This window comes from Hyphomicrobium sp. (assembly GCF_051860585.1).
Classification (GTDB): Bacteria; Pseudomonadota; Alphaproteobacteria; order Rhizobiales; family Hyphomicrobiaceae; genus Hyphomicrobium_C.
Genome location: NZ_JBHYDS010000009.1, coordinates 1 through 55782 on the forward strand (window position 1 = coordinate 1; position 55782 = coordinate 55782).

Here is a 55782-nt window from a genome sequence, read left to right on the forward strand (position 1 = left end):
CCCCACGGCCTCGGGAAAAAAGGCAGTGCCGAGCTGTGTGACGTCAGTGGCGGTGCTGGAGCCTCCACCGCCGAAGACGCCGGCGTAGACACCGCGGGCCGGCGTCGCTTGTTCAGCGACGGCCGGGGCCGCTACAAAACTCGCGATGATCGCTAGCGTCAGTTTAAATCGCATAATCGTCCCCCCTCTGATGACAGGTCGAATCGAACCTGCCGTGCATCAAAGTATTGCAGCGTGGGCACAAGTACACGGAGCGTTGCCATGCAGATCTGCGTTTATTCTTGAGACAGCCCGCTCTCGTTGATCTCCGCCAGCTCCGCGAGCTTCAGCGGTTCCGCGCCCTTGAGCACGATGGCGTCGCCGCCGGTGCGCCCGACGATGCGGGCAGGCAGCACCGCCCGCGCCCGCCTACTCGTCGTGCAGCTTTTGGTTCCACTTCTTGACGTGCGGAATGCGCGGCACGATCACCGCATACACCGAGCCGATGATGGCAATCGCATACCAGCCGATGCCAATGGCCATGCCGACTGCGGCCGCAAACCAGATGGCCGCCGCCGTGGTGAGGTTTCTGACGGAGTCGTTTTCACTCTTGATGATCATGCCGGCGCCAAGGAAGCCAACGCCCGAGACCACTTGCGCCGCAATGCGCGCGGGACTGTTCGGGTCGGCCACGGTGGAAATGAACGTGAACAGGCATGCGCCGGCCATCACGAAGCAGTGCGTGCTGATGCCGGCGGGCTTGTTGCGCAGCTCACGCTCCACACCGATGAGGGTGCCGAGCAGCAGACATAAGCCCAGCTTCACCGCGAACGCGGCTTCGTACCCGGTCAGCCACTCGGACATGTCGTCTCCTGATCAATCGTTGCTCTTGCGCCGCTGCGGTCCGCCAAGCGCCAAGCATGATGGGGACAGAGCGCGAAGCGCGGCGTCGGCCGCACTCTTCCAACGGTGTCACACGCTTGTCACGTTGGCAGAATGCTTAGGGATATTGGGTCGCTGCGCGCGAGCAAACCTCGCTTCCACAGCTAACTGCACGCGCCCTTGCATCCTGTCATCCTAGGCCGTGTGCCTAGGGTCCAGTCCAAAATTTGGGAATGCCGCGGACGGCGAGGTTGAACCGCTCAACAGCGGTCTGTGCCAGCTTCACGATCATCGAGTGCCCAATGCGAAGCATGGATGCGCCGTGCACCCGAGGATGACAGCCGGCGGAGCGAAGCCGCGCTAGCGCGCAGCTCAACCGAAGCCGCTCGCCCTAAATCTCACCCGCCATATAGTTCGGCAGCCAGCTCTCGTTGATCTCGGCCAGCTCTGACAGCTTCAGCGGTTCCTCGCCCTTGAGCACGATGGCGTCTCCGCCCGTGCGCCCGACGATGCGGGCAGGCAACGCCAGGAGCCGCGCCCGCTCGACCACCTCTTCCGCCCGCGCCGGATCGACGGCGAGCACATACCGCCCCTGATCCTCGCCGAACCACACCGAATGCGGCGGCAGCTTGCCTTCGTAGGCGAACAGCTCGACGCCGAGACCGCTGCCCTTCTCGCCCGAGGCGAGCGCCATCTCGGCGATCGCCACGAGAAGTCCGCCGTCCGAGATGTCGTGCACGGCCGACACCTTGTCCTCGCGGATGAGCGCGCGCACGAGGCGGCCCGCCTTGATCTCGTCAGCGAGATCGACCGGCGGCGGCGCGCCTTCGAGCTTGTCGCAGATGATCTGCTGATAGAGCGACTGGCCGAGCCAGCCCTGCTCTCGGCCGACGACGATCAGCAGATCGCCTTCGCGCTTGAGCATGATGTCCGCCACATGCGCGATGTCCGGGACGAGCCCGACGCCGCCGATGGCGGGCGTGGGCGGAATGCCGACGCCGTTGGTCTCGTTGTAGAGCGAGACGTTGCCGGACACGACCGGGTAGTCGAGCACGCGGCACGCTTCCGCCATGCCGCGCACGGAAGCCACGAACTGCCCCATGATCTCGGGGCGCTCGGGATTGCCGAAGTTCATGTTGTCCGTAATGGCAATCGGATCCGCGCCGACGGCGCAGAGATTGCGCCACGTCTCGACGACGGCCTGCTTGGTGCCCATCTCCGGATCGGCCGCGACATAGCGCGGGGTCACGTCGCAGGTGGCCGCGAGACCCTTCTGCGTGCCGTGCACGCGCACGACGGCGGCGTCGCCACCCGGACGTCCAATCGTGTCGCCCATCACCATGTGGTCGTACTGCTCCCACACCCAGCGGCGCGAGCAGAGCGCGGGCGAGCCGAACATGGTCTTGAGCGCATCGAGGTTTCCGTTCGGCGCCTTGACCCACTGCGGCAGCACCGGCTGCGGCGGCACGGGCGCGAACCACGGGCGCTCGTACATCGGCGCCGAGTTTGCGAGCACCGGCACCGGCAGATCCGCTTCGACCTGGCCCTTGTGCATCACGATCATGCGGCCCGTGTCGGTCGTGATGCCGACGACGGCGAAATCGAGCCCCCATTTGCGGAAGATCGCCTCGGCCTCGCCCTCGCGGCCGGGCTTCAGGATCATGAGCATGCGCTCCTGGCTTTCCGAGAGCATCATCTCGTAGGCCGTCATGCCCGCTTCGCGCTGGGGCACGTGATCGAGATCGAGCGTGATGCCGACGCCGCCCTTGTCCGCCATTTCGGAGGTGGACGAGGTGAGCCCCGCCGCGCCCATGTCCTGGATGGCGATGATCGCGTCCGTCGCCATCATCTCGAGGCAGGCTTCGATCAAGAGCTTTTCGGTGAAGGGATCGCCGACCTGCACGGTCGGGCGCTTCTCTTCGGATTTGTCGTCGAACTCGGCCGACGCCATCGTTGCGCCGTGGATGCCGTCGCGCCCGGTCTTCGAGCCGACGTACACGACCGGCAGGCCGACGCCCTTGGCGGCGGAGTAGAAGATCTTGTCCGTCTTCGCGAGGCCGACGCACATGGCGTTGACGAGAATGTTGCCGTTGTAGCCCGCGTCGAAGTTCACTTCGCCGCCGACCGTCGGCACGCCGACGCAATTGCCGTAGCCGCCGATGCCCGACACGACGCCGGAAACCAGATGCCGCGTCTTGGGGTGGGCGGGATCGCCGAAGCGCAAGGCATTGAGATTGGCGACGGGACGCGCGCCCATCGTGAACACGTCGCGCATGATGCCGCCGACGCCCGTGGCCGCGCCTTGATAGGGCTCGATGTAGGACGGGTGGTTGTGGCTCTCCATCTTGAAGATGGCCGCGTCGCCGTCTCCAAGGTCCACGACGCCCGCGTTCTCGCCCGGCCCCTGGATGACCCGCGCGCCTGTGGTCGGCAGCGTCTTCAGCCACACGCGCGAGGATTTGTAGGAGCAGTGCTCGCTCCACATCACCGAGAAGATGCCGAGCTCCGTGATCCGGGGTTCCCGGCCCAGGATCTTGAGAAGCCTCTGGTATTCGTCGGGCTTCAGTCCGTGGGCGGCAACGGTCTCGGGCGTGATGGTGGAAGTCGGCGGAGTTTGGACGTCGTCCTGCATCAGGAAGGGGTTCCGGGTCTCGCGATGGATGTCTGAAGCGCAGCTTATAGCGAGTGAAAACACGCTTGTCGCTCGCTCGGGCCGTCTTGTCCCGTGACGCGGGATCGCGTCTGGCCCGCGGCGATCCGTTGGCCGGGTTCCGCCGTCATCGGTAGACTCAACTGTGGCGGGTTCAACCGGTGCGACATCACAACTATTGCGACAGTATCGCGCTGCGCAAAGCACCATGCTGCTATGCAGCAATTAGAATTCTCTCTGCCGAGTCATGCTGTTACATACTGCTCAAGCCGGAACGCGGAGCCACGAGAGCCCCGCCGCGGCGAGCATCTCATCATCTAATGGAGTTTGAGCCATGTTGAAGGCGACGAAAGCCGTTGCTGCAGCAGCGGGTGTGATGGGCGTACTTGCCGCGGGCGTCGCGTCCGCTGAACCTCTGTTCCATGCCCAACCGGGCGCGGCAATTGAAGTGATGACGCCGGGTCGCGGCGTGAGCCTCGATATCGGTGGCAAGCATGCCATTGGCTACTTCGTAGCGGCCAATAAGGCGTGCCAGCTTACGGTCGTGATTGCCGATGCGTTCAGCGGTGAAGCGAGTCTCGATAGCCCGGGCACCCGCTTCGTCCTTCCGGTCAGTGCCGGCAAGACCTTCAAGGTCGACGCCAGCGCCGGCCAGTCCGCTGAATTCTTCTGCGGCCTCGGCGCTGCACGGATGATTGCACGCGTCTATGATCGTGCGCCCTACAAGTCGTAGGAAGCATTCGTAAAGTAACAGTGCTTAATTCGAGGGCAGGTCAAGGATCTGCCCTCGTTTGATTCAGCCCTTGAAAGTCATAAGAAATATCCGGTCGTCATGCCGGGCCTGCATTGCAGGCGAGCAAGTGCCGCACTTCCTCGCACGCTCGGATCAGGGTACAAGCTCAGGCAACGAAACACTTCCAGAGAGAAATCCAATGAAAGCCGTATTGCTCGCTCTTCTCCAGTCTTGGTCGCCCGCCGCGGGCGCCGGCTCGAAGAAGCGTTGAGTTCGGCCCCCGGCGATAAGCCGGGTCTCGAATTCGCCCTGGCTCCGCCAGGGGACAAAAAGGGACGAACCGAAAGGTTCGTCCCTTTTGCTTTGTAACGCTTGGGAGTTTGCTGCCCGCTGCCTACAAACTCAGCTCATCGCGGCGACGGCGCTCACGACCGCGCTTTCGAACACGCGCCGCCCGTCCGTGCCGCCCAGCTTCTTTTCATAGAGACGCTCCGGATGCGGCATCATTCCGAGGATGCGCCCCGTCGGATCGGTGATCCCGGCGATGTTGCGTTGCGCGCCGTTCGGGCACGTCTCAGGCGAGACGGTGCCTGCGGCATCGGCGTAGCGGAAGACGACCTGGCCTTCGCCCTCCAGCCGGTCGAGCGTTTCGGCGTCGGCGAAGTAGTTGCCCTCCGCATGCGCGATCGGAACGCGGATGATCTCGCCCGGCCGGTAGCAGCCCGTGAAGAACGTCTTGTCCGTCTCGACCTTGAGATGCACGTCGCGGCAGATGAAGTGCAGGGATTTGTTGCGCAGCAGCACGCCCGGCAGCAGCCCGGATTCGCAGAGGATCTGAAAGCCGTTGCAGATGCCGAGCACCGGCGTGCCGGCGCGCGCCTTGGCGATCACGTCGCGCATGATCGGCGAATGGGCCGCCATCGCCCCGCAGCGGAGGTAGTCACCGTAGGAAAATCCGCCCGGCAGCACGATCAGATCCGAGGACGGCACGGTCGCATCGCCGTGCCAGACCATCTTGGCCGGAAACCCGGTGATGGCTTCAAGCGCGGTTTTGACGTCCCGGTCGCAGTTCGAGCCTGGAAAAACGATCACGGATGCGCGGAGCATGGCCTCTCCCGGTATGAGCTTGGCCCCCAGTATCGCGTGAGTTTGCCGCTGTCCATCACCCATTCCGCCGCTGCAGCAAGGGGTGTGGACCGGGACCGTGAAGTGGATAAGTGCGGATCGAAATCCGCGCCCTTCCCAAGGGTCCGAAACGTGAACCTCTACTGCGGCGTCCCGAGCGGCGACTGGTCCTGCTTTTTCTGCTCGACCGCGTCCCGCGAAGCATTGGTGAGCGCCGTGTCACCCGCCTTCATGTCGGCCATCGCGGCTTCGAACTGCGCCGGATCGCCGTATCCGCATCCCTTGCTTTGCGACGTCCACACGCCCGTCACCTGTTTGCGCTGCGTGCGCATCATGACGGCGGGATGCGCGGGAGTGCCGGGCGCGGTGAACGCCACCTCGATGATCCATGTTTCGGGCACGGAGACGCTCACGACGTCGAAATCGCCGCGCTTGCCCGCATTCGCGCCGGGAAGGGCATGCATCGATGCGTGCAGCCCCGCATAGCCGAGGGCGCAATCGAGCGTCGGCGCAGGCGGTGCCTCCGCCCAAGCAGTCGTGGAGAGAGCGGTCGCGGAGAGGAGCGCCACGGCTCCGGTCAGCAACAGCCCAACACGCGCGGTCCGCACCATCAGGGCGCCAGCTCGAAGCTGTAGTTCTCGATGACCGTGTTGGCGAGCAGATCGCGGCACATGCGCTCGACTTCGGCGCGGGCCTTGTCTTCGCTCATGCCGGCGACGTCGACCTCGATGTACTTGCCTTGGCGGACGTCGTTGACGCCTTCGAATCCGAGCGCGCCGAGCGCGTTCTGGATCGCCTTGCCTTGCGGGTCGAGGACGCCGGACTTCAGCGTGATCTTGATACGGGCTTTCATTGCAGTCCTTAGGCAGTGAGGCAGTGGGCAGTTAGGCAGTAGAAACGGCAGCGGCGCCCTAAGCGCACCGACTGCCGACTGCCTCACTCCCGACTGCCAACTTTAGTTGGGTTTTCCGGTCGGGTTCGACGCGACGAGCACCGGACCGACGCCCTTCGGCGGACGGTTCTCCGTCAGCACGCCGAGCCGGCGCGCGACTTCCTGGTAGGCCTCGAGCACGCCGCCGAGATCGCGGCGGAAGCGATCCTTGTCCAGCTTGTCGCCCGACGTGATGTCCCACAGGCGGCAGCAGTCGGGGCTGATCTCGTCGGCAAGCACGATGCGCATCTGCTCGTTGTCCCACAGGCGGCCGAACTCGATCTTGAAGTCGACGAGACGGATGCCGATGCCGAGGAAGAGGCCGACGAGGAAATCGTTCACGCGCAGCGCGAGCTGCATGACTTCATCGATCTCCTGCGGCGTCGCCCAGCCGAACGCCGTGATATGCTCTTCGGAGACCATAGGGTCGTTGAGGTTGTCGGCCTTGAAGTAGAACTCGATGATCGAGCGCGGCAGCTGCATGCCTTCTTCGAGGCCGAGCCGCGTCGACAGCGAGCCCGCCGCAACGTTGCGCACCACCACTTCGAGCGGAATGATCTCGACTTCGCGGATCAGCTGCTCGCGCATGTTGAGACGCTTGATGAAGTGCGTCGGTACGCCGATTTCGCCAAGGCGCTGGAACACGTATTCCGAAATACGATTGTTGAGCACGCCCTTGCCTTCGATGAGCGCGTGCTTCTTCGCGTTGAATGCGGTCGCGTCGTCCTTGAAGTGCTGGATGAGAGTTCCCGGCTCCGGTCCTTCGTAAAGAACCTTCGCTTTGCCCTCGTAGATTCGGCGCCGCTTGTTCATCGATCCTGGTCCTTTGACGATCACGCTCTTGCCCGACTTTGCAACAGAAAAGGACGGCCTGTCCCACGGAGCCGACCCATTGATCTTACGACGAGATTTCGGAAGTTCTCGACTTGGGCTTGGGCCGGTCTAACGCACAAAAATTCATGCCCGGACACTAGCCGAAGCAGGGGGGAGAAACAATCTAAACGAGGGGGCAAATAGCCTCTGGGGCACAGCTTGGACAAGCCGTTGATTTGTTTGCCCCGCCGGGGTACGGGTCGCGAACACAGGTGCGCGAACTGATACCCATACAACACGTATTTGCCCTGAACAAAGCCGGAACATCCCGGCCTGAAAACACCCTGTTTGGAGACGGTCATGACCACGTTCGACAATCGCGAGAAGGGCTTCGAGAACAAATTTGCCCACGATCAGGATCTGAAGTTCAAAGCCGAAAGCCGGCGCAACAAGTTGCTGGCCGAGTGGGCCGGCGCCAAGCTCGGCATCACGGGCCCTGCGCTCGAGGATTACATCAAGGCGGTTCGCAAGGCCGACCTCGCCGAAAAGGGCGATGACGACGTGCTGCGCAAGGTGAAGCAGGATTTCGCCGACAAGGGTGTGACGGTCACCGACACCGAGATCCGCCAGGCGATGAACCAGTTCCTCGCCAAGGCTGTCACGGACATCGAAGCAGGCATTTAAGCGACACGATTGGCCAGCGGGCTCAGGCCCGCTGGCGTCTCGACATCGCGAGCGGTCCCGCTACGCTTCGAGCGTCCTCAGGAAGGCTCCGAACCGCAGCACGCCGTCGGGCCACGGCCCGAAACCGGACGCGCTGTTGATGTGCCCGGCGTCTCCCGCATCCACCAATGTCGCGCCCCAATCGCCGGCCAGTGCGGTCGCGCGATCCATGCGGCAATAGGGATCCGTCGACGACGCCACCAGCACGGACGGAAACGGCAACGGATCGCGCGGCAGAGGCGCGAACCCGCTTGTAACGGCGTCGAAGGTCAGCCCTTTGGTCTCCGGCCACTCGCTCGCGTGATCGATGTCCGCCGGAGCGACGAGAAACGCACCCGACAAAAAGCCTTTTGGAATCCGCTTCGCCAGATGCGCCACTGCGGCGACGCCCAGGCTGTGTGCGACGACGACCACGGGCCGCGAACTCTGCACGGCGCTCTCGATGATACGGCCCACCCACGCCTCGGCATCCGGCGCGAGCCAGTTGTCCTGCTCGACGCGCCGCGCCGTTTTGAGCGTGCGCTCCCACCGCGTCTGCCAATGGTCGGCGCCGGAGTCCGACCAGCCGGGAACGATCAGGATATCGACGTCGGACGTGCGCATGGAACCTCTCGGGCGACAGAACAACCGTTCGCGCGGATCGTGATCGCGCTCAGGACTGGGGATTTGGCGTTGACGCGGTCCCGGACGTGGGGAGCGATGCCAGTTCGAATTCGGGGCGTGCCATGCCGTCCAGAACGATAAGCCCAGCTGCCGCAAGCAGCAGAACCTTCGTCGGAGGAAGGATAAGCGACGCGTCCGATATATGTGAAAGCACCGTCCCAAATGCAACGATCCCGATCAAGGCCGCGACGAGCGGCACTGCCGCAGCTAGGGAGACGAGCGGCACGGCCGCGCCGGGCGTATGCCCAACAGGCACAGCGCCCGAGGCGGCTCCGCTCTCCAGTAGCGGGCTTCTCCGGCGAAGGCCTGCGACCAGCGCCATTCCCCCAAGGCCCAGCAGCAGGAACACATCGTGCGCGGCCACCTGCTCGAACGGCGGCGCCTGCTCGGGCGCCACGAGCACGAGCGCGACCCAAGCGGCGGTCACGACCCAGCCCGCGAGCGCGAAACCGAGAATGCTGACCCACGCCGGTTCCGTCGGCTCGGTGAACGGCGGCTTGGCCTTGAGCAGCGCGGCCAGTCCGGCGATCGAGACGACAAGGAGGAGCGCGCTGAGCGCAATCGTCGTCGGCCCCGACGCGCCGAATTCGCCCGCCCGGTCGATGACGCGCTGAGAGGCGGTGGCGATGGACGGCGCGACCAGCAGGATCCAGAACCCGTGGCCGATGCCATGCTGCGACATGACCGCTGCGAGCCAGACCAGCACCGCCGTCGCGGCCGTGAGCGACACCACGACGCCCGCGCGAAAGCCGAACCCCGGATCGGGAACGAGCCCGACAACATCTTCCAGCGCCACCGCCAATCCGCCCGCCTGAAGCGCGGCCAGTACCAGCGCCGCGGCGACCGTCGCCTGTTCGACGCGCCGGCCGTTGTGCGGCACGGCGGCCCACGCCGAGAAGCGGGGCCAGAACGTCTTGGTCATTTCGACGAGGACCAGCGCCGACAGCAGCGGGGTCATGCCGAGCGTCATGATCGAAACCAGCCCGATGTACGCCCCTGAGCCGCGGGAGGGGGCTTGCAGCAGCAGAAGCCCAACGTCGAGACCGGGAAGCGGCACGTGGCTGCCCGCGCGATAGAGCGCCAGCACCGCGAGCGTGACGGCAATGCGGCGGACAAGCTCGGGCTGGGTCCAGCGGGCGGCGGGCAAGGTGAGCATGCGCACGATCCTAGCGCACGCCGCGCCGAAAGTAACAGCCCCCGGAAGCTATCCGCCGTTGACACTCCATCACGCCAATGTCATCCCGGCGTCATGGTGGAGCCATGCTCCGCATGGACGGCGGGGACCCACGCCAGTCTCCAAATTTTCGACGACGCCGCTGCACCGTCAGGTCATTTTTCGACCGACGCATTCGCTGAAGTTTGCGTTGGTACCGGCCTTCGCCGGCATGACGGAAGGAATGAAGAAATATAGCGTCCGAGGCGATGGCGGGGGTGCAGAGTTGATCTGATTTTGCGTCGCCACGATACCCGCATCATCCGGCGCGTCATCGCGCAATCATGTTTCGGAAAATGGTAGACGGCTCACACCCAGGAACGTCATCCCGGCGCAGGCCGGGACCCACGCCAGTCTCCAAATCTTCAAAGACGATTGATCACTCACCGCTGCACCGTCGGGTCATCTTCCGACCGACGGGTTCGCTGAAGCTTGCGAAGGTGCCGGCCGTCCATGCGAAGCATAACGCCGCATGACGGAGGGCGGAACTGTCTGGTCTTCAGAGCATCAAGGATCCGGACGCCCCCCACCAACGTCAACTAGGCCGCGCCGAACACGCGCGTGAAGATCGTGTCGACGTGCTTCAGGTGATACCCGAGGTCGAACATCTCCTCGAGCGCCGCCCCCGGCACTTTGGCGATGACGTCCTTGTCGGCTTTGAGCTCGGTCAGGAAGTCGGCGCCGGTTTCCCAGGTCTTCATGGCGTTGCGTTGGACCACGGCGTAGGCCTCCTCGCGCGAGGCGCCGGCTTGCGTCAGCGCCAGCAGCACGCGCTGGGAATTGTGCAGCCCGCCGAGCTTGTCGAGGTTCTTCTTCATGGCCTCGGGGTAGATGACCAGCTTCTCGATCACGCCGGCGAGCCGCGCCAGCGCGAAGTCGAGCGTCACCGTCGCGTCCGGCCCGATCATGCGCTCGACGGACGAGTGCGAGATATCCCGCTCGTGCCAGAGCGCCACGTTCTCCATCGCCGGGAGCGCGTACGAGCGCACCATCCGCGCCAGCCCGACGAGGTTCTCCGTCAGAACCGGGTTGCGCTTGTGCGGCATGGCCGACGAGCCCTTCTGCCCGGCGGAGAAGAACTCCTCGGCTTCCAGCACCTCGGTGCGTTGCAGATGGCGGATCTCGGTCGCGAGCCGCTCAATCGACGACGCCACGACGCCGAGCGTCGCAAAATACATCGCATGCCGGTCGCGCGGGATGACCTGCGTCGAGACCGGCTCCGCTTCGAGGCCGAGCTTCTCGGCGACATAGACTTCGACGCGCGGATCGATGTTGGCGAAGGTGCCGACGGCGCCCGAGATGGCGCACGTCGCAACCTCGCGCCGGGCCGCGACGAGCCGTTCGCGCGAGCGCTGGAATTCGGCGTGAGCGAACGCCAGCTTGACGCCAAACGTCGTCGGCTCGGCGTGAATGCCGTGGCTGCGGCCGATGGTGACGGAATTCTTATGCTCGAATGCCCGCGTCTTGAGGGCGGCGAGCAGGCGATCGACGCCCGCGATCAGGATGTCTGCCGCGCGCACGAGCTGTACGTTGAAGCAGGTGTCCAGCACGTCCGACGAGGTCATGCCCTGGTGCACGAATCGCGCCTCCGGTCCGACATGCTCGGCCAGATGCGTGAGGAACGCGATCACGTCGTGCTTCGTCACCGCCTCGATCTCGTCGATGCGCTGCGTGTCGAACACGGCTTTCGAGCCCTTGTCCCAGATGACCTGCGCCGCCTCGGCCGGAATCACGCCGAACTGGGCCATCGCGGATGCCGCGTGGGCCTCGATTTCGAACCAGATCCGGAAGCGCGTCTCGGGGGTCCAAATCGCGGTCATCTCGGGGCGTGAATAGCGGGGAATCATTCGGGTCTCGCGGACAGTGGCGGGGAAGAACTGGAGATGGGGGCGTAGCAGAGGCCGCCTTCGGCAGCAAATCGGAGGGCCCGGAGGCAGGAAGCGAACGCAGGCCTGTGGATGACGGTTGCGACATTATGTCATGCGTTCCACGGAGCGGCGCTTGCAAACCACCAAAATACGGGCGCTTTCGCTGCATAATAATAAGGCAGCTCAAATTTCGCACTGCGAAAATCCTTTGGTGGTTTTTGTGCTCGAAAATGGAAAAAGAAAGAGGTCCAGTCCGTTGCATTTTGCTGCAGGGCCAAAGTGCAATTTTGCAACGCAATACTCGGCAACAATAAGTGAGCCGAAAACGCCAAGATCGGGCCACAGTTCGATGAGAGACCATGCCCCGCGCCGAGGGACCAAGTAACGCAAACATCAACACTGTTGCGAAAATGTAAGGGCAAGGTCTTCCGAGACTTGATACTTTTCACGACGGCGAATGAGTTTCGGCAGATGTGCGTGCGCCGAAGCGCTTTGCGGCTGGTGAGTGCGAAAGTCGAGAAACGGCACCTGCCCGCGAAGACGAGACGAAGCTAGGGGTAATTGATGACCGAGCAAATGCAGTCTGAGATTGCTGAACTCAATCTCAAATTGGAAGAAATTGACGATCCACGCCGCTCCTACGCGATGGTTTCGGAGCGGATCCGGGCCTACCGCGCTCACGGCTACCAGGTGCCGGAGGCCCTCGCGCTGATCGAGCGCCGGCTGGCGTCCGAGTGCATGAGGGAATCGCAAGGCCGCTAGAGTGCTTCCGGAAAAGTGGGAACCGGTCATGGCGAAGCCATGCCTTCGGTAGAGCCCGATAAGAAGCACGATAAAAGCAGTCAGGGCCGCCGGTCGACGAGCCAAGCGCCTGCGCGCGCCGACGACGTCACAAACGCGTCGGCCGCCAGGTCGCCGGCCGGATCGAAGCGCAGCCGTCCGAGCGACGGCGTATCGATGTCCAGCATCGGATCCCGGACCTTCTTCGCGATCGCCTCGCCATTCGTCGAGCCGGTCGCAGTCACGGCCTGGAGCCAGATCTCGAACGCCCCGCGTGCCCGCGCGCCGGACACGTCCGCGCCGTGCTGCACGGGCAGGGGCTCGGCGGGTAAAAGAACTTGGACGTCGATCTTCGATTTTGCGGCGACGAGGGCGAACTCCTCGGTCGCGAGCGCGTCCGAGCCAAGCACCGGGAGCGACAGACCGGCCGCCGCGAGCCCGGCGAGCATCACCGCCGCCTCGTCCGGATAGCCGGCGAAAAACAGCGCATCCGCGTGCATCTCGCCGACCCGGGCGATGGTTTCGGCATAGCTCTGCTTGCCGGCCACGATGGGAAACACCGTCGCCAGCTCCACCGGCGCATCCTTGAGAACCGCAGCCGTGCGATCCGCGATGACGCGTGCGTACGCCGTCCGGTCCTGCACGATGGCGACGCGCCGTCCCGGAGCGTGCGCCACGAGCCAGCGCGCAGCCGCATCGCCCTGCCGGTCGTCGCGCCCGGCAAGCCGCAGGATGGGCGCGGTCGCATTGGTTTGCGTGACGTCGGGATGGCGCGGGCCGACCGCGATGAACAGCACCCGCGCAGCCGCGTAGACAGACGCCGCCGCCGTCGCTGCGCTGGAGCAGGGGTGGCCGATGACGAGCAGCGGGGCTCGCGCGACGAGTGCGCGGGCCGCGCCCTCCGCACTTGCGCGCGCGCAACCGTCGTCCTCGACATCGAGCACGAGCGGTTCGCCGAGCACGCCGCCAGCCGCATTCACCTCGCGGACGGCAGCGGCCAGCGCCTCCTGCATGGCGAGGCCCTGGGCGGCCAAACGCCCGCTCAAGGGGACCGCGAGCCCGATGTGGATCTCCGCGCCCGCGTGCCCGGGCAGAAGAAGCCCGAGCAGCGCCGCGCATAAGATCACGCAGAGCCGCCGCCGGGGCATCGACGCGGGCTCAGTTCTGCACGTAGCCGATGGTGCCGTCGGGCTGCTTCTGCCACGTGTACATGACGTAATCGATGCGGGTGACGTCGCCCTTGGCGTCGAACGCCAGATCGCCGATCACCGTCTTGTACGTTTTGCCGGTGTGCAATTCCGCGGCGATCTTCGCCGGATCGACGGAGTTGATGGCCTTGGCCGCTTCCGCGATCACCTGCACCGACGCATAGGCATAGAGGGTGTAGGCTTCCGGCTTGAAGTTGCGCGCCTTGAACTTTTCGAGCACGGCCGCCGCCTCCGGCCGCTTCTGCGGATCGGGGCCGAACGTCATCAGCGTCCCTTCGGTGCCGGGACCGCCGAGGGCTGCGAATTCGTCGGTCGCGATGCCGTCGCCGCCCATCATGACAGCCGTCACGCCCGCCGCCCGCATCTGGCGCAGGATGCTGCCGCCTTCCGTGTGCACGCCGCCCCAGTAGACGAGGTCCGCGCCGGACGCCTTGATCTTGGACACCAGCGCGCTGAAATCGCGCTCGCCCGCATTGATGCCTTCGTACAGCACTTCCTGCACGCCGAGCCCGTTCATCGTCTTCTTGGTCTCGTCGGCCAGGCCCTTGCCGTAGGTCGTCTTGTCGTGCGCGATGGCGACCTTCTTGTCCTTGAAATGCTGCGCGATGTACTCGCCCGCCACCTTGCCTTGCTGATCGTCGCGCCCGCAGGTGCGGAACACGTTACTGAGGCCCCGGTCCGTGATCTTGGGGTTGGTCGAGCCGGGCGTAATCATCAGGACGCCGTTCTCGGCGTAGACGTCGGAGGCCGGCTCGGTGACGCCCGAATTGAAGTGCCCGATGACGAAGCTGACGCCCTCGCCGACGAACGTGTTGGCGACCGAGCGGCCCTGCTTCGGATCGCCGGCGTCGTCACCGAAGACGAGTTCGAGCTTCTGCCCGTTCAACCCGCCGGCCGCGTTGATATCCAGCACGGCCTGGTCGACGCCGTTTTTGAGCTGCGCGCCGAACACGGCGTCCTTGCCGGTCAGAGGACCCGCGACGCCGATCTTGAGCGATTTCTCGCCGCCGCACGCGGAAAGGGAAAGGGCTGCCGCTAGCGCGATCGCAAGCTTCACGAGACGCATCGAGTTCCTCCTGATTGTGAAATGAGCGCGTTCGCGCGCGTGTCGAATGTCAGACCGCGTTTGTCTCTCGAAACGGCGGCGAAGTCACGCCGGGCGTGAGGCTCCTTAGGGGCGATCGCGCCAGCTCAGCGGACCGGAACGTTCGAAAATCCATCCGTACTGCTCGGTCATGTGCCGCGCGCGCCGGATGCGATAGGCCACGAGCCCGATGACGGCGAGGAGCGCGAAGTCGATGAGAAAGCTCAGCGGCGACAGCAGCGTGGCGCCGAACAGCGCATAATGCAGAAACCGCACGGCGGCCGCGATGATCGCCGTATAGACGAGCACCGGCCAGACCGGAGTCCATCCCTCGGCCACGGCCTGTCCGGTCCGCCAGGCCGCGCCGCCGCCGATGGCGAGCGTGAGCAGCAGGAACGGGGTGAGGCCGCCGCCCGGCGGGAGCGCGTAGCCGAGCGAGGTGAGGAACCCTTCGATCATCAATGCCTCCCGCCTTCGAGGTAGGCCTGGCGGATCTCGGGCCGGGCCAGCAACTCCCGCCCGGCGCCAGCCATCGTGATGGCGCCGTTGATCATCACATAGGCCCGATGCGCGAGGCGCAGCGCGTGGAAGGCGTTCTGCTCGACGAGGAAGATGGTCATGCCCTGTGCGTTGAGTTCGGCCAGCGTCGCGAAAATCTGTTTGACGATCAGCGGCGCGAGACCCAGCGACGGCTCGTCGAGCATCAGCAACTTGGGCCGGGCCATGAGCGCTCGCGCGATGGCGAGCATCTGCTGCTCGCCGCCCGAGAGCGTGCCCCCGCGCTGCAGAAGGCGCTCCTTGAGACGCGGAAAGAGAGTTGTGACGCGTTCGAGGTCCGCCTCGAAATTCTCTCCCCCGTCGACGGCCGCGCCCATCTGCAGGTTTTCGAACACCGTCATGCGCTGGAAGATGCGCCGGCCTTCGGGAGCCTGCGAGATGCGCAGACGCGCGATCTCGTGCGTGGCGAGGTGCGTAATCGGCCGGCCCTCGAAGAGAATCTGACCCTCTTTCGCGCGCGGATTGCCGAACACCGTCATCATCAGCGTCGACTTGCCGGCGCCGTTGGCGCCGATCAGCGTCACGATCTCGCCGCGGTGCACATCGAGCGATACGCCCTTGAGCGCCTGGATGTTGCCGTAGAAGGCCGAGACATTGGAAACCGTCAACAAGGGTGCGCTCATGGTCCGCTCCCTCGTGTCACCGCCACCAAGTCCTGGTCCTCGACGCCGAGGTAGGCGGCGATCACCTTTGGATCGTTCTTGACGCTGTCTGCCGTGCCGTCGGCGATCTTGGTGCCGTACTCGATCACGACGACATGATCGGAAATGTCCATCACCACCGACATGTCGTGCTCGATGAGCAGGATCGAAACGCCGGTTTGCGCCCGGATGCCGCGCAGGAGCTTCGTCAGCTCGGCGCTTTCGCGATTGTTGAGGCCCGCCGCCGGCTCGTCGAGGCAAAGCAGCACGGGGTTCGTACACATGGCGCGCGCGATTTCGAGCCGCCGCTGTGCGCCATAGGGCAGTTCTCCGGCAAGGTGATCGGCGCGGTCCACGAGCCCGACGACCTCGAGCCACGCCCGCGCCAGCTTCAGCGCCTTGTGTTCTGCCGCGCGATAGGTCGCCAAGCCGAGCAGCCCGCCGAGGCTCCAGCCGGACGCGCGCATCAGCGTCTTGTGCTGCGCGACGATCAGGTTTTCGAGCACCGTCATGCCCGGGAACAGGCGGATATTCTGGAACGTGCGCGCCACGCGCGCCTGCGACGCGATCTCGTGATCGGGCATCCGCTCAAGCAGGAACAGCTCCGGATTTTTCCCGTGCGTGCGGCGACGGTCGGAGCGGGTCAGCACGTCCACCGCATCCGGAGTGGCGGCCGAGCCGTGCGCCAGCGCCATCCGTCCGCTGGTCGGTTTGTAAAAACCGGTGATACAGTTGAAGACCGTCGTCTTGCCCGCGCCGTTCGGACCGATCAGCGCCGTGATGTCGCCGCGCCCGACCTGGAACGACAGGTCCTTGACGGCGACCAGGCCGCCGAAGCGCATGGAAAGGTGATCGACGACGAGAAGAGGTTCGGATTGCCAGCGCATTGCCTCACTCCGCCGGCTGGAGTCGGTGCGCGGGGCTACCGCGCGTCGGTCGCGGCTCGAGCCGCACGCTCGGCTCGCGCGTCGCAATAAGCCCCTTCGGCCGCAACACCATCAGCACGACCATCGCAAGCCCGAACAGCAGCATGCGGTACTGCGCAGGATCGAACCCGCTTCCAAATACGGCCTGCAATGCGCCGAGTTCGCGCAGAAGCTCCGTGCCGCCGATCATGGCCGCCGCTGCGATCACGACGCCAACCATGCTGCCGAGCCCGCCGAGCACGACGATGGCGACGATCATTGCGCTCTCGAGGAACTCGAACGACTTGGGGCTCACGAAGCTGTAATGGGCGGCGAAGAAGGCGCCCGCCAGTCCCCCAAAGAATGCGCCGGCCGCGAACGCCGTGAGTTTGGTCGTCACCGTGTTGATGCCGAGCGAACGGCACGCGATCTCATCTTCGCGCAAGGCTTCCCAGGCGCGCCCCACCGGCAGTGTTCTGAGGCGGAGCGTCACGAAATAGGCGGCCAGCGCCAGCGCGAGTACGAGGTAGTACATGAATGCGAGCCGGTAGATCGGCACATAGGGGATCGAGAGCGCCGACCAGATCGAGTCGGGACCCGGGCCGATCGAATAGCCGAACAACGTCGGCTTCGGAATGTCGGAGAAGCCCGCATAGCCGCCGGTGACAGGCACCCAGTTGACGATGACGAGGCGCACGATCTCCGCGAACGCGAGGGTGACGATGGCGATGTAGTCGCCCTTGAGGCGCAGCACCGGCAGGCTGATCAGGACGCCCCAGAGCGCCGCGATGATGCCCGCGAGCGGCAGTGCGATCCAGAATGACAGGCCGAAGGTCGTTGTAAGGAGCGCCGTGCTGTACGCGCCGACCGCGTAGAAGGCCACGAAACCGAGATCGAGAAGGCCGGCAAGACCGAGGATGATGTTGAGACCGAGCCCGAGCAGAACATAGATCAGGATCTGGATTCCGTAGGTGTCGACGACCTTCAAAACGCCCGGACCGCCGGCGGAGGCCATGGCGGCGGCGAGAAATGGAAACGCAAGGAGCAGCGCCAGCCCGACGCGCGGCAGATAACGCAGGTAGGGATGCGGCGGCACTTCGCTGCGGGGCTTCGCGACGCTGCGGACAAAGCCTGCCGGATAGAGGAGGGCGATGACGAAGCGGACGGCGAAGGCGACGCCGGCCAGTGTCAACGCCAGTCCCCAGCGTTGGTCCAGCACGAGCTGGTTCGACAAGTTGGTGTCGGTGCGAAGTGCAACGATCGGGAAGGCCAGACCGAAGGTCACCAGGGCCGCGATGAACGCCGATTTCAACGCGTCGCCTAGGTGTCCCATCGTTTAGACCTTCTCGACGTCCGGGCGGCCCAACAGCCCGGAGGGCATGAAGATCAGCACGATGGCGAGGATCGAGAAGGCCGCGACGTCCTTGTAGTCGATCGTGAAATAGGCCGACCAGAAGGTCTCGATCAGGCCGATCAGGAGCCCGCCGAGCACGGCGCCCGGCAGCGAGCCGATGCCGCCGAGCACGGCGGCCGTGAACGCCTTCACGCCGGGCACGAACCCGTCCGAAAAACTGACGACGCCGTAATAGGTCATCCAAAGCAGCCCCGCGACCGACGCCAGCGCCGCGCCCATGATGAATGTGATCGAGATCGTGCGGTCCACGTCGACGCCGAGCAGCGAGGCCATCTTGCGGTCCTGTTCGCAGGCGCGTTGCGCGCGCCCGAGCGAGGTGCGCTGGACGACATACCAAAGCACGCCGAGCAGCAGGGCCGTCACCAACATGATCACGAGCTGCTTCTCGGCCAGCGTCACCGAGCCTTGGCCGATCGGGATCACGATGACATTCGAGAGGATGGGCTCCAGCGACTTGTTGCGTGGGCCCTGCACGAGTTGCACGAAGTTCGACAGGAAGATCGACATGCCGATGGCGGAGATCATCGGCGCGAGGCGGAACGAGCCCCTCAACGGCCGATAGGCCAGCTTTTCGATCACCCAGCCCCAGAGGCTGGTCAGCGCCATGCCAAGCACGAGCACGATCAGCAGCGCTATCCCGAGCGAGCTGATGCCGAGCAGTTGCGTAAGGGCAAGGAAGAGGATGAGCGCGATGAAGGCGGCCAGCATGAACACGTCGCCATGGGCGAAATTCACCATGCCGATGATGCCGTAGACCATCGTGTAGCCGATGGCGATGAGACCGTAGATGGAACCGAGCGTGAGCCCGTTGATCAGCTGCTGGATGAAATAGTCCATTGTCGCGGCCGTTCCCCCGAATAGGCACTCACCTTAGCTGTTTAGGCTGGGTGCGGCGCGGATGGGAAACGATTTTTCGGCCGCAATGACCAGGAAGTGGCGACACGGGCGCACGTGCTGTGGATTTGTGCAGAGCGGACGTATTTATAGCGACGCCGGGGCGTCGGCTGCGTCTACCTAAGCGTCTGCAACGGCGCGCGATTCGCCGGAATTGTCGGCCGGATCCGGGATCACGGCCTCAAATCATGTTGTGCGAGCCGTCGCACCAGGGCTCGTCGTCTGTGGCTTTGCAGCCGCAGAGATTGAAGGTGCCGGTCGATGGCGCCACGAATTCCAGCGGCTCGAGGTCGGTCACGCTGTGCGAGCCGTCGCAGAACGGCTGCGCCTGCGAACGTCCGCAGCGGCAATACCAGTACGTCTGCCCTTCGACGAGTTCGACCTGAAAGGGGCCTGCCTGCGCGACGACGGGATCATCAGACATGATTCAATTCCTAGAGATGCCTAGCCATCGGCGTATCGGCTTCCTCGCCGACCGGCAAGACCCCCGACGCCGGAATATAAGCCGCTCTGATAGGTCGGATTTTTTGGTCGTGACGGCGTCGCCTTCAGACGACCTCGATCGGATAGCGTTCGATCGTCTCGCCACCCTCATCGTCGAGCCATGTCACCCGCAACTCGCCGGGCCCCGGCACCTTGAGATAGAACGAGATGTAGGGGTTGGCGGAAATGCTGGGACCAAACTCCGCCGTGAACACCGGCTTCCCATCGTATTCGGCTTTGAACGTATGGATGATGTTGCGCGGGATCGGCTGCCCGTCGGCGGTCTTGCGGTTGCCCGTTTCCATGACATGCGTGATGAGCGCCTTGATCTCGATCACGTCGCCGGTGGCAGTCTGCTCGGGCAGCTTGAGGCGGGGTTTGGAAGCGGCCATGATCCTACTCCGTCCCGCATCCGCCGATGCCGACATCGACCATCTGCCGCCCGATCAGGAGCGAGTTGCTGGACGTCAGCGCCACGGCGACGACCTCTTGCGTCTTGGCGAGGCGCATGCGTCCGGACACGATCGCCTTGCCGGAGAGCGGCGTGAAATGGAAGACCGCGACGGTCGCCTGCGGGTTCTGCGTCGAGAGCAGGGTGACGCGCTGGATGTTGTCCTCCGCGCTCATCGGGCTTTCGATGCTGATTTTGTAGGGAACGATGTTGCCGTTCTCGGCATAGTCCGGCAGCTCCAGCGTGACGCGCCCTTCGATCGGCGTGCCGTTTCCAACCACCTTTGCGAAGGCGTCTCCGAACTGGTCCGTCGGAACGAGGGGAGGCGGGTCCGCGGCGGCTGCGGTGGCAGACTTGTCGGTCTCGGCGAAGACCGCGTCAGGAAGCGTTGCCGCCGCCGCGAGCGCTCCCGCGCCCGCCAGAACGGCACGGCGATTCACGGGGCATCCCTGTGCCGCCGGGCGCTCGTGTGCCGCCGGGCAATCGTGTGCCGAAACCGATTTTCTCACGTCCGTGCTCGCATCATTTTCCAAAGCGCGCTGCCGAAGGCGGGGAACGCGCGCCCTCGCTTACACATAAGCTTGGCTTACACATAAGAATGCGCGCGCATCGTGACCATAGCTGCTTCTCGTCATACTTAGGGACTGGTAGCATGCGAACAAACGAAGGTGCAAAAAATGGCCCTCGACCACGTCGGAACTGACACAGGACCGCGCAGAAAACGCGCGGGGATAGTGGCAGCGTATGCGTTTGTGCTGGCCTCCGCCGTGCTCATGTTTGGCGGGCTCGTCGCGGGTGCCCTGACATCGCTCCCGTCCCGCGCCGCCTCTCCCATCCGCCTCGTGATGGTGGAAGAGCCAGGCTGCCGCTTCTGCCAGAAGTGGCATGCCGAGATCGGACGCGGATATCGCAATACGGATGAAGGCCGCTTCGCGCCGTTGCAGCGCGTCCGCCGCGGCGCGCCGGAGCTCACCGGCCTCGCGCCCGTCATCTACACCCCGACCTTCATCCTAATGCGATCCGGCGAGGAACTCGGCCGCGTCACCGGGTATCCCGGCGCGGATTACTTTTATGAAGAGCTGCGGCCGTTGCTGTCCGCGGCCGGATACTTTCCAGGTTTCGGGGCCAAGGAGGCCAGTACGCGATGACCCAGATCGACGGCCACATCGACCGGCGCCAGTTCGCGCTCGCGCTTGCCGCCGTGCCGCTGTCGCTCAGCGCCGCCGCGCGCGCGGCGCGCGCCGCCGCCAAAGCCCGCGTCGTCATCGTCGGCGGCGGCCCCGCGGGCGCAACCGTTGCGGTCACTCTCAAGCGCGCCTCACCCGACCTCGACGTGACGCTCATCGAGCCGCAGACCCAGTACACGTCCTGCTTCTACTCCAACCATTTCATCGGCGGCTTCATGCCGATCACGCGCATTACGAACACCTATGACGGCCTGACCGCGCTCGGCATCAACGTCGTGCACGCGCACGCCACGGGCTTCGATGCCGCGAAACGCGAGGTCGCGATCGAGAAGGGCGCGAACCTCCGCTACGACAGGCTCGTCGTCGCGCCCGGCATCGGGTTCAAGTACGGCGCCATCGAAGGCTACAGCGAGGCGGCGAGCTATTTCATGCCGCACGCCTGGTCGGGCGGACGCCAATCGAAGCTGCTGCGCGAGCGCCTGGACGACATGGAAGACGGCGGACTGGTCGTCATCGCCGCCCCGCGCAATCCCTATCGGTGCCCGCCGGGGCCGTATGAACGCGCCTGCCTGATCGCCAACTACCTCCAGCGCGAGAAGCCGAAGAGCAAGCTTGTCATCCTCGATCCCAAGATGGCGTTTTCCAAGCAGGCCGTCTTCGAGGAAGCCTTCGCCAAATACTACAAGGACATTATCGAACTGCGGCTCACCAACGACATCGACGACATGAGCGTCGCGCGCGTCGATCCCAAGACGGGCGAGGTGGTGACGAAATCGGGCGAGACGTTCAAGGCCGCGGTCGCCAACATCATTCCGGATCAGACCGCCGGTGCCATCGCTCTGTCATCCGGCCTAGCCGAGGGCGATTGGTGTCCCATCGTGCCGGAAACGTTTCGGTCGGCAAAAATGGACAACGTCTATGTCGTCGGTGACGCGACCATCGCCAACGACATGCCGAAATCGGCCTTTTCCGCCAGCAACCAGGCCCGCGCCGTCGCCGGCCAGATCCTCGCCGACCTGACCGGCGCCGAACGCCCGCCGGCGGCCTACCGCAACACCTGCTGGTCCATGCTGACGCCGGGCGACAGCGTGAAGATCGGCGCCGACTACGCGCCGGGCGACGCCAAGGGCAAGCACATCCTGGTCGCCAAGGATCCCTTCATTTCGAAACCTGGAGAGACGGCGGAGCTGCGCAAGGAGAACTACGAGGAAAGCCTCGCCTGGTACGAGACGCTGACGGCTGACATGTTCGCCAAGACGGCCTCCGCCACCGGCAAGCATCCCCATGCAGGACGCGGTTAACGGCGGACGCTGACCCGCAAGAATTCAATTGGCGACGGACGATACAACGTTAACGCCCAGTAAAGACAAAGATTTCTCTGAATTCATTGTCGCGGAGAGGAACGCTTTATACTCTTCGCTTACCATATCGGCTCGAAGCGCGTTTTTGCGTGTGAAGCAGAAGCGTCGTATCGAAGGCGGGGTAGCCTCAGCAACTCTGAGCGGCCTACGCCTAGGCGATGTTGAACGTGCTGTGACACGTGCTGGACACGAGCGGGATGCGCCCCCTGGCGCCGGCCGCTCCCCGAGCACGACGGATCAGCGCGACAGACCAAAGAGCGGAGCCCCCGATGGCGTTGATCCTGCTTCTGATCACTTTGATCGCGGTCGCGCTTGCGCTCGGCATCTGGCGGGCGTCTCCCTGGCAATGGGCGGCCGGCCTCGGCCTCGTCGCGCTGGCTTGGCAGTGCGGTGCATTCCATGGCGGCCTGCACGCGCCGCATTTCGGCTTTCTCGGCTTGCTCACTTGGCTCGGCCTGGCCGGGCTCGCCGCACTCTCGGTCGCCGAGGTTCGCCGCAAGGTTCTGGTCCAGCCGGCCTTCAAGCTCGTCCGCAACATCCTGCCGAAGGTTTCCGACACGGAGCAGCAGGCGCTCGACGCTGGCACGGTTGGCTTCGACGCCGAGATCTTTTCCGGCACGCCCGACTGGCTGAAGCTGCGCGCCATTCCGCCGATCGTGCTGACGCCCGAAGAGCGCGCCTTCCTCGATGGCCCGACCGAGCAGCTCTGCGCCATGGTCGACCACTGGCAGATCCGCCACGCGGAGCGCCGCATGCCGACCGAGATCTGGGATTTCGTGAAAGCGCACGGCTTCCTGGGCATGCTGATTTCGAAAGAACATGGCGGCCTCGGATTCTCCGCCCAGGCCCAGTCCCTGATCCTCGGCAAGATCGCCTCCCGCTCGCCGGACGTCGTCACCATCGTCATGGTCCCGAACTCGCTCGGCCCGGGTGAACTGATCGAGAAGTACGGCACCGACGAGCAGAAGCACCATTTCCTGCCGCGCTTGGCACAGGGCCTCGAAGTGCCCTGCTTCTCGCTCACCGGCCCGACCTCCGGGTCAGATGCGGCGACCATGCGCGACATCGGTTACGTGACGAAAGGCGAGCACGAAGGCCGCGAAGTCGTCGGCATCCGCCTGTCGTGGGACAAGCGCTACATCACGCTCGGACCGGAGGCGACGCTGGTCGGCCTCGCGTTCCGCCTCTTCGATCCCGACAAGGTCCTGGGCGACACCGAGGATATCGGCATCACCGTCGCGCTCATTCCGGCGACGCATCCCGGCGTGAACATCGGCCGTCGCCACCTTCCCTCGGGCGCGGCTTTCCCGAACGGCCCCAACTGGGGCACGGACGTCTTCATTCCCATGGAATGGGTCATCGGCGGCCAAGCGATGGTCGGCAACGGCTGGCGCATGCTGATGGAATGCCTGTCGGCGGGACGAGCGATCTCTCTGCCGTCCTCGGCAACGGCCGGCGCCAAGGCCATGCTGCGCGTCACGACCGCCTATGCCCGCATCCGCCGCCAGTTCGGCCTCCCCATCGCGCGAATGGAAGGCGTCGACGAGCCGCTCGCCCGTCTCGTCGAGACGGCCTATGTCAACGAAGCCGCCCGCGCCGTCACGGCCGCCATGGTATCGCGCGGAGAACGCCCCTCCGTCATTTCGGCGCTGATGAAATACCAGACCACCGAGAAACTGCGCCGGGCCGTCAATGACGCGTTCGACATCCACGGCGGGCGCGCCATCTGCGATGGCCCCTCGAACTACCTGCAATCCGCCTATCAGCTCGTCCCCGTCGGCATCACCGTCGAAGGCGCCAACATCCTCACCCGCACGCTGATCACCTTTGCGCAAGGCGCGCTGCGCTCGCATCCCTACCTGTACAAGGAGGTGCAGGCCGTCCAGGACACCGACACCAAGCGCGGCCTCGCCGCCTTCGAAGACGCGCTGCTCGGCCATATCTCGTTCTCGATTTCGAACATTGCCGGCGCGTTCTTCCACAACATCACGCTCGGTCTGTTCGGCGAGGTGCCGGATCGCGCTGACGGTCTGGAGACCATTTACCGCCAGCTCTCGCGCGCCTCGCGCAACTTTGCCCTCGTTGCCGATCTCACGGTCGCGACTCTTGGCGGCGGCCTCAAGGTCAAGCAGAAGATCACCGGCCGTCTCGCCGACGCGCTCTCCGAGATCTACCTCCTGTGCTGCGTCCTGAAGCGCTTCGAGGACGACGGGCGCCCCGAGCCCGATCGCGCCATTGTCGCCTTCGCTGCCGCCAACGGCCTGCATCGCTTCGAGGAAGCCCTCCGCGGCACGGTCGAGAACTTCCCCAATCCGGTCGTGCGTGTCCTGCTGCGCGTGCTCGTGTTCCCGTTCGGCCGCCACTACTATCCGGCCCCCGACGCGCTGGGCTCGCGGATCGTGCGTCTCGTCACGGAGCCGGGGCCCGTCCGCGACCGCCTCACGCGCGACATCTACATTTCGGACGACCCGGACGACGCGACCGGTCTGCTCGAGGTCACGCTGAAAAAGGTCGTCGCCGCCGAGGAAGCCGAAAAGAAACTCGAACGCGCCATCCGTTCCGGCACCGTGCGGCGTTATCACGGCATCGACTGGATTGCGGCCGCGGCCGACGCGGGCTCGATCACCGAAAGCGAAGCGCTGATGCTGCGCGAGGTCGAGACGTTGACGGCCCGCGTCATTGCGGTCGATCATTTCGCGCCTGAGGAATTGGAGCCGAACTACCGCAAGGTGTCCGCTTCGAGTCTCGGGCACAACTCGCGCGGCCTTCCGGCCGATGCGGAAAAACAGATGTAATGGGAGTTCGACCGATGTCCGACGGCGGCGAGAGAACGGAAGACGCATCCGCGAGCACGCTCGCGTTTCGCGACTGGCACTTCTCGGTCGATCAGGAAGGGATCGGCTGGGCGATCTTTGATCGCGAGGGCGCAAGCGCCAACGCGCTCGGCTCGCGGCCCCTGCAGGAACTGTCGGCCATCGTCGATTGGGCCGAAGAGGGCGCGCGCCGCCGCACGATGTGCGGCCTCGTCATCCTCTCCGGCAAGGACAAGGGCTTCATCGTCGGCGCCGACATCAACGAGTTCGACGGCTTCGAGACGGAAGCCCAGGTGCTCGACCGCCTCGGCATGGTGCTCGCGCTGTTCGACCGCATCGAACGGCTGCAGATCCCGGTCGTGGCCGGCATCCACGGCGTCTGCGTCGGCGGCGGCCTGGAACTCGTGCTCGCATGCCATTACCGCATCGCTACCCGCGATCCGTCGACGAAGGTCGGTTTCCCCGAGGTCAAGCTCGGCATCTTCCCCGGCTGGCACGGCACCGCGCGCTCGATCCGCCAAGCCGGACCCGTGGCCGCGATGCAGGCGATGCTGACGGGCTCGATGATCGGTGCGTCGCGCGCACGCGCCATGGGTCTGATCGACGAACTGGTCGCGAGCCGCAGCGCGCTCCGCTGGGCCGCACGCCGCGCCGTGCAGAAGAAGCGCAAGGCCAAGCCCGCAGGTTTCGCGCAATCGCTGCTGACGCGCTGGCCTGCCCGCGCCCTGCTCGCCAAGAAGATGCGCGACGAGACCAAGAAAAAGGCCCGCGAGGCGCATTACCCCGCGCCCTTCCGCCTGATCGATCTGTTCGAGCTGCACGGCGGCGATCTCGATGCGATGAAGGCTGCGGAAACGCGCTACTTCGCGCCGCTCCTGATTTCCGATCAGTCCCGCAACCTGCGCCGCGTCTTCAAGCTCTCTGAACTGCTCAAGGGCCAGGCTCCGAAAGACCAGGCCTGGAAGCCGCTGCGCGTCCATGTCATCGGCGCAGGCACGATGGGCGCCGACATCGCCGGCTGGTGTGTCGCCTCGGGCATGGAGGCAACGCTTCAGGATCTCTCGCCGGAGGTGATCGAAAAGGGCATCAAGGCGCAGGGCCGGCTGTTCTCGCGCAAGTTCAAGACCAAGGCGGAGAAGGCGGCCGCGAAAGCGCGCCTGATCGCCGATCCCAGCGGCGCCGGTGCATCGCGCGCCGACATCATCATCGAGGCCATCGTCGAACGTCTCGACGTCAAGCAGAAGCTGTTTGCGGCGCTGGAAGGCATCATCAAGCCCGGCGCCGTGCTGGCCACCAACACGTCCTCGCTCGAAATTGAAGCCATCGCCGCGCCGCTGAAAGATCCAGGCCGCCTGATCGGCATCCACTTCTTCAATCCGGTGGCCCAGATGCCGCTTGTCGAGGTCGTGCGCGGTGCGCAAAGCCGCGAGGAAGAGGTGAAGAAGGGCGCAACCTTCGTCACCGCCATCGGCAAGTTCCCGCTCGTCACCAAGAGCGTCCCCGGCTTCCTCGTCAACCGCGTGCTCGCGCCCTACATGATGGAAGCGATGGCCCGGCTTGAGAAGGGCGAGGAAAAAGAAAAGATCGACGAGGCCGCGCGCGCGTTCGGCATGCCGATGGGCCCCATCGAGCTGTCGGATAACGTCGGTCTCGATGTCTGCGCGCACGTCGGGCGCATCCTCGGGCTCTCGCCCGAAGGCTCGATGCTGCAGCGTCTGGTGGATTCCAAGAAGCTCGGCAAGAAAACGGGCGAGGGCTTTTACGTCTGGAAGGATGGCAAAGCCGAGAGGAGCGAAAAGACGTATCCCGCGGACGAGCTTGAGCGGCTCGGACGCGAACTGATCGAGCCGCTGATCAGGGAATCGCAGCGCGCGCTCGACGACGGCGTGGTGGAAAGCGCGGATCTGGTCGATGCTGGCGTCATTTTCGGCACCGGCTTCGCGCCCTTCCGCGGCGGTCCGTTGCACTTCAAGGCGAACGAGCAGAACCAGGGCGCGGCAACGCGCGAAGCTGCGGAATAACGGTCGCGCTCAGCGTACAGCGGGCGGACAGAGGAGAGCGAAGCATGGCTGGAACTTTGCGGCGAATCGGCATCGTAGGCGGCGTGCGCACGCCGTTCTGCCGCTCGAATACCCTCTACGCCGATTTGTCCAATCTCGATCTGATGACGGCGGCGCTGAACGGCCTCGTCGACAAATACCGGCTCAAGGGCGTGCACATCGACGAGGTCGTCGGCGGCGCGGTCGTCACGCACTCGAAGGATTTCAATCTGGCGCGCGAGGCGGTGCTTGGCACCAAGCTTGCGCCGTCGACGCCGGGCATCACGCTCCAGCAGGCCTGCGGCACCAGCCTTCAGGCCGCGGCCATGATCGGCGCGAAGATCGCCTCGGGTGAAATCGAGTGCGGCATCGCTGTCGGCTCCGACACCACATCCGATGCGCCCATCGTGTTCTCGAAGAAGTTTTCGGCCCGCATGATTCAGGTCGGCCAGCAGAAGACGCTGATGGACCGCATCCGTGTCTTCAAGGGCTTCAGCCCGAGCGAACTCGCGCCCCAGCCGCCGAACGTCGCCGAGCCGCGCACCGGCCTCACCATGGGCCAGCACTGCGAGCTGATGGCGCGCGAATGGAAAATTGGCCGCCAGGAGCAGGACCGCTTCGCGTTTGAAAGCCACCGCAAGGGCGCCGACGCCTATCGCTCGGGCTACATGGACGATCTGATCGTCCCGACAGCCGGCGTGTTCCGCGATAACAACCTTCGCGAGGACATGAGCCTCGACAAGCTCGCGACGCTGAAGACCGCCTTCGACAAATCCGACAAGGGCACGCTGACGGCCGCGAACTCCACGCCCATGACGGACGGCGCCGCCTGCGTGCTGCTGTGTAGTGAAGAGTGGGCGGCCAAGCACGGCCTCGCCCTGCAGTCGTACCTCACCTATTCGCAAAGCTCGGCCAACAACTTCACCGAGGGCGAGGGATTGCTGATGGCGCCGACCATTGCCGTCTCGCGTATGCTGGAGCGCGCCCATCTTTCGCTGCAGGATTTCGACTACTACGAGATCCACGAGGCGTTCGCCGCCCAGGTGCTCGCCACCCTCAAGGCGTGGGAAGATCCGATCTACTGCAAGACGCACTTCGGCAAGGATATGCCGCTCGGCTCGATCGATCGGACCAAGCTCAACGTGAAAGGCTCGTCGCTGGCGTTCGGGCATCCCTTCGCGGCGACCGGCGCGCGCGTGCTGGCCAACCTGTCGAAGCTGCTGTCCGAGCACGGCGGTCGTGGTCTGATCTCCGTCTGCACGGCAGGCGGCATGGGTGTGGCCGCGATCCTCGAAAGCGCCAACCGCGCTGAAGCTCGCGTCGCAGCCTGATCCAAAGGGCTTGCCCGGCTTAACGGCGTGCCGTGAGGCGCGCCGCCCTGCGTCACCGAGGCAATCTCGGTGAGCGCCGGATCTATCCCGCGTGCTCCGTTGTTGCATCTGATCGCCCGGGCCGATGCCCGCGGCGGTCATCGGTGCACACAGGGGATGATCATGACTCGAGACAAGATCTTGTCGCGCCGCGCAGCTTTGACCGGGCTCGCGGGCGGCGCGGCCGCGTTGGCCAGCGCACGCACGGCCACGGCCGTCGAAACACCCGCCAGCCCTCAACTCGCGAACGTCTGCCGCATGACGCCGCGCATGGTCGAAGGCCCCTTCTATTTCGATCCCGACCTCGTCCGCGAAGACATCACCGAAGGCCGGCCGGGCGTGTCGCTCAAGCTCCATATCCAGGTGACGGACGGTGCCACGTGTCAGCCGATCCCGGCCGCACGCGTCGATGTTTGGCACTGCGACGCGACAGGGCAGTACTCCGGCTACGACGGGCAGGGCGACGACCCGGGGATTTCGACCAAAGGCGAGAAATTCCTGCGCGGCACGCAGTTGACGAGCGGCACGGGCGAAGTCTCGTTCAAGACCATCTTCCCCGGCTGGTATCGCGGTCGCACCACGCATATCCATTTCAAGGTTCTGCTCGACGAGAAGTCGATGCTGACCGGGCAGATGTATTTTCCCGATGCACTGGCGGAGTACATCTTCGCCAACATCGCGCCCTATAACGCCCGCTCGGCGAAGCGCGACACGCTCAACAGCACGGACTTTATCGCGCGCGCGGACGAGGACCACATCTCCTTCGTGAGCCTGCGCGAGGAGGCGGACACGTACGTCGCGACGCTGGTGATCGGTGTGGACCGCGCTGCCGGACCCGAGCGTGCGGGATTCGGCCGTCCGCCCGGCCCGCCACCCGGCGGGCCCCGTGGTCCGCGCGGCCCCGAAGGTGGCCCGGCAGAGCCCCGCGGTACGGGCTCTATCGTTCCCGGCGGCAATAGCTGATTTGACAACAACCGACCCCGGTCAGAACGCGAGCTTTGCCCGCTGTTGGCCGTCAGTGTCGAAGTTCTCCGGAGCGAGCCACGCCTCATAACCCGCTTTGAGGCGCGGCCACTCCTGGTCGAGCATCGCAAACCAGGCCGTGTCGCGATTGCGCCCCTTGGTGACCATGTGCTGGCGAAACACGCCTTCGAATGTGAAACCGAACCGGAGCGCGGCGCGCTTCGAGCGCTCGTTGCGGTCGTCGCACTTCCATTCGAAGCGGCGATAGCCGAGATCCTCGAACACGTAACGGGCGAAAAGAAATAGCGCCTCTGTCGCGACGCGTGTGCGCGCGATTCCCGGCCCCCAAAGGATGTTGCCGATCTCGATGACGCCGTGCTTTGGCTCGATGCGCATGAGCGTTTGGCGGCCTTCCGTCCGCCCGGTTCCGGCATCGATCACCGCGAAAAACAGAGGGTCGTCCGATGCTGCGGCCTTTGCGAGCCACGCATCGAACGCGGCCCGGTCGCGGGGCGGTTCGTCGAACAGAAACCGAAACCGGTCCTCAGCCCCCGGCGCCTGCGACGACGCGAAGAGGTCGCCGCCGTGTCGCTCGGCATCGAGGGGTTCGAGGCGCGCGTATCGCCCGTCCATGGACATGCGCTCAGGACGCGGCGCGCCGGTCCAATCCGTGAGATCCGACATCGTGATCCTGATTCAATGCGCGGCGCACTAGCCCTTTCGCGGCTTCTGCGCTTCTTCGGCCTTGAGTTCCTTCTTCGACAGCTTGCCGATGATGGTCTTCGGCAACGCGTCGCGGAACTCGATGTCGACGGGCATTTCCAGCTTCGAGATCTTCGTCTCGAGGTGCGCCATCAGCACGGCGCGCGTCGCCTCCTGGCCGGCCTTGAGCTTCACGAACGCCTTCGGCGCCTCGCCGCGATACTTGTCGGCGATGCCGATGACGACCGCTTCCTCGACGGCCGCATGCTCGTAGAGCGCCTCCTCGATCCGCCGCGGATAGACGTTGTAGCCCGAGCAGATGATGAGGTCCTTGATCCGGTCGACGATGAAGAAAAAGCCGTTCTCGTCCATGATGCCGACGTCGCCGGTGCGCAGGCAGGGCCCGGCGAACTGCGCGGCCGTCTCGGCGGGCTTGTTCCAGTAGCCGCGCATCACCTGCGGGCCCTCGATGCAAAGCTCGCCGCGTTCGCCGCGGGGTACTTCGCGCGTCGGATCGGTGAGGTCGCGCAGGCTCAGGATCGTGCGCGGCAGCGGCAGCCCGATCGACCCGCGCGGCGCCGACCCATCGAGTGGATTGCAGGTCACGACAGGCGACGCTTCCGAAAGGCCGTAGCCCTCGACCACGCAGCAGCCCGTGGCGGCATCGAAGCCTTGCTTGATCTCGACCGGCAGTGCCGCCCCGCCCGACAGGACGAACTTGAGGCTCTTGAGATCGTAGCTCGCAATGCGCGGGTGGTTCAGGACCGCGTTGAACAGCGTCGGCACGCCGGCCAGCACCGTCAGCCTGTTCCTGTGGATCAGGTCGAGCGCATCGTTGAGCACGAAGCGCGGCATCAAGAACAGCTCGGCGGCGAACTTGACCCCGAGATTCATGATGACCGTCATGGCGAAGACGTGGAAGAACGGCAGGCACCCGAGAGACTTTTCCTTGCCGTAGACAAGCTCCGGCGCCCAGGCCGCGATCTGCTCCACATTGAGGTAGAGGTTCGCGTGCGACAGCATCGCCCCCTTGGGGGTGCCGGTGGTGCCGCCCGTATACTGAATAACGGCGATGTCCTCGGCATCGATTGCAACCGGCGCGAACGTGCTGGCGTCGGTCAACACCTCGTCCTCGAGCCGGAGGCGGTCGCGCACACGTGACGCGCCCGGCCGCGCCAACTCCTTCGACTTGAAGAGCTTGAACGGGATTGCCTTCGTCGCGGGCAGCAGCGACGTGAACGAGCAGATGACGGCGCCCTTGAGCGTGTTGCTCGCGATCAGGCTCTCGACTTTGTCGAACAGCAGCTTCAGATCCAGCGTGACCATCAGCTCGGTTTCGCTGTCCTTGGTCTGGAAGGTCAGCTCATCGAGCGTATAGAGAGGATTGAAATTGACGACCACGCCGCCCGCTTTGAGGATCGCGTAATAATAGACGATGAACGTCGGCGTATTCGGAAGAAAGAGCCCCACCTTGGTGCCCTTCACGACGCCGATTTGCTGCAAGCCGGCGGCCGCGCGGTTCACCGATTCTCCGACGTCGGCGTAAGTCAGCGTCCGGCCGAGGAATGTCGTGCACGGATTGTTCGGGCTGACCGCCGCGGCCTCGTCGATGAGCGCATAGAGCGGTTTGGCGTCGGTTTCCAAATCCCAAGCAACCCCAGCGGGATAGCTCTTGATCCACGCATAATCGGCAAGGGGGGTGTCTTGAGCCGTCCCGTCAGCCATCCTCGTGCTCCCCGCGTTTTTTGCGAGCGGACATGAGCGGCTCGGCCGCGTCTGCGTGTCGCGCAGCGTGGCCGAGGCTTCACTATCCACCCGGCAAGCATTAGTTGTAGTTTGTCCGTGACGCAGAACGCCGCATCGGCCATTGAACACACTTTTTTGGCTTTCGCCTAGTCCGCGCCCTAAAGCCGGGGACAGGTGAGGGCTGTGTCGTGTGGAACTTCGCAGCGTTTGAAGATCTGAGATGAGAGTGGATTGGCCGGACGGCCGCGGTGCAATATAGCCCGTCGGCTGGACTTCAGGCCGGTTTAAGGATATGTGACGCCCAAGCTTGTGACAATTGCAGCCCTGCTCTACTTAAGTGCTTCAAGACTTAAGTGAAAGACAAACGGGGTCCCTGCAAGTCAAGTTTGGCAGGGTGTGGAGAGCGAGATGGACGAAGTCGCAACCAAAATCATTGAAATCCTCAAGAAGCATATGAAAGAGCCGAGGGACGACATCTCGCTCACGACCGCTTTGACGGATCTCAAGATCGAGTCGTTAGACCTTGCGATGATTGTGTTCGACATTGAAGATACCTTTGGTATCGAGATCCCCTACAACGCCAACGAAGACGTCGGCGACTTCAAGACCGTCGGTTCGGTTGTCGACAAGGTTAAGGGCCTGATGGCCGCGGGCCCGGCTGCTGCGAAGGCGTGATGGCCTGATCGAAGGTCCTTGAAAATTCGCACACACGGGCTGCCGGCGCAGGTGGCCCGTGTTTGAACGTGGCTGGGCTCGCCCAGATCTTAGGATTGATGATCCATGGCAAAAGGCAACGGCACACGTCGTGTGGTCGTGACAGGCGTCGGCGTGGTTACGCCGATCGGTCTCAATACGAGTGAATTCTGGGAGAGCGTGCAGGCTGGCAAGTCCGGCGTGAGCGAGCTCGGCGGATTTCCCCTCGAGGACCTCAAGATTCTGATCGCGGCCCAGATCAAGGATTTCGATCCCAAGGTTCGCCTCAAAAACTTCAAGCGCGACAAGATCATCGTGCATGCCGACCGCTATTCATGGTTTGCCGCCGCGGCGGCCGAAGAAGCGGTCCGCCAGTCGGGCATCGAGTTCCCGGTTGAGAACCCCTACCGCGCGGCCTGCATCATCGGCTCCGGCGCCGGCGGCCTGACGACCTTCGAGACCGCCTACCGCGATCTCTTCATTCTCAACAAGCGCGCCACCAATCCGTTGACGCTCCTTCGCATCATCGGCTCGTCGGCCTCCGCGCACGTCGGCATCGAGTTCGGCATCAAGGGCCCGACATTCGCGACGTGCTCGGCCTGCTCGACCGCGACGCACGCCATCGGCCTCGCCCGCGACTACATCAAGAACGATCTCGTCGACGTCGCCATCTGCGGCGCATCGGAATCGGTTATCAACTACGGCACCATGAAAGCCTGGCAGGCGCTGCACGTGCTATCCGCGCAGGGCTGCTTCCCGTTCGCCAAGAAGCGCAACGGCACCGTGCTCGGCGAAGGCGCCGGTATCCTCATCCTCGAGGAATACGAGCATGCCAAGCGCCGCGGCGCGACCATCCTGGCGGAGCTCGCCGGTTACGGCATGGCGTCCGACAGCCAGGACATGGTCAAGCCGACGGTTGAAGGCCCGAGCTACGCCATGCAGATGGCGCTCGACGACGCCGGGATCGAGGCATCCGAAATCGATTACCTGAACGCGCACGGCACGGCCACGAAGGATAACGACATCAACGAGACGAGGGCCATCAAGCAGGTCTTCAAGAATGCGGCGTCCAAGCTCGCGATCTCGTCGACCAAGTCGATGACCGGCCATCCGCTCGGCGCGGGCGGCGGCATCGAGGCCGTCGCGTGCATCAAGGCCATGCAGGAAAACTGGGTTCCGCCGACCATCGGCCTCGACGAAGTCGATCCCGAGTGCGACCTCGACTACGTCCCGAACGTCGGGCGGAGCATGAAGGTCAACTATACGATGTCGAACTCGTTCGCCTTCGGCGGCTTGAACGCCGTGGTCATTTTTGGCCCGCCGCCCGCCTGAGACTGATCTAATGCCCGGGAACGTAGCCGGATGACGGCGAGGACGACACAAGCCTCTGCTCCGGCTGCGCGTCGCGTGCGTATCAGCGCGGGGCGCGTGGTCATTCGGGCCGAACTCTTAGCGACCGCGACGGCCGATCGAATCTGGGCCGCGCTTCCGATCCGCTCCACGGCAGAGACGTGGGGACAGGCGCTCCAGTTCGAGACGCCGGTCGAAAGCGGACGCGACCGCACGGCGCGCGCTCTGGCTGAAATCGGTGATCTTCATTTCTGGACCGAGAACGATCGCGTGCTGATTCCGTTCGGCCGCACGCCCATCTCTCGCGCCGGCGAAATCCGCCTCCCGAGTCCCTGCAACGTGTGGGCGAAGGCGATCGATGACGTGACCCTCTTGAAGGACGTCGCGCCAGGTGAGAAGGTAGAGTTGACGGCCACGACATAATCGATCCCGCGGAACAGGCGCTGCATACAGGCGTGCTGAGCGGGAACCCGTTTGGAACCGGATTGGCTACGGCCCGGTTGACGTTTAGACGGGTTCAATAATAAGCCGTTACGGCGAGGGCTTGGGAGGCTTTGATGCGGCACATACTCATCAAGGCAGGGAACGTGACGATCCGGGCTCGGCTGTTGTCGACGCCGACTGCGGATCGCATCTGGGATTCGCTGCCGATGCACGGCGCTGTCCAGACTTGGGGCCGCGAAGTCTATTTTCGGACATCCATCTCGCCAGATATCGAGCCGGATGCACGCACGGTCGTCAGCAAGGGTGAAATCGCGTTCTGGCCGGACGGCGACGCCATCACCATCGGCTTTGGCGCGACCCCAATTTCGAAGCGCGGCGAAATCCGCTTCACGAGCAAATGTAACGTTTGGGCCATTGCCCTCGATGACGTGGACCAGCTCAAGGGCGTCTACGCGGGCGAAGAAATCACCGTCATGGAAGCCGAACTGGCCGAGCCTGGATGGCAGGGCAATTCGCCTGCGCCCCCGCTGCATCGGGCGCGGCGTCACAACCGGCTGCACGCCGGCGCGTGTCCCATCGACGACGCCAACGGCTGAGACCGTTCGTCATCGGCCTTAACGCCTGAATCGACAGACAGAAAAAGCCGGTGCGTGGAGAGGCGCACCGGCTTTCGGATTCCCGATCGGTCGGGCCGTGAAACTGTTCGGACGGCTGCGGGGCGCCGGCAGGCGGCGGTCTCGGATGGGCGGCGGGCGGATACTCCTTTGCTAACAGACTGATGTAACGTTCAAAAGTGAGCCGGAGCGTGGAGAGCCGCCCAGGCTAGTCGGTGGCAAGAAAACCGTCTTACTTGGCGGCGACCTTCTTCTGGACGGTCGACTTGGAGACTTCACCGGCAGCTACGAGAGCGCCGATGCAGCCCTGCGAGAGGTTGCGGCCGACCGAGCGCATGCACTTGCGGACGCCGGGAGAGTCGGGCGAATGCATGCTGCAATGGGCGTGGTAGTCGGCTGCGCAGGCAAGCTTGACGCCGAGGCTGACGGCGCCGGCCTGGCTCGAAACGAGGAGCGCGCCGAGGGTGATGGTCGCTGCGAGGATGTTCTGGATCTTGGTCATTTGGCTCTCTCCATTTCGCCAGTGTGTGTCCGATGACCAGAGAATGCCTCCAGCCGGCTGCCGCCGCTGTTCCTCGGGGAACGCGGGCGTGACATCGCGAAGAAATCTCGCAAAAAAGTTCGAGGGAGCGGGACAGCCGGCGGCGGCGCAGGCCGGGTCCAGAGCGGGAGTGTGTTCCTAAGAGACTGATACAACTTGCAGAATGACCCGGAGCGTGGAGAGCCGCCCCGGCCGATTGGCGGTAGAGAAAAGTCTTACTTGGCAGCGACCTTGCGCTGGATGGTCGACTTGGAGACTTCACCGGCGGCCACGAGAGCGCCGATGCAGCCCTGCGAGAGGTTGCGGCCGACCGAGCGCATGCACTTGCGGACGCCGGGCGAGTCGGGGGTGAACTGGCTGCAGTGAGCGTAATAGTCGGACGAGCAAGCGAGCTTGACGCTGAGGCTGACCGCGCCAGCCTGGCTGGACATGACGAGAACGCTGAGGGTGACTGCGCTGGCGAGGATGGTGCGGATCTTGGTCATCTGGCTCTCTCCACTTTCGCTGGCACGTCTTCGACATGACGTGAAGCGCGCCGCTCGGGCGCCGGGGTTGTTGCGAGGACTTTCGCTCTCAACGTGCCCGAACGCTGTTCCACCCGGAACCGGCTCACAAAAAACGAAAAAAAGGGGAAGCCCGGCACGCGACGCCACGCGCGTCCGGGTTGGCAAGCCGCATAAAATCGAGGCTTTGAAAGTCTAGACCGCCACCTTCGCCGGAGCGATCAGGCTCGGAAGCAGCGTCTTGAGCTCTTCGAGTTCGGCGTCGTCGATCTTGAAGAACATGTTGCGCGAGAGGCGGCGCTTCAGTTCGTCATCGAGGGCGCGGCCAAGCAGAACCACTGGAACATCGCCAGGCGGATAAAACTGGGGCGGTCCGAGGGCCTTGAACGCCATAACGTGCTGATAGAACGACTGCCACTTGGTCTGCGTGGCGACAAGCAGGTGGCGCGCATCCATGGCGATGCAGGCCGTCACGCCGGCGCGGATCGCGGCCGCGTAAAGGCGCGCGCGATAGCGGGTGTTCTTGATATCCGGATCGATCGAGAGCCGCGACAGTTCGACGACGAGACCCTGGGCGGCGTCCTTGACGCCCTGAACCTCAGGATAGACGTTCTCGCACGGAAGTGCGGCCGACCGCGTGCCGGGCGCATAGAAACTCAGGCGAAGCGTTGCGATGCACGCGCCGCGCCGGAAAAGCCCAGCGACGACCGTCGTCGGCAGCTCATCGTAGACATCCGAGTAAATTCCGAAAGGTGACGCTTCGATCAAGCTGGCGTTGACGTAACCGCGATGGCGAAGAGCGAAGGCTTCGCGGCGATTGTCCAACGCGGAATACCACTGGGTGGTGACCACACCATCCGCTTGGGCCGCCTCCATCGGAGCGGTGTCACGCAGAGCTTGAGTTTTCAATGGAAAAATCTCGAGGTTGGAAGCGCAGTCGGAAGTCCAGTCGGGCTCTTAACACACCACGAGATAATTGAGTTCCCTAAACACTCAAACCCCTGAAGTTGAGACCGAATGTCACGCTTTTGACGAACAACGATTTTTTAAGTTTGATTGGCACTGGGGGCGGGAAAATCTGCCAGAGAGAACATGAAGTTTTGATCGGCAAATCAGTGCGGTGCACACGGTTCCGTTGAGTTGAGCAGCAACGCGCAGGCATCTTATGGTTGGCGGCCAAAACCGACTCCGGAATCAACACATCCGCAGGATAACTATCATTGTTCAGAGTTTTCCGGGTCTTACCAAAACGTAATCGTCCGGGTGCCGCATATATTTACTCGGCGTTAGCCAGAATCGCGCACTCTGTCATGCAATCTCAGGGTGCAACGACAGTCGACGTATCAATATCTCCCTCGTCTCCCCCTCCTCCCTCGCATCCCACCTCGGAAACTTTCCAACAGGAAGGCGCGATCATGTTCAGCCAGAAGACGAACGAGCTGCAGTCGAAGCTCGACGCTCTCGACAAGTCGCAGGCCGTGATTGAGTTCAATCTCGACGGAACGATTGTGACCGCCAATTCGAATTTCCTTGGAGCGGTCGGCTACAGCCTGGGTGAAGTTCAAGGCAAGCATCACAGCATGTTCGTTCCGGCGGACCAGCGCTCCCATCCCGACTACGCGAAGTTCTGGGCAAACCTGAACCGCGGCGAATTCCAGTCCGGCGAATTCATGCGCGTCGGCAAGGGCGGCAAGGAGATCTGGATCCAGGCGACCTACAACCCGCTGATCGACTCCAGTGGCAAGCCCTACAAGATCGTCAAATTTTGCTCGGACATCACGGCGCGCAAGCAGCAGGCGGCCGATTCCGAAGGGCAGGTCGCAGCCATCAACAAGTCCAATGCCGTGATCCATTTCAATCCCGACGGCACCATCCTGCACGCCAACGCGAATTTTCTGGGTGCCGTGGGCTACGCGCTCGAAGACATCGTGGGGCGCCACCACCGCATTTTTGTCTCCGAGGGCGAACGGGGAACGGCCGCTTATTCAGCCTTCTGGGACGCGCTCAAGCGCGGCGAATTCCAATCGGGTGAGTACAGACGCGTCGCTCGCAACGGTAAGGAGCTGTGGCTGCAGGCAACCTACAACCCGATCTTCGACGCGTCGGGCCGCCCGTTCAAGGTCGTGAAGTTCTGCACCGACATCACCGCACAGGTAAATCTGAAGACGAACCTCAAGCGGACCATCGACGTCGATCTCGGGAAAGTCACGCAGGCGATCGCTGACACCACGCAGCAAGTTTCAGGCGCGTTCACGGCGTCATCGGCGACGTCGAGCAACGTCCAGGCGGTCGCATCCGCGGCCGAGGAGCTGGTATCGTCCGTGCGCGAGATTGGGCGCCGCGTCGATCAGGCCTCGCACATCACCAGTCAGGCCGTATCGCTCGGCAAAAAGACGAACGAGATCGTGAGCGGTCTGGCGGTATCGGCCGATCGCATCGGGCAGGTCGTGAGCTTGATCAACACGATCGCCTCGCAAACTAACCTCCTCGCCCTCAATGCCACCATCGAAGCGGCGCGCGCGGGCGAAGCCGGCAAAGGATTTGCCGTCGTCGCGTCCGAAGTGAAGACGCTCGCCAGCCAGACCGCCAAAGCGACGGCCGAGATCGCGTCTCAGATCGGAACCGTCCAGGCCGGCACCGCCGACGCGGTGTCCGCGATCCAGGAAATCACGACCGTCATCAATTCGATCAACGACATCGCGACCGGCATCGCCGCCGCCATCGAGGAACAGGGCGCTGTCACGCAGGAAATATCGTCCAACATGCTGACGGCGTCCCACGGCGTGCAGGCGATCACCGACAACATGAGCAGGATCGCGGGCGCCACCGAAGCGGCCAGCATTGCCGCCCGCACCGTGGTCGAGGCATCGAAGGCGCTCGTCGCCTAGCGAGCGCGAACGGTGTCGGCGCGAACGGAGCTAGCCCTCAACGTCCGTCTCGAACCGCACCACCGAACCCGGTAATGGCGTCGAGCAGGATGTTGCGCAGCGCGTCCTCGGGATAGCCATGCAGCGTGTGGCCGTAGGCCAGGCGCAACCAGTGGCGCAAGTCCCGCAATTTGCAGATCATGGATGGGCTTGAGATCGCGTGCTCGAGCGCATCGCATTCCGCGAGCGCCACCTTGAGCGCATGCGGGTTTTGCCCGAGCGGCGTGGCGGCGACGCGATCGAATAGCGCCTCGCACCGCAGTGTCGTGTCGTCAGCCAGATGCGTATCGAGCATGCCTGCCTCCGCGCAATGATGACGATACGAGAGTATCTGCAATTAGATGCGCGCCAACGCGCCGCCGCCCGGAGATCCACACCAAATATGCGGCAGAGGTGCATTTTTCCGATGCTGTTGCTCGCGAGGCGCGTCGCCAACTCTCGAACGGCTTGGAGGCGCCGTCGAACTTAGTAGCCAGGCCCATGCCACGGGATGCAAAGTGCGGCGAGGCAACAAGGGCGCGAGGGATGGCGGGACTCTACGACGACGCGTTTGTGGAACAGCTCCGGCAAGGCCTCGGAGAGATCACGCACGAGTGGGGGCTTGCCCCGCACTGCAGCGTCACGACGTTGAACCTGTCCGAAAATGCCACCTTCAAGGCGGTCGATCCGGACACCGGGCATCCGGTCATCCTGCGCGTGCATCGGCCGGGCTATCACGACCGCGATGAAATCGCATCCGAGCTCGCCTGGATCGACGCGCTCCGGCGCGACGGCGTCGTTGCAACGCCGATGCCCTTGCCGTGCAAGAACGGGAACGGCATCGCCACCATGAGAGCCGCGGGTGCCGAACGCCACGTCGTCGCGTTCGAATTCATGAGCGGATCGGAGCCGACACCGCAGGCCGGCGGCATCGTCTCCGCATTTCAGGAGCTCGGTGCGATCAGCGCGCGCCTGCACGGCCATGCGCGCCGCTGGCAGCGCCCGGCCGCTTTCCGCCGGAAAGTCTGGACCTACGAAACGATGCTCGGATCTCGCCCGCTCTGGGGCGATTGGCGCGACGCCCTCGGCCTGACCGCCGAAGGCCGGGCCGTTCTCGATCGGACATGCCGCGTGCTGAGCGAGAGACTTGCCCACTACGGCGAGGGTCCTGAGCGCTTCGGCCTGGTTCATGCAGATCTGCGACTCGCCAATCTGCTCGTCGATCAAGACCGCCTGGGCGTCATCGATTTCGATGACTGCGGGTTCAGCTGGTTCATCTATGATTTCGCGGCGGCCGTGAGCTTCTTCGAGGATGACCCTGTCGTCCCCGCGCTGCAGGACGCCTGGGTCGAAGGCTATCGCACGGTGTCGCCGCTTGCGGACGAGGATGTCGCGTTTCTGCCGACGTTCATCATGCTGCGACGCATCCTGCTCACCGCGTGGATCGCGAGCCATGCCGAGACACCGACCGCGCAGGCGCTCGGCGCGCCGTTCACCGACGTCACGGTCCAGCTCGCGGACGCCTATCTCGCACGGACCGAGTGCAGTCTGGCCGGCCAGCATGAGTGACGAAAAACACACCGGAGCCGCTGCGGCGCGTCAGATCCTGGAGATGAACGCGTTCGACGCCCGCGCGCGAACCTCGAACGTAAATCCGCTTCTCGAGCGGCGTCTCGCGAATGCCGGCGCCGCGAGCGTGCTGTTCTATCGCGAGCCCATCGAGATCGTCTCCGCCCGCGGCTCCTGGCTGACGGCGGCGGATGGGCAGCGTTATTTGGACTTCTACAACAACGTCCAGTCTGTCGGGCACGCCCACCCGCGCGTTGTCGCGGCCGTGAGCGATCAGATCGCGCGCCTCAACATCAACACGCGTTATCTAAACCGCGTCGTCGACGACTACCTGGAGGCGTTGAAGGCGAAATTTCCGCCCGCGCTTTCGAACGTCGTGCTCACCTGCAGCGGCAGTGAGGCGAACGACCTTGCGGTGAGGATTGCCGAAGCGGCATCCGGCGGCGCGGGCATCATCGTTACGGAAAATGCCTACCACGGCAACACAGCGATCATCTCCGCCATTTCCCCCTCGGCCATGAAACGGCGCGACCTCGCAAACCATGTGGTTGCCGTCCCGGCGCCCGCTGCGGCAGAACCCGGCGGATCGATCTCGGACGCGTTCGCCGCCTCCATGACGCAGGCCATCGAGGAACTCGAGCGGCGAGGGCACACCCTCGCGGCCTTCGTCTGCGATTCCATTTTTTCAAGCGATGGCATCTACGCCGGCCCGCCGGGGTTTCTGCAAAGAGCCATCGCGCAAGTGCACGCAGCGGGCGGTCTCTACATCGCTGATGAAGTGCAGCCGGGGTTTGCCCGCACGGGCGATGCGTTCTGGGGCTTCGCCCGCCACGGCGTCACGCCCGACATCGTGACGATGGGCAAGCCCATGGGCAACGGCTTCCCCATGGCGGGGCTCGCCACGCGGCCGGACCTGCTCGAACGGTTCTGCGAGGACACGGGTTATTTCAACACTTTCGGCGGCAACCCTGTCGCGGCCGCCGCAGGGCAGGCCGTCCTGGACGTCATCGAAACCGAGCAGCTTCAGGAGAATGCGCGCAAGCAGGGCGCTCACATCCGGGATCGCATCCGCGATCTTGCGGCGCAGGACGAGCGCATCGTTGCCGTGCGCGGCGCGGGGCTCTTCATCGGCATCGAGCTGTGCCGCGCGGACCTGGCGTCGAACGTCATCAACGGCCTCAAGACCAGAGGCGTCTTGATCGGAGCGGCGGGACGCATGGGCAACACGCTGAAGGTCCGCCCGCCGCTGACGTCGACGGCCGACGAAGCCGATCTTTTCGCCGACCGCGTGTCGGAAACGTTACGGGCCAGCGCATGACACGCGCCGGCCCGCAATTTTCGAGCAGGCAAGCCGCTCGCCACGTCTCTCAGGTCTAGTTCCCGCGCGACAACAGCGGCGTGATCCGGCGAACAGCGACACGGCGGTTCTGTCGCTCGGCGCTTGGCGTATCGATCTTGAGATACTGCTCGCCGTAGCCCTGTGTGGTGATGTTCTCAGGCGGAATGCCGAACTCCTCGGTGAGAATGATCGCCACGCTTTCCGCGCGCCGGTCCGACAGGCTGAGATTGTCCTCATCGGAGCCGACGGCGTCCGTATGCCCTTCGATCAGGAACATCTCGTTGGCGTTCCGTTGGATCACGCGTTGGATAGCGCTCGCGACGCGCTCCAGCGCCGAATACTGGTCGGATGCGACTTCCCAGGCGCCGAACTCGAAATTGATGACGTCAAGATCGATGCGCCGCATGCGGTCACGCAACGTCGGCGAGCGCCGGACTTCCTCGAGCGAGTACGCACGGTCGAGCGCTTCGATCGGCGGCGCCGACAGGGCGTCGTAGACGTCGGCATCGCTCGCTTCCTCGTAGTCGACGATGTAATGGTCCCGCGGGATTACGATCCGCGGCGGCGGCAGGTCGACGATGGCATCCACGAACGACGGATCGCGGTGCTTCCGGTAGTAATCGCGGTTGTCGAACAGGATGACATCGCGGCCGTCGCGATCGCGGCGGTAACGGCGGAGCGGGCGTCCGCGCTCGTCGGACTCGGTGAAGATCTCGATCCCGCCAGGGCGGATATTGATCGAGATGTCGAGGCCGTTGCGCTTTTCGTGGCGCGTGTCGCCTCCGAGACGCCGGAAGCGTTCCGTTTCGTCAGAGCGAATGATGGTCTTGTTGCCCTCCTTGACGATGACGCGCTTGTCGGGCTCTTCGATGATCACGCGTTTGCCGTCGTCCTCGGTGCGTTCCTTGCGCTCTTGCTTGATCTCTTTGAGGTCCTTCGCCTCCGGCGGAGCAACGTCGCCCGACGGCCGGTTTTCTCCAGGCCTTGCGCCTTTCGATGGTCCATCACTCTTGCCGGGCATCTTTCCGTCGGGGCCTTTACGTCCCTCACGCGGCTCTTTGGGAGCGGCACTAGGTTCCTTCGGTGCAGGGACAGGCTCAGCCTTCCCCGGAGGCTCCTTGAGGTCGGGCGCTCCATCAGGAGCAGGAGCCGGTTCGGCGTTCTTAGGGGGAATGCGATCCGCCTTGGGGGTTGGGAGATCCTTGGGCGCCGCCTTCGGCTCGGCCTTTGGCACGTCCTTCGGCTCAGCCTTCGGAACGGCTTTGGGTTCAATGTTGGGAACGTCCTTCGGCTCGGCCTTAGGTTCGGCCTTAGGTTCTGGGGCCTTCTTCTCAAGCGCCGGCGGTTCGTCCGCAGGTGGAGCTTTCTTGGCCGGTTCGGGCGCTTCTACAGGCGGCGGCCCTTCGTTGTCGCCATTCGGCGCGGGTTCTTTTTCACGAGCAGGCACTTCGTCTTTGCGCTCGGCAGGTGCGCCATCGTCGCGCGGCGCGCGTTGCCGCGGTCCGGCATCGCCGTCCGGCCTCTCGCGCTGACCGCGCGGACGCTCTCCACCCTCGCCAGCATTCTTTCGAGCGGGACGTTGACCTGCATCCTTGCCGCCTTGATCGCCTGCGCTATCGGGTGCCGCTTCATCAGGCGCGCCAGTGTCCTTCTCGCGAGGGCCGGCATCGTCCGGGCCGGCTTGTGCCATCCGCTGCGGGGCCGCGCGCTCCAAAGCGTGTACAGACGTCGCGCTCAGCATGGCGGCGGCGAGCGTCAGTATAGGCAACGTGGAAAATTGTTTCACGATCGGTCTCCGGATAACGCGTCAGGGAATGATGGCCCGTTCAACTCAACGCGCGACGACCCGATTGGCTCCGGACGAAATGCGCTGGCCCCAGGTGCATCAAAACGCCCGCGGGAGGAACCGCGGGCGTTTGCCAATACCCGGGAACCCGCAGACGCTGATCACAGCAGCCTGCACAGCGCGGCCAGGCTGACAACGTCGCGTAAACACGCGAACCGATCAGCTTGGAGGCGTGGAAGTCAGTCGTTTCTGAGCTGACGTAGTAAGTCGCGTCGGACTGAGCGGAAAAGGTTCCGCGCGACGAGCTAGGAAAACGATGAGCTAAGAAGAGCAGCCGGTCGTGCTGTCAGCAGACATCAATCAACCCGCTTCGTTGGAGGCATCGCTGTCATACGAGTGCGGAAGCGGGGGCTGCTCGACCATGGCGCGTTCGATCAGGCGAACCAGATCGTCCACCATCCAAGCGAACAGCTCTTCGCCTTCGGCCCCGGTCGCGAGACTGGGCGCGCCGGTCACGCCGTTGAGGCTCGTCCGGTTGACCGGATGCGAGAACACGAGCCCGCCGGTGCGATCGGGATCGTCCGATGACGCGACGAGATCCTCGCGCACGATTTCGGGAGCCACCGCCATCATGAGCGCCGTTTCGGCGCGGTTCGCATGCCAGTCATCGCCATCCGTGAAATGCGCAGCGCGTACGCGGTCGCTGATGTGGGCGGAATTGACGATCGCGACCATCAGGTCGTCATGCTCGGCGCGCAGCATTTCGAGTGCGCATCGGAGCGGCGCGGCATTCGTGACGTGGCTGTTGACGATCAAGAGGCGCCGCACGCCGCTCGCATAGGCCCAGTCGCCGATGTCCTTGATGAGGGTAATGAGCGTGATCGGCTGCAACGCGATGGTGCCCGGCCATCTCCGGCTATGGCCGAGCGAGCAGCCGTAGGGGATCGTCGGCAGCATGAGCGCGCCCGTCCGCTCGGACGCCCGCCGGCACAGCGGATCGGCCAGCGCCGTATCCATGCCGGTCGCGAGATGGGGCCCGTGCTGCTCGGTCGCGCCGATGGGAAGCAGCGCCGTGTACTTCGCGGCCTCGAGATCGGCGGGAATTTCAGTCCAAGTGCGCTCGGCCCAGATCATGGGAAACTTGTCCTCTCATGGTACGTGACGACCGGCGAAGTCCTGCCGGTCGGATCGCAAGCGCGCAGGAGCCAAATGAAAGGCTCCTGCGCACTCCGGCGGCACAAAAAAATGGAAACGCAGAAAACTGGGGAGCCAACCGCGTCTCCATGCCCGCCTTAGTAGAACTTGAGGTAGCGCTGCACTTCCCACTCGGACACATGGTTCTTGTACGAGTGCCACTCGTCGCGCTTGAACTCGAGCCACGACTTGAACATTGCGTCGCCGAACACTTGCTTGCAGAGCGGGTTCGCTTCGAAAGCGTCGAGCGCTTCTTCAAGGGTTCCGGGAAGCTGAGACACGCCGAGCGCGGCCAGCTCCTCGGGTGTCTTGAGATACATGTTGTCCTTGTGCGGCTCGCCCGGATCGAGGCGGTCGCGCACGCCTTCGAGGCCCGCCGCGATCGTCAATGCGGCGCCGAGATAGGGATTGCACGCGCTGTCGGCGACGCGCAACTCCACACGCCCGCCGCTCTTGGGCACGCGCACCGTGTTGGTTCTGTTGTTGTTGCCGTAGCAGAGGAACACGGGCGCCCAGGTGAAACCGGACATGCTGCCCTTGAGCACGAGCCGCTTGTAGCTGTTCACCGTCGGCGCAACCACCGCGCTGATGGCGGGAAGGTGCTTCAGGATGCCGGCGATGAAGTGGTAGCCCAACTCGCCGAGCTTGCAGCCGCGCGGATCGTCCTTGGACACGAACAGGTTCTTGCCCGATGCCTTGTCCGTCAGAGACATGTTGAAATGAGCGCCGCTGCCGGCGCGATCCGCATAGGGCTTCGGCATGAACGTCGCGAAACCGCCGTGCTTCCTGGCGATCTCATGCGCCATGAAGCGGAAGAAGGCGAACCGGTCCGCCATCGTCAGTGCGTCGGCATGGCGGAAATCGATCTCGAACTGGCCGATGCCGTCTTCGTGGTCCAGCGAATAGACATCCCACCCCATGTCGTTCATGGCGTTGACGAGTTCGAACAGCCAGCCCCGGTTGTCCAGGAAGCGGGACACGTCGTACGCCGGCTTGGCGAGGTGATGCCGGTCCGAAAGCGGCTTGAAACCGACCTTCTCGTCGTCCTTGAGAACGAAGAACTCTGCTTCGATGCCGAGGTTGACGCCGTATCCCATCTCGTCGGCGATCGCCAACTGCCGCTGCAGAATATTGCGGCTGCAGGGCTCGAACGGCTTGCCGCCGCACCAGAGATCGCTCGCGAACCAGGCCACATCGTTGGCCCAGGGCAGCACGGTTGCGCTCCGGATGTCGGGATGCGACGACACTTCCTCGTCGCTGACGTCCTGCGGTACGCCGTCCAATGCGGCGCCCGTGCACAGCTCCGATCCGTCGATCATGTCCTGCAGGTGAGCGAGCGGCACGACCTTGGTTTTCAGCACGCCGTGCATGTCGACGTAGCTCGGCAGCATGAACTTGACGCCGGCTTCTTCCAGTTTCTTTTGCAAGGTTGCGATGGAGCTGTCTGTCACTGTTGTCATAACGTCCTCGTTGAAGTGATTTTGGATGCAGGTCCCCCAGGGGAGAGACGCAGGTGCGCCTCTCCCTCGAAGGAAGTGATGATCGGCTTCAGTATTGTGAGAGCGAGTAGCCGAGTGCGATGACGCCGGCCCCGACGGCGAGCGTCAGATAGGGCAGGATGCCGGCGCGGGTCTTGACCTCGCTTTGATCCACTCCGGCGAAGTCTTCGAACGTCTGCGCCGGGAATTTCCCGCCGTCGGTTATGTAGTGCCGGTAAGCAAACACCGGGATGATCATCACGGCGACCGCGAAGCCGGCTGCGAGCGTTCCCGGACCCCAGATGTTGGCGCCCATGCCGAGCAGCAGCAGGTTCACGAAACCGAGTACCGCACCGGTTGCGAGAATGATGGTCGGAGCCCGGTAGGGACGTGGCATCTCGGGACGATCGATACGATGCAGCCAGCCGGATTGCAGGTTCAGGAAGTTGAAGATCATGTAGTTCACGTTGGCGATCGCCAGCAGGAACACATAGTCCGACATCATGAGCAGCAGCATGTTGAAGCCGAGGTCGGTCCACATGGCCGCCACGGGTGCGCCATGGCTGTTGACGCGTCCGAGGTAGCGCGGAAGCCAGCCGTCGATCGATCCCTGATAAAGTGTCCGGGCCGAGCCTGCCATCGACATGCTGACCGTCAGCAACAGCGCCAGGATAAGCATCACGATAAGGATTTTTGTGATGATCGGGCCCGCGCCGATGATGCCGGCCATGGCATCGGCGACGCCCATGCCGCTGTAGATGCCGGGATCGAGCATTCCCTCGAGACCCAACGCGCCTTGGAAGGCAAACGGCACGAGCGAGAACACGACAAGGCAGAGAATCCCGGCGGCAATCAGCGAACGCGGCGTGTCGCGGCCGGGATTTTTGAACTCACGCGTGTAGCAGACCGCGGTTTCGAAGGCGTAGGTCGACCAGCCGGCAATGAAGAGACCGCCGGCGAATACCGTCCAGCCTGCCATGTTCCAGGCACCCGCGATGGGGTTTCCGGCAGCGTCTCGTGCCAGCGGAACGAACGGCTCGAAGCTCGCCGTCGAGATGCTTCCGGTGAGGATCGGCGTGAGACCGACGATGATCAACGGCGCCAGCGCGGTGATGGCGAGAATTTTCTGGAGGTTCGCAGCCTTGAGGACACCGCGATGTTGGACCGAGAAGACGATGAGAACGAGGATCCAGCCGAGAACGAAGACAGAGTTGATGCGAAGCGTGAGGCCGGATTTCAGGAAGTCCAGCGAGAGCAGGGTGATCTGCCATGTCTGAACTGGGTGGTCCGGCGGAAAGAAGAGATTGAGGATGTAGCCTGCGCCCAGCCCCGTGCCGATGGCGAGCACCGGCGTCCATGAGAACCAATTCGACCACACGGAGATGGGGCCGAGCATCTTGCCGTATCGCACCCAGGCAAGCGCGCCGTAGACGGACGCACCACCCGATTTGTGCGGGTACATCGAAGAGATCTCGGCATAGGTGAAGGCTTGCAGGAAGCCGAAGATGATCGAGATCGTCCAGACAAGCGGAGAAATATTGCCGACCGTGGCCGCGATCGCGCCGACGGAAAACAGCACCAGGGCCGGCGTACCGGCAGCAAACCAAAACGCGTGTGTCCAATCTAGCGTGCGAACCAACGAGTGCGATTTCTCGCCCTCGGCAGTGTATGCGGGTACTTGCGGTAACGTCGTGTCCGTCATCGTTCCTCCCCCGGCGGGCGACTCCTTATGGTGCTCTTCCCGCCATCTCGTTTCATCCCAAAGTGCGACAAACTTGCCAGCTATTGATTGAACAGTCAATCAAGTTTGGAATCCCGTCCGATGGCGCGCGCGAGCGCGGTGGTCTCTGACGCACGTGAGAGCGAGGAGGGGAACGAAAACGGGTCGCGCGAAACAGCCGTTCCGGTCCGGCTATCGGACATGAGAGCGGCGCGGCTGGCCTACCCGGGACGCGCCTCGAATTGCCACTACGCCTTCTTCGGATCGTAGCCGACGTACGCCCAGAACGCGGTACGAAACGCGGCGATTGCCGCCGGAACGTTGAGCTGCGGCTGAATGATGGAACGGACCATCACCCCGTCCAGATGCATGGAGGCGAAGAGTGCAGCCGTTTGCGGCACCACGCCGTTGAACAACCCCGCGCGCTGTCCGCGCCGGATGGCCTTCGAGAGAACCTCGATCTCGACGTCGTAAAATTTGCTGACCACATCGTCCAGCACGCGCGTCTGCGAATTGGAGCTCGAATAGTCGATCAGGATCTTGACGAGCCGACGAATGTCCGCCGTCAATTCCACGTGCATCTGGAACCAGTCGTTGATCAGATCGACGGGCTCGGAATGCTTGCTGGCGATCTCGGCGTAGTTGCGCATGGCGGCGCCAACGGCTTCTTCGAGAGAGGCGCGGAACAGCGCCTCCTTGTCGGCGAAATAGTAGTAAAGGAGCGACGTATTCACATTGGCAAGTTGCGCGATGTCCTTGATGGTGATCGCCGAATAGTCGCGCTCGGAAAACAGCTTCAAGGCCGCTGCCAGGATTTCCTGCCGTCTCGCTGGGCTGTCTTTATGGCCGGAGGTTTTCGTTTTGCCTCCTCTCGGCGCCGTCTTGGTCGTCATTCCTGTCCCCGGTCCCGAAAATCATCGACGTGGCACTGATCGTGCCCGTCCTTTGACTCGGTTTGTGCCGCAACTGCCGGCAAAAGGAAAGCGGGCGCCGGTCGCGCCGCCGGTGATCGCGGGCCCGACAGGCCGCGACGGTTTCCGATGCCCGCGGGCCGCGTTCACCCGGGTCGGGAGAAAAGAGCCGCAAGAGAACCGGCGACCGGTTGAATATGTGACCGGTCGGCCGCGCACCTGATGCGGCCGCCGCTCTAGCGGGCCACTACGCCTGACCGGCCGGCGGCGCTCGCGCGACGCTCCGCGCAACACAAAATTAACCAGCCTGACCAGAAGATGAAGACGACGCCGCTGCCGAGGACCGCCTCTTCAATGACGCTCAGACGCCGCGATGTAACACCAGTCAAAAAAACACCGGTGAGTAGCAAGAGAAGCGTGACCCTGGTTTCCAAGTCGATCGACAGTCTCGAGTGGTCCGAGGCCGTGTCTCTGGCCGATCTCCATCCGACGCAAGTGGCCGTCGGCATGCGCGCCGTCGAAGCCAAACGCCGGAAGATCGAGCGGCGCGCAGACACCAGGAGAAAGCTGCGGCGATATTTGGAACAGCGCCCCGTTCCGGCCGTGCTCGGGCCCGGCGAAGAATTTTACATCATCGACCATCATCACCTGAGCCTCGCGCTCTGGCAGAGCGAAGTCGACGAGGTGTTCGTCCGCGTCATCGGCGATTTGTCGGACATCCCGAAGCGTCGATTCATGCGATCCATGGAAATGCTCGGCTGGTTGCATCCCTATGACGAAGCCGGCCGCAGGATCTGCCCAACGCGGCTTCCCACGACAATCGACAAGCTTCGTTCGGACTGCTACCGCGATCTCGCCTGGCAGGTGCGCGAAGCCGGCGGCTTCCAGAAAACGCAGATCCCTTTTTGCGAATTCGCGTGGGCCAACTTTTTCCGCAGCAACATTCCATTGGCCATGGTGCGCCGGGATTTCGATTTTGCTTACGAACGGGCGATGCGCCTCGCGCGCACGCCTGACGCGAAAGGCCTTCCTGGCCACATCGGCGCGGCATTCTGACAGGACCGGCGTGGCAGGCGTCGCGGACTGGCGCACAAAAAAAAGCCCCTACCGGTAGGGCAGGGGCTAAGTCTTGCGGAAACGAGAGCCGCCTAGACAGTGGGGCTCGAGGCGGCTCACCTGTTCAACTGCCAGATCGATGTAACAGTTCGTCCGGCGACGCGCCGTCCAATTGCCGCAGGCAGCCGGCGGTCGTTCATTACAGAATTGCGACAATCTTGCGCGCTCATGTCTTGCGCGCTCACGTTGAACGACCGCCTTATGTACGGCGCTCTGCCGGGCCGATGCGCCTCGTGCAACCGCGCCCGGAGAATGGGGCGAGGCAATTCGCTACAGCTCGCATTTCTGCAGTGTGCTCACCATAAGCTCGGTGGTAACGTTCGGCATCTCGCGTGTTGGGTGGTGTCATGGCGTCTGAAAGCAAACTCGACGAAGCACGAGCATCTGCTCAAGGGATTCTTGAGCTTGACGACAAGGATGTCGCGAACCTCTTTTTCCAGCAGACGATGCACCGCAATCTTTCGCGCACCGTGAGACGGCTGGACCGGCTCATCGAGAGTGGCGGAACCGATCGGGCACTGGGAGAGCGGGCATTGCGACGACTAGGGTTTGAACCCGACGCCTAGCGACCCAGGCAATCCAGAAACGTTCTGCGATGGACACGCGGTCGGAACGAACTTAGGCCTCGTCCGCCTAGCGCAGCTTGAAGCGAACAGTCGTGCTGCGGCTACCGCCTGCGGGTGAAGGCTTGAAACGCCATTGCCGCACGGCCGCCACTGTAGCCGCGTTGAAAATTCCCGGCGGACTGGCTGAGACGACGCTCGCGCTCGTCACCGAACCCGATGGGGATACCGAGTAGCGAACCACGACGTAGCCCTCGGTTTTGCTCGCGCGGGCGCCCGCCGGATATGCGGGCTTGGCACGATAGACCGGATTGGGGTCAAACCTCCCCTTGGCCGACGCTGCGGCTTGGCGCTGCTGTTTGCTGTCCGACTTTTGCGCTGCCTTCGGCTCCTTCGCCTTCTCGGCCTTTTCCTTGGGCTTCTTGTCGGGCTCCGTTTTCTTCGGCTCGGGCCGCTCTACCGGTTTTTCCTCGGGAGGCGTCTCGGCCTTGACCTCCTTAGGCAGCGCGACCTCCGGCTCGGGCGCGAGCGGCGCTTCCGCGACCGGCGGTGCCTCCTCCGGCTTCACCTCTGGAACAGGCTCCTGCGGAGCCGGCGCTTCGGCAACCTTTTCCGGCGGCGTATCCTCGACCGGCTCCGGTTCGCTGGCGGCTTGCTCCGGCGGTGTCGGCTCGGGGCTTTCGGTCGGAGAGGGTGGCGGCGCCGATTTCTCGAACAGCGGCTCGTCCGCGACATCCTGCTGGTCGGACGGAGCCCCAGCCATCGACTCGAGTTCCATCATGATGGCACCCGGCGGCTCGTCCCGTGGCAGATCGCTGGGCCAGAGCATGAAGGCGAGCACGCCGGCCGTCACATGCAGTGCGGCCATCATCCCAGCCGACCCGCTCCAGCGCGTGAGTTTCCGGGCGGGTGTTTCGAGATAGGCGCGCGCGAGCGTCATCGGGCCGCTTCGCCCCCGACAGGAGGCGTTGCCGGCGGCGTCTGTTCCAAGCCGACCAGCGCCACTTTGAGATAGCCTGCGGCCCGCAGGAGGTTCATCACGCGCATCAGCTCGCCGTATGGCACCGTCTTGTCCGCGCGCAGGAAGATGCGCTGGTTGCGATCGCCCTTCGTCGCGCCGTCGAGCATCGGCGCCAGGGCAGCGCTTGGAACATCGTCATTGCCGAGCGCGAGGCTCAGGTCCTGTTTGACCGTGAGATAGAGCGGCTTGTCGGGGCGGGGTTGCGGCTTGGCCTGCGCCACCGGAAGGTCGACCGCCACGTCCACCGTCGACAGCGGCGCCGCCACCATGAAGATGATCAGAAGCACGAGCATCACGTCGATGAACGGCGTGACGTTGATTTCGTGGTTCTCGGCGAGATCGTCGCCACCGTTGTCGAGACCGCCCGCCATGACTTGCGCTACTCCGCTGCCTGGGCCGCAGGGGCCTTGGTGCCGCGATCGAGATCGCGCGAGACGAGCCGCAGAACCTCGGCCGACACCTCCACGATCCCGGCCCGGTAGGCGGAGATCTGCCGCGCGAACTGATTGTAGATGATGACCGCCGGTATGGCCGCGACGAGGCCGATGGCGGTGGCGAGCAGCGCTTCGGCGATGCCCGGTGCGACAATGGCGAGATTTGTCGTCTGCGCTTCCGAGATGCCGATGAAGCTGTTCATGATGCCCCAGACGGTGCCGAAGAGGCCCACGAAAGGAGCCGTCGAGCCGATGGTAGCGAGCACGCCGGTCCCGGCGTTCATGTCGCGTCCGGCCGCCGCCGTGAGCCCGTCGAGCCGCGAGGCGACGCGCTCCTTGATGCCGGCCTTGTCGGCGACATCGGAGGAGAGGCGCAGTTCGAGCGCCGCCATGTCGATCAGCCCGGCGACGACGCCGCTCCTCCCGTGGAGCGCTAAAGTGGCTTCGGCGAGCGACGCTGCAGCGGCGATGGATTGTGATGCCCGCCGCAAGGCCCGCTTGGCGAAGGCAAGCTCGAGCGACTTGGCGAGCCAGATCGTCCACGTCACGACGGAGGCAAACGCCAGGCCGATCATCACCGCCTTCACGACGATGTCCGCCGACATGAACATGTTCCACGGCGAAAGATCGCGTGGAAGATGCGCGGCGGCAGGTCCGGCGACGGGCGGGCCAGCCTCTTCTGCGTGGCCGTCCTGTTGCAGCGGAGCCGGATCTTGCGGCGTAGCGGCATCGGGCGGAGCGGGGGAGGGCGCCGCTGCTGTCGGGGCGGCTGGCGCCTCAGGCGCAGCCGGAATAGACGCAGGCGCATCGATCGTCTCGGCCGCCGGTGCCGCGGGCGTGTCCTGAGCGGAGGACGATGCGGCAACGAAGAGCGAGATCGCGGCCACAGCCAAGATGGCGAACGGCAGTCTGTGCACCGGTGATGTCCCTTGATCGGTCATGTCGTGCAAAATCTCTCTTGAGAAAAGGTCTGACCACCGGCCAGGGCCGGTGGTCAGTTCGTCGTTGCCACGAGATCGGGCCTTGGGCGCCGGCCTCGCCTTAGAAGGCCTGGCGAACCGTCATCATGAACAGACGTCCGCTCTTCTCACGCTCGATCTCGCGCTCTTCCTGGTCGCCGTTGAGATCGCCGTCGTAGATCGCCTTGTCCTCCAGCTTCTCGGAGTCGAGCAGGTTTGTGCCGGTAAAGCGCAGCACCGTCGATTTGGAGAGACGCGTCTCCCAGAAGGCCTCCAGGTTGCCCTGGTAGCTCAGCTTGGTCTTCTCGTCGTACTCGAAGGAGAGAGACGACCCGCGCTTCTGGTAGCTGGCGCCGAACGACGAGTCCCAGATCGGGATGTTGTGGATGAAGCCGATGTTGTAGATGTAGCTCGGCTGGTCGTTGAAGCTGCGTTCCCGCTGCGTCACCGGATCGATGACTTCGGACCGCAGCCAGGTGTAGTTGGCGAAGATGCTGGTGTCGGGCAAGCCAACCGCCGTCAGAGGCATGTCGACGTCGACCTCGATGCCGTAGGCACGGGCGTCGCCGATGTTCCGATATGTCAGGACATCGCAATCCTCCTGCCCATCGTCGCACGTGAGCGGCAGCGTTTCGCCGGTGCCGACGATGTCGATCTTGTCCTTGATCTGGCGGTTGAAGAAGTTGAAGCCGAGGATTCCGCGATCGCCGATTTTCTGGTCGAAGCCGGCGTCGATGCCCCAAGCCGTTTCCTGGTCGAGGTTCGGGTTGCCGAGCGTCGCCTTCTCGTCGACCGGTTCGTCGATCTGGTAAGCGGCGGTCAGCATATCGAAGCTCGGCCGGCGCACGGTGCGTGCAACCGAGAAGCGCAGCATGGTGGCGTCCGTCAGCGCGTATCGCAGATGCGCCGAAGGATTGAGCTCGTCAGCCGTGGTTTCGCCGTCGTAGGCCGTTCCGCCCGCAAGACCGGAGATCTCGCGCCGCGTATGCTCGAAGCGCAGGCCCGTCTCGACGGTGAGCTGCGATGTCAGGTTCCAGGTGGCCTTGATAAAAGGATCAAGGCGCTGCTCGTCGATGCCGAACACACCGCCGATACCGGTGTCGATAAGATCGTCATCGAGAATGGTCTGGTCGTAGTCGCGCGTCTTGATGCGGCCGTCGATGCCGACCTTGACCGACAGCAGCGCGTTCAAGTTCGCCGTGTAGGCCATGGTCGCGAACCAGTCTTCGTCGGTGGCGGCGACCCGCTCGACTTCGTCGAGCTCGACATCGGCGAGGGTCTCGCCTTTGTTGTCCACCGCATTGAGATCGTCGACGAACCTGTTGTATCCGATGATGAACAGAGCTTCGTCCTTGCCGACGGGGAGCTTGTACTCGCCCGCGATGCTCATGTTCTGCTGCTCGATCTCCTCACGCTGGGTGTCGAAATAGGGTTCGGCATCCTCGAAGTCGAAGCCGGGCGTGAATTCGGTCTCGAGCCGGTCGGTAAACACGTAGAAGCCGTAGAGGCGCGCCGTGCCTTCGCCGATCTTGGACGCAACTTCGCCGTTGAAGGCGTAGTCCGTGCCGTCGCGCGTGTCCTCCTGGATGGACGAGTCCAGGATATCGCCGGTCGTGAAATCGTAGACGTCGCTGGTTTTGCGCTTCGGGTTGCGGCGCTGCTGAACGTCTACCGAGAAGAGGTAGGACGTGTCGCCGACGGTGGTGCCGTAGCCGACGGAGCCGGCGCCGCGTAGTTCGTCGTCCTCGACGCCGAAGCCGCTGCCGCGCACCCAGCCGCCCTGGATCTGGCCCGCGCGCTTCAAGTTGGCGTTGATCGTGCCGCCGATTCCTTCCGACGACATATCGGCCGATGGGCTGCGGATCATTTCAATGCTGTCGATCAGCTCGGCCGGAATGCGGTCGACGAAGAACACGCGATCGTTGCCGGCGCCCGTCATGTTCTGGCCGTTGACCTGCACCTGGGCGTAGACCGACGGCAGGCCGCGAAGCTGGACCTGATCGTATTCGAGCACGTCGCTCGAGAAGCTGACGCCAGGCACGCGCTTCAGCGCGTCACCGGCGGAGATGGGCTCGAAACGCTGGAAGTATTCGAGATCGTAGGAGAGCGTGGGCGCGACGGTGTCGGTCCGGTTGCGGGTGACGACCGTTCCATAAACGATGAGTTCGTCGGACGACTGCACGCCCGCTGCATCCTGTGCGTAAGCCGAGCAGCTGGCAGCCACCGAGCAAAACGCCGTCGTCAGCAGCAAGGCGCCCTTGCTGCACGCAATACTAGTCCGCATCGTGATATAACTCCCCCTCGAGACGGAAACGTCCGCCTCGCATTCCCCAACTGTGTCGAACCCCACCTCCGGAGCGCGAAGCGGATCGATCAATCGATCGGCGCTGCATGCTCGTTCGGATATCGATCTCGCTTAGCCGCGATACGTGACAACGAATTAACAGTGGCGTGACACCGGA

Annotated in this window: 52 protein-coding genes; 18 read left to right on the forward strand and 34 right to left on the reverse strand. The window is 64.0% G+C overall.

The window, feature by feature from the left end:
* Nucleotides 1-408: 408 nt before the first annotated feature.
* Both ACTIFK_RS14405 and purL read right to left on the reverse strand, forming a co-directional pair.
* Nucleotides 409-843 carry an MgtC/SapB family protein gene (locus tag ACTIFK_RS14405; protein ID WP_439543777.1) on the reverse strand — a complete coding sequence of 145 codons (435 nt, stop codon included), beginning with the start codon at nt 841-843 and terminating at the stop codon, nt 409-411.
* 409 nt (nt 844-1252) lie between these two features.
* Nucleotides 1253-3493, reverse strand: a complete 2241-nt coding sequence (purL, locus tag ACTIFK_RS14410) for a phosphoribosylformylglycinamidine synthase subunit PurL (protein WP_439543778.1) — start codon at nt 3491-3493, stop codon at nt 1253-1255.
* A 352-nt stretch (nt 3494-3845) separates the two neighbouring features.
* Between purL and ACTIFK_RS14415 the strand changes: the two genes are divergently transcribed.
* Nucleotides 3846-4244 (forward strand): hypothetical protein, encoded by a 399-nt coding sequence (locus ACTIFK_RS14415; protein WP_439543779.1) that lies wholly within the window; start codon nt 3846-3848, stop codon nt 4242-4244.
* Nucleotides 4245-4646: 402 nt separating this feature from the next.
* On the opposite strand, the gene purQ is transcribed toward ACTIFK_RS14415, so the two are convergent.
* From purQ to purC, 4 genes are all read right to left on the reverse strand, one after another.
* Entirely contained in the window at nt 4647-5351 is a 705-nt protein-coding gene (gene purQ, locus ACTIFK_RS14420) for a phosphoribosylformylglycinamidine synthase subunit PurQ (RefSeq protein ID WP_439543780.1), read from the reverse strand.
* A 158-nt stretch (nt 5352-5509) separates the two neighbouring features.
* Nucleotides 5510-5980, reverse strand: coding sequence for a hypothetical protein (locus tag ACTIFK_RS14425; protein ID WP_439543781.1), 471 nt, complete (start codon nt 5978-5980; stop codon nt 5510-5512).
* On the reverse strand, nt 5980-6222 hold the full coding sequence (purS, locus tag ACTIFK_RS14430) for a phosphoribosylformylglycinamidine synthase subunit PurS (RefSeq protein ID WP_439543782.1): 243 nt from the start codon (nt 6220-6222) through the stop codon (nt 5980-5982). Before purS ends, ACTIFK_RS14425 begins: the two co-directional genes overlap by 1 nt.
* A 102-nt stretch (nt 6223-6324) precedes the next feature.
* Entirely contained in the window at nt 6325-7113 is a 789-nt protein-coding gene (purC, locus tag ACTIFK_RS14435) for a phosphoribosylaminoimidazolesuccinocarboxamide synthase (RefSeq protein ID WP_439543783.1), read from the reverse strand.
* A gap of 360 nt (nt 7114-7473) precedes the next feature.
* On the opposite strand from purC, the gene ACTIFK_RS14440 reads away from it, so the two are divergent.
* Nucleotides 7474-7797, forward strand: coding sequence for a DUF1476 domain-containing protein (locus ACTIFK_RS14440; RefSeq protein ID WP_439543784.1), 324 nt, complete (start codon nt 7474-7476; stop codon nt 7795-7797).
* Nucleotides 7798-7857: 60 nt separating this feature from the next.
* Here ACTIFK_RS14440 and ACTIFK_RS14445 read toward each other — a convergent pair whose 3' ends face one another.
* The 3 genes from ACTIFK_RS14445 to purB form a co-directional block, all read right to left on the reverse strand.
* Nucleotides 7858-8439 carry an RBBP9/YdeN family alpha/beta hydrolase gene (locus ACTIFK_RS14445; RefSeq protein ID WP_439543785.1) on the reverse strand — a complete coding sequence of 194 codons (582 nt, stop codon included), beginning with the start codon at nt 8437-8439 and terminating at the stop codon, nt 7858-7860.
* Between the two features lie 49 nt (nt 8440-8488).
* Nucleotides 8489-9655, reverse strand: coding sequence for a hypothetical protein (locus ACTIFK_RS14450; protein ID WP_439543786.1), 1167 nt, complete (start codon nt 9653-9655; stop codon nt 8489-8491).
* A gap of 596 nt (nt 9656-10251) precedes the next feature.
* Nucleotides 10252-11559, reverse strand: coding sequence for an adenylosuccinate lyase (purB, locus tag ACTIFK_RS14455; RefSeq protein WP_439543787.1), 1308 nt, complete (start codon nt 11557-11559; stop codon nt 10252-10254).
* A gap of 585 nt (nt 11560-12144) precedes the next feature.
* On the opposite strand from purB, the gene ACTIFK_RS14460 reads away from it, so the two are divergent.
* Nucleotides 12145-12342, forward strand: a complete 198-nt coding sequence (locus tag ACTIFK_RS14460; protein ID WP_439543788.1) for a hypothetical protein — start codon at nt 12145-12147, stop codon at nt 12340-12342.
* Between the two features lie 80 nt (nt 12343-12422).
* Here the strand turns inward: ACTIFK_RS14460 and ACTIFK_RS14465 are convergent, their stop codons facing one another.
* The 10 genes from ACTIFK_RS14465 to ACTIFK_RS14510 all read right to left on the reverse strand — a co-directional run bounded on the left by ACTIFK_RS14465 (nt 12423) and on the right by ACTIFK_RS14510 (nt 20438).
* Complete coding sequence (locus ACTIFK_RS14465) at nt 12423-13487, reverse strand: branched-chain amino acid ABC transporter substrate-binding protein (RefSeq protein ID WP_439543789.1); 1065 nt, start codon at nt 13485-13487, stop codon at nt 12423-12425.
* A gap of 31 nt (nt 13488-13518) precedes the next feature.
* Complete coding sequence (locus ACTIFK_RS14470) at nt 13519-14634, reverse strand: branched-chain amino acid ABC transporter substrate-binding protein (protein ID WP_439543790.1); 1116 nt, start codon at nt 14632-14634, stop codon at nt 13519-13521.
* A 105-nt stretch (nt 14635-14739) separates the two neighbouring features.
* Nucleotides 14740-15111: a DUF6867 family protein gene (locus ACTIFK_RS14475; protein ID WP_439543791.1), complete on the reverse strand. Its 372-nt coding sequence runs from the start codon at nt 15109-15111 to the stop codon at nt 14740-14742.
* The gene (locus ACTIFK_RS14480) at nt 15111-15833 is read right to left on the reverse strand and encodes an ABC transporter ATP-binding protein (RefSeq protein WP_439543792.1); all 723 of its coding nucleotides are present in this window, start codon (nt 15831-15833) and stop codon (nt 15111-15113) included. The genes ACTIFK_RS14475 and ACTIFK_RS14480 overlap by 1 nt, the downstream gene beginning before the upstream one ends.
* Nucleotides 15830-16738 carry an ABC transporter ATP-binding protein gene (locus ACTIFK_RS14485; RefSeq protein WP_439543793.1) on the reverse strand — a complete coding sequence of 303 codons (909 nt, stop codon included), beginning with the start codon at nt 16736-16738 and terminating at the stop codon, nt 15830-15832. Before ACTIFK_RS14485 ends, ACTIFK_RS14480 begins: the two co-directional genes overlap by 4 nt.
* Before the next feature lie 4 nt (nt 16739-16742).
* Complete coding sequence (gene livM, locus ACTIFK_RS14490; RefSeq protein WP_439543794.1) at nt 16743-18089, reverse strand: high-affinity branched-chain amino acid ABC transporter permease LivM; 1347 nt, start codon at nt 18087-18089, stop codon at nt 16743-16745.
* 3 nt (nt 18090-18092) lie between these two features.
* A complete protein-coding gene (locus tag ACTIFK_RS14495; RefSeq protein WP_439543795.1) occupies nt 18093-19007 on the reverse strand; it encodes a branched-chain amino acid ABC transporter permease in 915 nt (304 codons plus the stop codon).
* Nucleotides 19008-19245: 238 nt separating this feature from the next.
* Nucleotides 19246-19488, reverse strand: coding sequence for a CDGSH iron-sulfur domain-containing protein (locus ACTIFK_RS14500; protein ID WP_439543796.1), 243 nt, complete (start codon nt 19486-19488; stop codon nt 19246-19248).
* A gap of 124 nt (nt 19489-19612) precedes the next feature.
* Entirely contained in the window at nt 19613-19939 is a 327-nt protein-coding gene (soxZ, locus tag ACTIFK_RS14505) for a thiosulfate oxidation carrier complex protein SoxZ (RefSeq protein WP_439543797.1), read from the reverse strand.
* A gap of 4 nt (nt 19940-19943) precedes the next feature.
* Nucleotides 19944-20438 (reverse strand): thiosulfate oxidation carrier protein SoxY, encoded by a 495-nt coding sequence (locus ACTIFK_RS14510; RefSeq protein ID WP_439543798.1) that lies wholly within the window; start codon nt 20436-20438, stop codon nt 19944-19946.
* Nucleotides 20439-20732: 294 nt separating this feature from the next.
* Between ACTIFK_RS14510 and ACTIFK_RS14515 the strand changes: the two genes are divergently transcribed.
* The 6 genes from ACTIFK_RS14515 (at nt 20733) to ACTIFK_RS14540 (ending at nt 29731) form a co-directional block, all read left to right on the forward strand.
* Nucleotides 20733-21146, forward strand: a complete 414-nt coding sequence (locus ACTIFK_RS14515) for a hypothetical protein (RefSeq protein ID WP_439543799.1) — start codon at nt 20733-20735, stop codon at nt 21144-21146.
* Nucleotides 21143-22486, forward strand: coding sequence for an FCSD flavin-binding domain-containing protein (locus ACTIFK_RS14520; RefSeq protein ID WP_439543800.1), 1344 nt, complete (start codon nt 21143-21145; stop codon nt 22484-22486). The genes ACTIFK_RS14515 and ACTIFK_RS14520 overlap by 4 nt, the downstream gene beginning before the upstream one ends.
* Nucleotides 22487-22815: 329 nt before the next feature.
* Nucleotides 22816-25341 (forward strand): acyl-CoA dehydrogenase, encoded by a 2526-nt coding sequence (locus tag ACTIFK_RS14525; protein WP_439543801.1) that lies wholly within the window; start codon nt 22816-22818, stop codon nt 25339-25341.
* 14 nt (nt 25342-25355) lie between these two features.
* Complete coding sequence (locus ACTIFK_RS14530) at nt 25356-27380, forward strand: 3-hydroxyacyl-CoA dehydrogenase NAD-binding domain-containing protein (RefSeq protein ID WP_439543802.1); 2025 nt, start codon at nt 25356-25358, stop codon at nt 27378-27380.
* A 44-nt stretch (nt 27381-27424) separates the two neighbouring features.
* The gene (locus ACTIFK_RS14535; protein WP_439543803.1) at nt 27425-28729 is read left to right on the forward strand and encodes an acetyl-CoA C-acetyltransferase; all 1305 of its coding nucleotides are present in this window, start codon (nt 27425-27427) and stop codon (nt 28727-28729) included.
* Nucleotides 28730-28891: 162 nt separating this feature from the next.
* Nucleotides 28892-29731: an intradiol ring-cleavage dioxygenase gene (locus ACTIFK_RS14540; protein WP_439543804.1), complete on the forward strand. Its 840-nt coding sequence runs from the start codon at nt 28892-28894 to the stop codon at nt 29729-29731.
* A 21-nt stretch (nt 29732-29752) separates the two neighbouring features.
* Here ACTIFK_RS14540 and ACTIFK_RS14545 read toward each other — a convergent pair whose 3' ends face one another.
* Both ACTIFK_RS14545 and ACTIFK_RS14550 read right to left on the reverse strand, forming a co-directional pair.
* Nucleotides 29753-30415, reverse strand: coding sequence for a GNAT family N-acetyltransferase (locus ACTIFK_RS14545; RefSeq protein WP_439543805.1), 663 nt, complete (start codon nt 30413-30415; stop codon nt 29753-29755).
* Nucleotides 30416-30442: 27 nt separating this feature from the next.
* Nucleotides 30443-32158, reverse strand: a complete 1716-nt coding sequence (locus ACTIFK_RS14550; protein WP_439543806.1) for a long-chain-fatty-acid--CoA ligase — start codon at nt 32156-32158, stop codon at nt 30443-30445.
* 429 nt (nt 32159-32587) lie between these two features.
* Between ACTIFK_RS14550 and ACTIFK_RS14555 the strand changes: the two genes are divergently transcribed.
* The 4 genes from ACTIFK_RS14555 (at nt 32588) to ACTIFK_RS14570 (ending at nt 35262) form a co-directional block, all read left to right on the forward strand.
* A complete protein-coding gene (locus tag ACTIFK_RS14555; RefSeq protein ID WP_291147779.1) occupies nt 32588-32854 on the forward strand; it encodes an acyl carrier protein in 267 nt (88 codons plus the stop codon).
* A 105-nt stretch (nt 32855-32959) separates the two neighbouring features.
* Nucleotides 32960-34204, forward strand: a complete 1245-nt coding sequence (locus ACTIFK_RS14560) for a beta-ketoacyl-[acyl-carrier-protein] synthase family protein (RefSeq protein ID WP_439543807.1) — start codon at nt 32960-32962, stop codon at nt 34202-34204.
* A 30-nt stretch (nt 34205-34234) separates the two neighbouring features.
* Nucleotides 34235-34645, forward strand: coding sequence for a cyclophilin-like family protein (locus tag ACTIFK_RS14565; protein ID WP_439543808.1), 411 nt, complete (start codon nt 34235-34237; stop codon nt 34643-34645).
* A 134-nt stretch (nt 34646-34779) separates the two neighbouring features.
* Complete coding sequence (locus ACTIFK_RS14570) at nt 34780-35262, forward strand: cyclophilin-like family protein (protein WP_439543809.1); 483 nt, start codon at nt 34780-34782, stop codon at nt 35260-35262.
* Between the two features lie 250 nt (nt 35263-35512).
* On the opposite strand, the gene ACTIFK_RS14575 is transcribed toward ACTIFK_RS14570, so the two are convergent.
* The 3 genes from ACTIFK_RS14575 to ACTIFK_RS14585 form a co-directional block, all read right to left on the reverse strand.
* Nucleotides 35513-35782 carry a hypothetical protein gene (locus tag ACTIFK_RS14575; RefSeq protein ID WP_439543810.1) on the reverse strand — a complete coding sequence of 90 codons (270 nt, stop codon included), beginning with the start codon at nt 35780-35782 and terminating at the stop codon, nt 35513-35515.
* A gap of 254 nt (nt 35783-36036) precedes the next feature.
* Nucleotides 36037-36306, reverse strand: coding sequence for a hypothetical protein (locus ACTIFK_RS14580; RefSeq protein WP_439543811.1), 270 nt, complete (start codon nt 36304-36306; stop codon nt 36037-36039).
* A 213-nt stretch (nt 36307-36519) separates the two neighbouring features.
* On the reverse strand, nt 36520-37233 hold the full coding sequence (locus ACTIFK_RS14585) for an N-acyl amino acid synthase FeeM domain-containing protein (protein ID WP_439543812.1): 714 nt from the start codon (nt 37231-37233) through the stop codon (nt 36520-36522).
* 506 nt (nt 37234-37739) lie between these two features.
* Between ACTIFK_RS14585 and ACTIFK_RS14590 the strand changes: the two genes are divergently transcribed.
* Nucleotides 37740-39212 (forward strand): methyl-accepting chemotaxis protein, encoded by a 1473-nt coding sequence (locus ACTIFK_RS14590; protein ID WP_439543813.1) that lies wholly within the window; start codon nt 37740-37742, stop codon nt 39210-39212.
* A gap of 37 nt (nt 39213-39249) precedes the next feature.
* Here the strand turns inward: ACTIFK_RS14590 and ACTIFK_RS14595 are convergent, their stop codons facing one another.
* The gene (locus ACTIFK_RS14595) at nt 39250-39546 is read right to left on the reverse strand and encodes a hypothetical protein (protein ID WP_439543814.1); all 297 of its coding nucleotides are present in this window, start codon (nt 39544-39546) and stop codon (nt 39250-39252) included.
* 230 nt (nt 39547-39776) lie between these two features.
* Here ACTIFK_RS14595 and ACTIFK_RS14600 point away from each other — a divergent pair, with 230 nt between their 5' ends.
* Complete coding sequence (locus ACTIFK_RS14600; protein WP_439543815.1) at nt 39777-40799, forward strand: phosphotransferase enzyme family protein; 1023 nt, start codon at nt 39777-39779, stop codon at nt 40797-40799.
* Nucleotides 40792-42117, forward strand: coding sequence for an aspartate aminotransferase family protein (locus tag ACTIFK_RS14605; protein ID WP_439543816.1), 1326 nt, complete (start codon nt 40792-40794; stop codon nt 42115-42117). Before ACTIFK_RS14600 ends, ACTIFK_RS14605 begins: the two co-directional genes overlap by 8 nt.
* A 55-nt stretch (nt 42118-42172) precedes the next feature.
* Here ACTIFK_RS14605 and ACTIFK_RS14610 read toward each other — a convergent pair whose 3' ends face one another.
* From ACTIFK_RS14610 to ACTIFK_RS14630, 5 genes are all read right to left on the reverse strand, one after another.
* Nucleotides 42173-43924, reverse strand: coding sequence for an OmpA family protein (locus tag ACTIFK_RS14610; RefSeq protein WP_439543817.1), 1752 nt, complete (start codon nt 43922-43924; stop codon nt 42173-42175).
* 360 nt (nt 43925-44284) lie between these two features.
* The gene (locus ACTIFK_RS14615) at nt 44285-45058 is read right to left on the reverse strand and encodes a creatininase family protein (RefSeq protein ID WP_439543818.1); all 774 of its coding nucleotides are present in this window, start codon (nt 45056-45058) and stop codon (nt 44285-44287) included.
* A gap of 158 nt (nt 45059-45216) precedes the next feature.
* A complete protein-coding gene (gene glnT / locus ACTIFK_RS14620) occupies nt 45217-46578 on the reverse strand; it encodes a type III glutamate--ammonia ligase (RefSeq protein WP_439543819.1) in 1362 nt (453 codons plus the stop codon).
* An 88-nt stretch (nt 46579-46666) separates the two neighbouring features.
* Nucleotides 46667-48298, reverse strand: coding sequence for an APC family permease (locus tag ACTIFK_RS14625; protein ID WP_439543820.1), 1632 nt, complete (start codon nt 48296-48298; stop codon nt 46667-46669).
* Nucleotides 48299-48564: 266 nt separating this feature from the next.
* A complete protein-coding gene (locus ACTIFK_RS14630; RefSeq protein ID WP_439543821.1) occupies nt 48565-49209 on the reverse strand; it encodes a TetR/AcrR family transcriptional regulator in 645 nt (214 codons plus the stop codon).
* Between the two features lie 435 nt (nt 49210-49644).
* Between ACTIFK_RS14630 and ACTIFK_RS14635 the strand changes: the two genes are divergently transcribed.
* A complete protein-coding gene (locus ACTIFK_RS14635; protein WP_439543822.1) occupies nt 49645-50283 on the forward strand; it encodes a ParB-like protein in 639 nt (212 codons plus the stop codon).
* A 407-nt stretch (nt 50284-50690) separates the two neighbouring features.
* On the forward strand, nt 50691-50909 hold the full coding sequence (locus ACTIFK_RS14640) for a hypothetical protein (protein ID WP_439543823.1): 219 nt from the start codon (nt 50691-50693) through the stop codon (nt 50907-50909).
* A gap of 67 nt (nt 50910-50976) precedes the next feature.
* Here the strand turns inward: ACTIFK_RS14640 and ACTIFK_RS14645 are convergent, their stop codons facing one another.
* The 4 genes from ACTIFK_RS14645 to ACTIFK_RS14660 all read right to left on the reverse strand — a co-directional run bounded on the left by ACTIFK_RS14645 (nt 50977) and on the right by ACTIFK_RS14660 (nt 55604).
* Complete coding sequence (locus ACTIFK_RS14645) at nt 50977-51846, reverse strand: TonB family protein (RefSeq protein WP_439543824.1); 870 nt, start codon at nt 51844-51846, stop codon at nt 50977-50979.
* A complete protein-coding gene (gene exbD / locus ACTIFK_RS14650; protein WP_439543825.1) occupies nt 51843-52298 on the reverse strand; it encodes a TonB system transport protein ExbD in 456 nt (151 codons plus the stop codon). The genes ACTIFK_RS14645 and exbD overlap by 4 nt, the downstream gene beginning before the upstream one ends.
* A gap of 8 nt (nt 52299-52306) precedes the next feature.
* The gene (exbB, locus tag ACTIFK_RS14655; protein ID WP_439543826.1) at nt 52307-53302 is read right to left on the reverse strand and encodes a tonB-system energizer ExbB; all 996 of its coding nucleotides are present in this window, start codon (nt 53300-53302) and stop codon (nt 52307-52309) included.
* A 100-nt stretch (nt 53303-53402) separates the two neighbouring features.
* Nucleotides 53403-55604, reverse strand: a complete 2202-nt coding sequence (locus ACTIFK_RS14660) for a TonB-dependent receptor plug domain-containing protein (RefSeq protein WP_439543827.1) — start codon at nt 55602-55604, stop codon at nt 53403-53405.
* Nucleotides 55605-55782 lie beyond the last annotated feature (178 nt).

What these genes read in the sequence shown, in the direction of transcription:
- ACTIFK_RS14555 (WP_291147779.1), top strand. Translation starts at nt 32,588, where the DNA reads ATGGACGAAGTCGCAACCAAAATCATTGAAATCCTCAAGAAGCATATG.
- ACTIFK_RS14625 (WP_439543820.1), bottom strand. Translation starts at nt 48,298, where the DNA reads ATGACGGACACGACGTTACCGCAAGTACCCGCATACACTGCCGAGGGC.
- ACTIFK_RS14500 (WP_439543796.1), bottom strand. Translation starts at nt 19,488, where the DNA reads ATGTCTGATGATCCCGTCGTCGCGCAGGCAGGCCCCTTTCAGGTCGAA.
- exbB (WP_439543826.1), bottom strand. Translation starts at nt 53,302, where the DNA reads ATGACCGATCAAGGGACATCACCGGTGCACAGACTGCCGTTCGCCATC.
- ACTIFK_RS14405 (WP_439543777.1), bottom strand. Translation starts at nt 843, where the DNA reads ATGTCCGAGTGGCTGACCGGGTACGAAGCCGCGTTCGCGGTGAAGCTG.
- ACTIFK_RS14575 (WP_439543810.1), bottom strand. Translation starts at nt 35,782, where the DNA reads ATGACCAAGATCCAGAACATCCTCGCAGCGACCATCACCCTCGGCGCG.
- ACTIFK_RS14540 (WP_439543804.1), top strand. Translation starts at nt 28,892, where the DNA reads ATGACTCGAGACAAGATCTTGTCGCGCCGCGCAGCTTTGACCGGGCTC.
- ACTIFK_RS14440 (WP_439543784.1), top strand. Translation starts at nt 7,474, where the DNA reads ATGACCACGTTCGACAATCGCGAGAAGGGCTTCGAGAACAAATTTGCC.
- ACTIFK_RS14475 (WP_439543791.1), bottom strand. Translation starts at nt 15,111, where the DNA reads ATGATCGAAGGGTTCCTCACCTCGCTCGGCTACGCGCTCCCGCCGGGC.
- ACTIFK_RS14645 (WP_439543824.1), bottom strand. Translation starts at nt 51,846, where the DNA reads ATGACGCTCGCGCGCGCCTATCTCGAAACACCCGCCCGGAAACTCACG.
- ACTIFK_RS14450 (WP_439543786.1), bottom strand. Translation starts at nt 9,655, where the DNA reads ATGCTCACCTTGCCCGCCGCCCGCTGGACCCAGCCCGAGCTTGTCCGC.
- ACTIFK_RS14600 (WP_439543815.1), top strand. Translation starts at nt 39,777, where the DNA reads ATGGCGGGACTCTACGACGACGCGTTTGTGGAACAGCTCCGGCAAGGC.
- ACTIFK_RS14580 (WP_439543811.1), bottom strand. Translation starts at nt 36,306, where the DNA reads ATGACCAAGATCCGCACCATCCTCGCCAGCGCAGTCACCCTCAGCGTT.
- ACTIFK_RS14530 (WP_439543802.1), top strand. Translation starts at nt 25,356, where the DNA reads ATGTCCGACGGCGGCGAGAGAACGGAAGACGCATCCGCGAGCACGCTC.
- ACTIFK_RS14470 (WP_439543790.1), bottom strand. Translation starts at nt 14,634, where the DNA reads ATGCGTCTCGTGAAGCTTGCGATCGCGCTAGCGGCAGCCCTTTCCCTT.
- purB (WP_439543787.1), bottom strand. Translation starts at nt 11,559, where the DNA reads ATGATTCCCCGCTATTCACGCCCCGAGATGACCGCGATTTGGACCCCC.
- soxZ (WP_439543797.1), bottom strand. Translation starts at nt 19,939, where the DNA reads ATGGCCGCTTCCAAACCCCGCCTCAAGCTGCCCGAGCAGACTGCCACC.
- exbD (WP_439543825.1), bottom strand. Translation starts at nt 52,298, where the DNA reads ATGGCGGGCGGTCTCGACAACGGTGGCGACGATCTCGCCGAGAACCAC.
- ACTIFK_RS14590 (WP_439543813.1), top strand. Translation starts at nt 37,740, where the DNA reads ATGTTCAGCCAGAAGACGAACGAGCTGCAGTCGAAGCTCGACGCTCTC.
- ACTIFK_RS14630 (WP_439543821.1), bottom strand. Translation starts at nt 49,209, where the DNA reads ATGACGACCAAGACGGCGCCGAGAGGAGGCAAAACGAAAACCTCCGGC.
- ACTIFK_RS14415 (WP_439543779.1), top strand. Translation starts at nt 3,846, where the DNA reads ATGTTGAAGGCGACGAAAGCCGTTGCTGCAGCAGCGGGTGTGATGGGC.
- ACTIFK_RS14660 (WP_439543827.1), bottom strand. Translation starts at nt 55,604, where the DNA reads ATGCGGACTAGTATTGCGTGCAGCAAGGGCGCCTTGCTGCTGACGACG.
- ACTIFK_RS14605 (WP_439543816.1), top strand. Translation starts at nt 40,792, where the DNA reads ATGAGTGACGAAAAACACACCGGAGCCGCTGCGGCGCGTCAGATCCTG.
- glnT (WP_439543819.1), bottom strand. Translation starts at nt 46,578, where the DNA reads ATGACAACAGTGACAGACAGCTCCATCGCAACCTTGCAAAAGAAACTG.
- livM (WP_439543794.1), bottom strand. Translation starts at nt 18,089, where the DNA reads ATGGGACACCTAGGCGACGCGTTGAAATCGGCGTTCATCGCGGCCCTG.
- ACTIFK_RS14535 (WP_439543803.1), top strand. Translation starts at nt 27,425, where the DNA reads ATGGCTGGAACTTTGCGGCGAATCGGCATCGTAGGCGGCGTGCGCACG.
- ACTIFK_RS14495 (WP_439543795.1), bottom strand. Translation starts at nt 19,007, where the DNA reads ATGGACTATTTCATCCAGCAGCTGATCAACGGGCTCACGCTCGGTTCC.
- ACTIFK_RS14480 (WP_439543792.1), bottom strand. Translation starts at nt 15,833, where the DNA reads ATGAGCGCACCCTTGTTGACGGTTTCCAATGTCTCGGCCTTCTACGGC.
- ACTIFK_RS14550 (WP_439543806.1), bottom strand. Translation starts at nt 32,158, where the DNA reads ATGGCTGACGGGACGGCTCAAGACACCCCCCTTGCCGATTATGCGTGG.
- ACTIFK_RS14545 (WP_439543805.1), bottom strand. Translation starts at nt 30,415, where the DNA reads ATGTCGGATCTCACGGATTGGACCGGCGCGCCGCGTCCTGAGCGCATG.
- purQ (WP_439543780.1), bottom strand. Translation starts at nt 5,351, where the DNA reads ATGCTCCGCGCATCCGTGATCGTTTTTCCAGGCTCGAACTGCGACCGG.
- ACTIFK_RS14485 (WP_439543793.1), bottom strand. Translation starts at nt 16,738, where the DNA reads ATGCGCTGGCAATCCGAACCTCTTCTCGTCGTCGATCACCTTTCCATG.
- ACTIFK_RS14520 (WP_439543800.1), top strand. Translation starts at nt 21,143, where the DNA reads ATGACCCAGATCGACGGCCACATCGACCGGCGCCAGTTCGCGCTCGCG.
- ACTIFK_RS14640 (WP_439543823.1), top strand. Translation starts at nt 50,691, where the DNA reads ATGGCGTCTGAAAGCAAACTCGACGAAGCACGAGCATCTGCTCAAGGG.
- ACTIFK_RS14445 (WP_439543785.1), bottom strand. Translation starts at nt 8,439, where the DNA reads ATGCGCACGTCCGACGTCGATATCCTGATCGTTCCCGGCTGGTCGGAC.
- purS (WP_439543782.1), bottom strand. Translation starts at nt 6,222, where the DNA reads ATGAAAGCCCGTATCAAGATCACGCTGAAGTCCGGCGTCCTCGACCCG.
- ACTIFK_RS14570 (WP_439543809.1), top strand. Translation starts at nt 34,780, where the DNA reads ATGCGGCACATACTCATCAAGGCAGGGAACGTGACGATCCGGGCTCGG.
- ACTIFK_RS14525 (WP_439543801.1), top strand. Translation starts at nt 22,816, where the DNA reads ATGGCGTTGATCCTGCTTCTGATCACTTTGATCGCGGTCGCGCTTGCG.
- ACTIFK_RS14425 (WP_439543781.1), bottom strand. Translation starts at nt 5,980, where the DNA reads ATGGTGCGGACCGCGCGTGTTGGGCTGTTGCTGACCGGAGCCGTGGCG.
- purL (WP_439543778.1), bottom strand. Translation starts at nt 3,493, where the DNA reads ATGCAGGACGACGTCCAAACTCCGCCGACTTCCACCATCACGCCCGAG.
- ACTIFK_RS14615 (WP_439543818.1), bottom strand. Translation starts at nt 45,058, where the DNA reads ATGATCTGGGCCGAGCGCACTTGGACTGAAATTCCCGCCGATCTCGAG.
- ACTIFK_RS14460 (WP_439543788.1), top strand. Translation starts at nt 12,145, where the DNA reads ATGACCGAGCAAATGCAGTCTGAGATTGCTGAACTCAATCTCAAATTG.
- purC (WP_439543783.1), bottom strand. Translation starts at nt 7,113, where the DNA reads ATGAACAAGCGGCGCCGAATCTACGAGGGCAAAGCGAAGGTTCTTTAC.
- ACTIFK_RS14565 (WP_439543808.1), top strand. Translation starts at nt 34,235, where the DNA reads ATGACGGCGAGGACGACACAAGCCTCTGCTCCGGCTGCGCGTCGCGTG.
- ACTIFK_RS14595 (WP_439543814.1), bottom strand. Translation starts at nt 39,546, where the DNA reads ATGCTCGATACGCATCTGGCTGACGACACGACACTGCGGTGCGAGGCG.
- ACTIFK_RS14560 (WP_439543807.1), top strand. Translation starts at nt 32,960, where the DNA reads ATGGCAAAAGGCAACGGCACACGTCGTGTGGTCGTGACAGGCGTCGGC.